This is a genomic window from Rhodopirellula sp. SH410 (assembly GCF_055811895.1).
The window spans coordinates 5,301,714-5,359,384 of record NZ_CM147949.1; the positions used below are offsets into that span (position 1 = coordinate 5,301,714).

Here is a 57,671-nt window from a genome sequence, read left to right on the forward strand (position 1 = left end):
GCCGCTCCATCGCGAGACTTCGTCCAATGCTGCCCGGTATCGAAATGATAATGATCCGCGTGTTGGTCGATTGTCGCAAATACGTTGGGGTTGGGATCGAGCGTGAAGGGACGATTGAAATGAGCCCCATGAATCCCGTGCCACAGGTGTCCATTGACCGTATTGATGAAGAACAGATCGCCGTACTCGTTGAAATCATGGCCCCAGGGGTTTGTTGTGCCATGGCACAGGACTTCGAACCGATTGTCGGTAACGTCAAATCGCCAAATGCCACCCTCCAGCGAGATCCGTTTTCCATCAGGTGCACCGGGGACACCGATGCGTCCGGGACACGAACCGCCACAGCGTCCGTATAGCCAGCCATCCTCACCAAATCGCAATCCGTTGGCGAAATTGTGATAGTTTTGCTGAGCGACCTCGAAGCCATCGAGGACGACTTGCGGAGCCCCATCGGGAACCATGTCGTGATCGGCGTCGGGGACAAACAGCAATTGCGGGGGACACATCAGCCACACCCCATGGACGCCCGCTGGGCCCGGCCCGACCTCGACACTCGTCAACCGCGTCAGTGTGTCCATGAACACGGTTCGCTGCTCGGGCGTGCCATCACGATCGGCATCGGCAAGCACGATGACGCGATCTCGTAGGTCATCACGAAAACGCACACCACTTTTGGCGTAGGTGTAGTTCTCAGCGATCCACATCCGCCCCTGGGAATCCCAGGCCAGGTCAATGGGATTCTGAACATCGGGCTCAGCAGCAAACACAGACGCGGAAAAACCGGGTGGCAGATCGATCGCCGCAGCACTCGCGGCGGGAGCGAGTTGCCGATGCGAGACCGCCAACGGTTCGGTGTCCTCGGGAACCGGAAAAACATCCTCGGCTGGAGGATCGATCGGTTCCACAGCGGACGCTTTGGCGGCAACACAAGCCGCCGCCCAAAAAAGCAGGCATCCGACACAAAATCCCCAGGAGAGGAGACCGATTCTTTTTCGCCCGTAGGATGGGACCATTGTCCCGCCCGCAGGCTCATATGCCCCGCCCGCAGGCTCCTTTCGGTGACCCGTCGCCAATTTGCTCGCTCGGGACAATGGTCCCAAGCTACGGGCGTTCCTAGGGGGCATGTGCTGCGGTTGCCCCGCGACTTTCGACTCTCGCGAGCACTGCACCGATCGCCCAAGGTCAAGGCGTCGTGCATTCGAGCCCAAAAGTGCGTAGAACATAGTGGAAATCAAATTCATCGGACGGTCATTCTGGAAATATTGAAGATGCGGCGAATTGGCAACCTAGCGGGCGAGAACCAGGCGAATCGCTTCTGCGATTTTTTGCAAACCCAGTCGATTGACGCGAAAGCGAGTTCGACCGACGAATCAGCAGCACCAGCTTCCACTGAACATGATATCTGGATTCGGCAAGAGCAGGACGTGCCGCGTGCCCGCGAATTATTCGCGGAGTACAAGGCCAATCCCTCTGCGAAGGAGTACGACGTCTCGGCAGAGGCGGCGCGGCAACGCAAGCAGCAGTCCCAACAGATTGCGCAGAAAATTGCCGCTCAGAAAAAAGCTCAACTGCAGATTCGCCGTAGCAACGGCGCCGGACTCGGTGGCCCCGGCCAATCGCCCGCTTCGATTCCCGTCACGATTGGATTCGTCGTGCTCGCGACCGTGATTGGCTTCATCACCAATTTCGGCCGCCCCAGTCCCAACGATGTGACAGCCAACCGCGTCTTCAATGCGCTGTCCTGTGTGGATGAGATCACCTACCAGACGACGGGTGACCTGATGGGATCGATCAAACGGGGAGAGGTGTGGCGAATTTTCACGCCCATGCTGCTGCACGGTAGCATGATGCACCTGGCCTTCAATATGCTCAACCTCGTCTTCCTCGGGGGGGTGGTCGAGCGAATCCATGGCCGTTGGTTCTTCCTCTTCCTGCTGTTGGTCTGCGGCGGCGTCGGGACGCTAACGCAGATTCTGATGCCCTATTCGTGGGGGGGAGGCCCCGTCATCGGCGCCTCCGGAGGTGTGTTGGGTATTTTTGGTTTCATCTGGATTCGTCCCAAATTCCAACCGGGTTACCCCGTCGAGATCCCGCAAATCGGCGTCATCTACATGCTGGGATTTCTGGTACTCTGCTTCACCCCCATGATGCCGAATATCGCCAATGGGGCCCACATAGGCGGTTTGCTCACCGGCATGCTCATCGCCGTGATCGCCCCGAAAACATTGTAGCTTGGGGCCATTGCCCCGAGCGAACCATGCGTCCCGAGCGAACCATGCGACGCGGGTGGGACCTTGAGTCCAGATACAGGCCCCGCCCAATCCGCTCCGAGAATATCCCAGGCACATTCGACTTCCGGATCTGTCGAGTTCTGACGCGCCATGTTATAGTCTCGCGACGTCAATGCTGCACCGATTGAGATTAATTCATTTGGCCAAGAAGAATTCCGCCGCGATGCCTGAGCCGCCCTCTGCTTCCTCCCCATTCGATAAGAACGGTGAAAAGCTGGACTTTGAGGCCACCCTCGGTGAGATCGAGGCCGTCGTGCGAAAGCTCGAAAGCGGTGAGCTCTCGCTGGATGATTCGCTCCGCCAATACGAGTCCGCTGTCGGCAAAATGCGTCGCTGCTACGAGTTGCTCGAAGTCGCCGAACGCCGTGTCAGCGTACTGGCGGGTTTTGATGCCGACGGCAATCCCGTCACACAGCCGCTCGAAGATGCCGGAGACGGCCACGGCAACGACGCAGAAACGTTGCTGGAAAAACAAAAAACGCGCAGTCGACGACGGGGCGCCGCGGGCGATGCCGCTCGCCAAGGTTCCGAATTGAGCGACGAATCATGAGCGATATCACGGAGTTGCTCCAGCCCTATCGCGACGCGATTGCCCCGGCGTTGGAAGCTGCCACTGATTTCGGTTCGGGGTGCCCGGAAAAGCTGCGGGAAGCAATTCGGTACGCGCTCCTAGCGCCCGGCAAGCGTCTGCGTCCGGCGTTGGTGATGATGTCGGCCGAGGCCTGTGGTGGATCGATCACCGACGCTCTCGCCCCTGCGGTAGCCGTCGAGATGATCCATGCGTATTCGCTGATCCATGATGATTTGCCGGCCATGGACGATGATGACCTGCGCCGCGGCCGCCCAACGACGCACATTCAGTTCGGCGAAGCGACCGCGATCCTGGCGGGGGACGCGTTACAATCTGCGGCGTTCTCACACCTCTACACGCATGCCGCCGAGCCATCCCAGGCGGCCCGTCTGATGGGCGAACTCGCCTTGGCCGCAGGCCCCACTGGTCTGGTCGGTGGCCAAGAAGACGATCTCGCGGCGGAACACATTGGAATTAGCGATTTTGCGTCGCCGCACGCGGCTCGTTTGCACCTCGAGTCGATCCACCGGAGAAAAACCGGGGATCTGTTCATCGCCTGTGCCAAATTGGGCGGCATCGCTGCCGGCGGCAGCGACGCACAGATCAACGCCCTCGCCCAATTCGCCGCCGCCTTCGGGCTGGCCTTTCAAATCACCGACGACATTCTCGATTTCACCGCCAGCGACGAACAACTCGGAAAACGTACCGGCAAAGACACGGGGCGAGGCAAGTTTACTTTTCCCGATCTGATGGCCGCTGAACAGGCGGCCCCGCCTGAACTAGAATCAAGACAGGTCGCGGGACAGAGTGGCCCCGCGGCCACGACTGAAATTCACGCTGGAATTGAGTTGGCCCGCCACCATGCGGCGGCCATGATCAAGGAGGCACACCGGTCACTCGAGTTATTTGGAGCCCGGGCAGTACGGTTAGACCAAATGGCGGACTATCTTTTGGAGCGAACCTCATGAAAACGACCGAAACTCAATCGACGACCGACGGCGGCGCCCGCCATCCGCTGCTGGCTGGACTACAGGACGCCCGCGAACTATCCGGCATGTCTTCGGACCAGCTGTCGAGCATGAGCGTGGAGATTCGCGATGTTCTGTGCAACTTGTTGGCTACCCGAACGGCACACTTTGCCTCCAATCTCGGCGTCGTCGAATTGTGTTTGGCCCTGCACGCGGAATTCAACTTTCTCAACGATCGATTGATCTGGGACACCGGTCACCAAGTCTATCCGCACAAACTGATCACCGGGCGATACGAGCAGTTCGAAACAATCCGTACCCGCGGCGGGTTGATGGGTTACCCCAATCCCGCCGAGAGCGACTACGACCTGTTCATGACCGGTCACGCCGGCAGTAGCGTCAGCACAGCGGTGGGCTTGCGCAGCGGCGATATCCTGACGGGCCATGCCGACCGCCGCACCGTTGCGGTCATTGGTGACGGCGCGTTCCCCAGCGGAATTGTCTTTGAAGCACTCAACAATGCAGGCGCTTCGCGAGAAGATCTCACGATCGTGCTCAACGACAATAAAATGTCGATCTGCCATCGGACCGGCGCCGTCGCTAGCTACCTCGATCGATTGCGAAACAATCCCTTTTACACCGGGCTGAAGCAAGAGGTCGGGCGGTTGCTCGATCATGTGCCGATGTTCGGTGACCCCGCTGAGCGGTTGTTGGCGCAGATGAAGGAAGGCGTCAAAGCCGGGTTGCTCGGCGGGATGCTGTTCGAGGAACTGAACATCCGCTACATCGGCCCCATTGATGGGCACAATATCCCGCTGCTGCGAAAATACCTGAAGCTCTGCAAGGAAACACCGGGCCCTGTCCTGTTGCACGTCGTCACCGAGAAAGGGCACGGCTACAAACCCGCTGCGGAGGACCCCGTCTTCTTCCACACGCCGCCCGCATTCGAAGACCGTGGTGGGACACCGATCACTCATGGTAGCGAAGGCCGCCCGCCCTACACCACGCACGCTCGTGATGCGATTGGCGAGGTGATGAAACGCGACGAGCGTGTCACCGTGATCACGGCGGCAATGTGCCAAGGCAATAAACTCGAACCCGTTCGCGAACATTTCCCGAATCGGTTCTTTGACGTGGGGATTTGCGAATCGCACGCGGTCGCCTTTGCCGCGGGCCAATGCAAAGCGGGGATGCGACCGATCGTCGACATCTACAGCACGTTCCTCCAACGCAGCTACGATCAGATTTTCCAAGAAGTCGTTCTGCAGGATCTGCCGGTCGTGTTCATGCTGGACCGCGCCGGTCTGACGGGGCCCGATGGACCGACGCACCACGGTGTCTACGACATCGCATACATGCGATTATTCCCCCATCTCGCCCTGATGGCTCCCGGCTACGCAGCCGAACTGCCCCTGATGCTCGATGCGGCATTGGCACACGATCATCCCTCCGGTATTCGCTATCCCAAAGCCTCAGCTCTGGAACTGAAGCATACCCCGGCACCGATTGAAATCGGCAAAGCCGAGTGGCTTCGCGAGGGCGACGACGGCACCATTGTGGCTTACGGGGCAATGCTCGAACAAGCCATCGCGGCCGCCGACGCGCTCGCAGGTGAACTCAGTGTCGGTGTGGTGAACGCGAGATTCGTCAAACCAATCGATCATGAAATGGTCGCCCGTTCGATGGCAGATGGGCGGTTCGTCGTCACGCTCGAAGAGGGCACCATCGTCGGTGGGTTCGCATCCGCGTTCCTGGAGTCGGCGGCCGATCAAGGACTCGATACCCGCAGCATCCATCGCTTGGCACTGCCCGACGCATTCGTCGAGCACGGTGACCGCAGCGACCTGTTGGCCGATTCTTTGCTATCCGCCGAGGGCATTGCCGAGACCTGCCGCTCCGCCGCCTCCGTCAGTAGTGTATAAACGTGGCATAGGCACCCAACCTGTGTGTGTGCAGAACAAGGGTTGCTGAGCTCCGATGATTACAGGATCCACCACGTGAGCAAAATCGACTGGTGCCACTGTGATCGCCCACCGCGAATCGTGGTCATCGGAACGCCTGAGCGACAACGCGTCCAAGCGGCTTGGCAACGGCTGCGCCCTGTCGTCGCGGCCAGCGCCGAAATTGTGGCGGAAGACTTTTCGTTTGCCTATGAATTCTCCGATCAGGATGACGTTGATCTGGTGATCGTGCTCGGCGGCGATGGTTCGATTCTGCAGTCCGCTCGCCAAATGGGAGCGCACCAAGTTCCCGTGCTCGGGATCAATTGTGGTCATCTCGGATTCCTGGCGGCCCTGTCCCCCGATGACTTCCTCGACGCTTGGCCACGCGTCCGTGAAGGGGACTTCCGCGTCATCGACCACTTGATGCTGCAGGTGCAAATCATTCGCGCCGACGCGGTGGTTGCCGAACAACTGGCGCTCAACGAAGCCGCCGTATTGTCGGGCCCCCCCTTCAGCATCCTCGATATTGACTACTATGCCGACGGAGAATTGGCGACCCAGTATCGGTGTGATGGCTTGATCATCGCCACGCCCGTCGGCTCGACGGCGCACAGCTTGTCTGCCGGCGGTCCGATCGTGCGGCGACAATTGCAAGCCATGATCCTGTCGCCGATCAGCCCCCACACACTCACCTACCGACCTGTCGTCGAGTCCGCCGATACGCTCATTGAGCTGGCCGTGACCAAGCCCTTGCCGACCACCTGTATCCTGGTCGACGGACGGGTGCTCGGTGCCTTGCTCTCGGGGGATCGTGTCCGCATCCAGCGATCACCGATATCGTTTCGCATGCTGCACGTACCCGGCCAAAACGACTATCGCACGCTACGAGAAAAACTGGGTTGGAGTGGTTCGTTGAACCTGCGACGTTGATTCCTATACTCTGGCAATGCAGTAGCGCCGTCGCCGTGCATAAGCCGGCCGGCTTGAGCACGACATCACCGCCGGGCACCGACAGTGTCGAGTGGCGACTGCGCGAGCAGCTCGATCGCGAGACCGGCTTTCTATCGGCTGTCCATCGCCTCGACCGCGACGTCAGCGGCGTGCTGCTGATCGCCCTGTCGAAGAAGTCGGCGAGACTCCTCTCGGAGCAATTCGCAGCCCGCCGGGTGTCGAAAACCTATCATGCCTGGGTCCAGGGACGCCTGCCCGTGGCGGCACCCGACTCGCCACCGGAACGTTGGACGGATCACCTCCGAAAGATTGTCGATGTCGCACAAGGTGAGATCTGTGATCCGGATGCCCCCGGCGCCAAACTCGCAACCACCGACGTCCGCCCCATCCGCTACGACGCAGCCCTCGACCGGACGCTCCTCGAACTCTGCCCCATCACCGGCCGCATGCACCAGCTCCGGATTCAATCCGCCGCCCGCGGCCACGCGATCGTCGGCGACCCGATCTATGGCCCGCCCCGAGAGCCGTCTGGAGCCACCGAAGCCTCCTCGCCGGACGGCAGCATATCGCTCACCGCCGTCAAAATAACCTTCCACCACCCCCGCACCGGGAAACTGACTGAGGTGGGCTTGGATTCGGTGGGCGAGTAGGATCCGGTCCACCGCGGCGACGCCAAAACGGTACCCCATCCTTGCTGAGAAGGCTTCGCCGGCGCGTTGTTCAAAAAACCGTGCCGCTCACTTCTTCTGCCACCATTGTTTCCACTCAGAGGCCATCTCGCGCACTTTCTCGGGGTTGCTCTCAGCAAGGTCATGGCACTCGGTCGGATCCTCATCGAGGTCGTATAACTCCCAATCTGATTTACCAAATTGAACGAGTTTCCACTGATGATCACGCATCGCTTTGGCGCGGTTGAACTGCCAAAACAGCGGCCAGGAGCGATCGGTTGATTCCGCCGAAAGAGCAGGTTGCAATGCGTTGCCCGGGAGATCAGCGACTGGCGGCGCGTCCGCGAACTCGAGCATCGTGGGCATGAAGTCGACCAGATGCCCGACACGATCGGTGATGGAGTTGGGCTCGGTCACGCCCGGCCAGACAGCAATCAACGGCGTTCGCGTTCCACCTTCGTAATCGGTCGTCTTGTATTTGCGGTAGGGCGTGTTGGACGCGTTCGCCCAGTTACGGCCCTGTGTTTGAAAACTGGTGACTTCCCAGGGTTCAGCCCCGGCAACGGTCGACCGATCGGCGGAATCTTCACACGCACCGTTGTCGGAAAGAAAGAAGATCGCGGTATTCTCCAGCTCCCCGTTCGCTCTCAATTTGTCGACAATTCGACCAATGTTCTGGTCCATCCGATCGATCATCGCCGCGTAGGTCGCCATCCGCAAATCCCAATCGTCCCGTTCTGATTCCGCGATATCGTCCCAGGCAGGCAGGTCGGGATCGCGCGGCGACAATTCCGCTTCCGGTGGCAGTACACCGAGTTGCTGCTGTCTCGCGAAACGCTGGCGGCGAAGTTCATCCCAGCCAATCGCACCATACTTGCCACGGTAGCGGGCGATATCCTCCTCGCTGGCGTGCATCGGATAATGCGGTGCGGTGTAAGCGACGTACAGCAAAAACGGTTGTTTCTCGTCTTGGTATTCGTCGAGGTATTTCAACGCGTAGTCGGTGAATGCATCGGTCGTGTAAAAATCATCCGTGGGTGGTTGGTAGGGTAAGAACTCTTGGTCATCGATGGCCCAGCGCCGAACCTTCTTCTTGGCTGGTTCAGCTTCTCCCTCGCGGGCATGTCCGGGGTTCCAATAATTGCAGCAACCGTCGGTCAGCCCATAGTGCCGATCAAATCCGCGCTGAAAGGGGGTCTGTCCCGCATGCCATTTCCCGACCATCAGTGTCCGGTATCCGGCATCGCGAAGCCGTTCCCCGTAGGTCGGCTCGCTGTAGTGCGCCGTCGCAGAGGCACCAACATGGTGCCACCAATGCCCGGTCAATAGGGAAGCTCGCGTCAGCTCACATTTGGCATTGTTATAAAAGTTTCGAAACCGCATCCCGCGGGCCGCCAGTGCGTCGATGTTCGGCGTGGCAATTTCACCGCCATAGCATCCGATATCGGAGAACCCCATATCGTCTGCCATGATCAAAACAATATTGGGGCGTTCAGCCGCGACGATCAAGTTGCAATGGATCAACGGCAGCGAGATCAAGCCCAGCAGAATGCGTGAGAAGCAAGTTCGAATCATAGTGGTTCCTATCGTGGGGAACGCACTATTGTAAACGAATCTTCACCGCTGCGAGGCATTCACCCCAGCCGATGGACATGGAACTCATCCGGGGCGAGCGTTTGCTTGGCGAGCTCGATCAGATGCTCGTGGTGCGTGAACAGGATGACCTGGGTTCGCTGAGACAAGTCCGAAAACGCTCGCATCGCCGCCGCAGCGCGTTGGTCGTCGAGCTGAACCAAACAATCGTCGACGACGAGCGGCAGCGGTGTGCTACGGGAGAGTTGATGATCGATCGAGGCGAGCCGCAGCGATAGGTACAGAGCGTCGGCAGTTCCTGTGCTCATCGCGTTGGCAGGAACATCCGCGTCGTCGACGGCCGATCGCACACCGAACAAGGTCGCTTTCCCTTTGCTGTCGAAGTCCACTTTCAAGGCGGCATACTCGCCGCGAGTGAGTTGTTCGAAAGTCGTCGAGGCGAGCTGCAGAACCGGCCCCTGGTTTTCCTGCCGGTAGTCTTCGATCGCCTGCCGCAGGATCATCGAAGCAATCTTTACCCGCGAGTATTCCTCGAGTTCATTTTCCAGTTTCCCTGTCAAAAACTGGAGTTCTTGAGAGAGCTCGGCGGCTTGCCCGCGTCCGTCGACCTGGGCCACTCGATCTCGCAAAACGCCAAGCGTCTGTTGAGCCTGAGATAGCTGCCCCTGGGCTTCGGTGAGCGCTGCGTCGAGTTGCTCAATCTCAATATTGAGCAGTTCGGCCTGCTGCTGCGAAACCTCTTCAACGAAATCCTCGAGCGAGGTGGTGCCAGCGAGCATCCGGAGCTGTTGCTCGACGCTCTGTCTTAAATGCTCGAGTTGTTGCCGTTCCTTCGATCTCCGTTCGACTTCGATCAGTTCGCTGGGTGCTTCACACTTCGCTTCATCGCACAGTCGCTCCAGTGCCACGTCGGCCTCGGCAACCTGTTGTTGCGCCGTTGCGAGTTGTTTCTGCGCGGCCTCGAGCTGTTGTGTGTGGGCGACCCGCTGTTGCGATGCCGTTCGTTCATTCTGCAAGCGTTCGAAGAAGCTCTTGACGAGGACAAACGCATCACTGATCTCGCCATCATCCTCGTTGAAGTCGTTCCCCAGGGTGGATGCCAAGCGAGCGACGTCACTACGATATGACTTGTCATCGGCAAACATCGCGTTGATGCGATGCAGCACGATGTCCCGCTCGCGTTTCTGGGCATTCAAATCATCGATCTGCTTGATCTTCTCCAAGATCACTGCGGGAGTGCGGTCCACACTCGCAGCGAGAGCGGAGGTCGCCGCAGCCCAATCCTTGTCCCAACGATCCAGCTGTTGCTGACGTGACTCCAAGCGGGCATCGACTTTAGGCAGCTCGTCTCGCAAGCCGTCGTGCTGCTTGAGCTGCTCTTCGTATCGTTTGCGTGAGTGCTGCAAGGTTGATCGCAGGCTGATCGCTTCGTCGTAAAGCGTGGAGAATTCGTCCATCGGACTGATCGCATCGGCCCCATCCAACACTGCTCGCGAGTCGCTGCCAACGTCCTCCGCAGGTGCGTCCACGGTCCTGTCGACCCCGGTCGATGCAATGGCATGGCGTAGTCGTTTGCACGACGCGGCGATGCGAGATTCGAGCTGTTGAACGCGTCCCTCTTCCTCTTCATCGTTGGCCACCGATTCGGTCAACTGCGCATGCGTGGCGACCCAGCGTTCCATCGCTGGTGGATCCGCGGCAATCATGTCGAGCGGTTGCCACAACGCCTGCCAAACGGATTGCGCCTCACCCAACTCAGCTTTGGCAGATTCTCCGCTCTCCCGGCAGGTCGCTTTCTGCTTCGCGATCTCGTCGAGATCCGCTTGGAGCGTCGCCTGCAAGTGAATCTGCTCGTGATGCTGGCGCATCCGGTCGACCGTTTCGTCGGCCTTGCGAATGAGGGACTGCAGCCTCGTGAAATCCGCCGTTGATAGGGCGGCATTCGCGTGGCCAGCGATTATCGCACCCAACGCATCATCGCGACAATCTCGCGCCGCAGCGAGTTGTTCGATGTTCGGCAATTCCGTGAGCGAACTCGCAGCATCGAGCTTTTGCTGCTGGGTGCGTTCACGCACATCGAGTTGCTTCCACTGCTCGGTGGCGGCTGCCAGGGCTTGCTCTTTCTGCTCCAAGGTACGCGCGGCCGCGGCAATTGCCGATTCGGTCGGCAAACGCAACTTTACAAGTTCAAAAAGCGAGTCCGCAAACGATCCAACCGTTTTGGGGCAAATCGCATCGAGCTTGCGTGCCAGTTGCTCGCAGCGAAGTCGTGACTGTTTGGCGTCAGATTTCTGCTGGGCAAGGTTCGCCAGAACGCTATCGGGTGATCCGACCGATTCGATGACTTGGTTGATTGCAAAAGGGTCATCAGGAACAACCTCATCGCCGCCTCGCCGGTCCCATTCCGCCAACTTCCGCTGCAGCGATCTCAGCTCTTCGTCGGCGTCGTCACGTTGCCGCACGAGCATCGCATACTGCTGGGCGAGTTCATTGACGTGCGTTCGGACGGAATCCACCACTCGCAACCGTTTCAGTGAGGCGTCGATTTCCTCGGTCACCGCCTCGCCACTTTTCGCTTCGATTTCGATCGACAACTCGCTGAGCGTTTCGATCATCCGCCGATCAAGATTCTTCTTTGTCCGTTGCAGTCCCGCACGCTGCGTTCGCGCCTCTTCGCGAGCACCCAGGCGTTGAAACAGCGACGAGATCTCCGCTTCGTGGACCATGATCCCGGAGTCATCGCCGAGGCGATCAAGCTCTTGCTCTAATTCAGCGATCCGTTGTCGGTGCGAAATCGTCTGACGAATCGAGATTTCACGATTCGTATCGAGCGTCCGACGCCGTTCACTGAACGCGTCGTCCAGGAGTGGTGTGCCAGCGAGTTCAGCGAGCGATTCGCAACACGATCTCCACTGCGGCACGAGTGGCAAGGCGTTCTGAAACGCGCGGCGTTGAGATAACCCTGTCGCGGCATCTCGCTGGGACGCTTCCCACTGCTTGACTCGATCTCGCTGCTCCGCCAATTCTCTCTGCAGACTCTCCCATTCACGGGGCAGAATCTTGGCATCTTCGAGCTGGCGTTTCTTTTCGGCGATCTCTCGAGAAAGAATATTGATCGCGCCTTTACTGCCACCGGCAACAAATAGTTGCGATACATTTTCATCGAGTTTGGACTGGACTGCTTTGAGTTGGCTGACGCCTGCACCGGCGGCAAACAGAATTTCGCCGAGATCCCCCTCACCCTCTAAGATCGCCTTGCCGCCTTGGACGAGTTCTTCGTGAGAGAGTCCGAATCGATGTTCGAATGCCTCGCGGTCAACGCCGCCGAGCATCGCGTCGAGTTCAGCGTCGGGGATGACCGTGCTGTCATCGGCTTGACGCAGCGTCCCCTTCTTGCCGCGGCGGCGGATACATATCAAGGAGTTTTCGTCCGAACCGACGAGCACACCACCCACGCGAATCTTCGCGTTGGCATGCACGTAATTGTCTTCCGCACGAGTGGTCATCCCATAGAGCAATGACGTGATCGCACGCAGGCTGGTCGATTTCCCGGACTCATTGGGCCCATAGATAAGATGGAAACGCCGTGGTCCCGCCGACAAATCAATCGGCGTGTCCGTAAAGCGTCCGTACGCGATCAGATCGAGTCGTTGGATAATCATCCGTCAAAGCGTCCCAGCAAATCGGCAGCGGCGGACTCGATCAAGTCGTCGACCCACTGCAAATCGGTGGCGTCGAATGTCTCGTGCTGATCCGGTAGTTTTTTCACCAGCTGTGCGAACTCACTCGCAATCAGTTCACCACGCTCCGCCGAGGTGCGCAGTTTCTCAACGATCTTAGACACACTCGCCAACGGTCCGTCCAGATCACCGACATCGAGTTTCATGGTCGGCGTGGTCGTGCGCAGCCGAAACTTTTCCATCCATGCTTGCCCGCCACCATGGGTGACAGCGATGGCGCGGAGCGATGATTCCAATCGATGGCGTTGCTGGTGCAGCTGATTGTGAATTTCGCTGGCGCCGACAATCGACACGCGCGAGACCAACAAACGATTGTCGATCTCAACGATCGTTTTCGTCAGCCACGATTCATAGGCATCGAGAATCTCGTCAATCGACTGCATCTCACCCGCATCGAGCTCAAACGATTCCCATCGCACGACATCGAGCGGATGGAAATTGAGATCAATTTTGCCACGCTCATCGACATCCAATATATAACAGCCCTTCGCGCCTGATTCGCGAATGTGACGCCCTTGAATGTTGCCGCTGAAAACGATCGGCGCGGCGTCGGGCAGCCCATGTTCGCGACGGGTATGGACGTGTCCGAGTGCCCAGTAATCATACTCTTTGGCCGACAACTCATTCGGCTTGCATGGCGAATAGGTATCGTGCCCCTCCGCACCGGTAAGACTCGTGTGCAGCAGGCCCAAATTAAACATGCCGCTGAGAGGAGGCGGATAGGACTGCGACAGGTCCTCGAGCTCGGCTTTGGCTCGAAACGAGCGCCCATGAACCGCCACACCCATCGATTCAAAGATGCGGCAATCGACTTTTTTGGAAGCCATCATGATCTCGCTGCCATCAGGATTCTTGGGCAGCGGCAGCGAAGACGTCATGATGTTTTCGGCGTCGTGATTCCCACGGATCACAACCAGCGGAATCCCCGCCTGGGTGAGCTTGGCAGCCTGTCCGACAAAGAACAGCCCCGTGTTTTGATCCTTCCAATCACCATCGTAGAGATCGCCAGCGATGACAACCAAATCAACTTTCTCGTCGATCGCCAACCGGACGAGGTTCTCCAGCGCACGCCGAGATGCACCGCGAATTTGTTCCAACGGTGCCTGGTCATACGACTCCAGGTTACGCAGCGGGCTATCCAGGTGAATATCGGCCGCGTGCAGGATCCGTCGCATACTCACTATGCGAGCTTGGCACCCGAGATCAGTTTCAAGAAACCCTCGTTGTCATCGAATCGACCGAGCTGTTTCGTCAACTGTTCCATCGCATCGACAGGGTGCATTTCACTGAGCGTCCGTCGCAACATCGAAACCGTTTCATAGGTTTCCTCGTCGAGCAATAATTCTTCGCGTCGAGTCCCCGATTGAGAGATGTCGATGGCCGGGTAAACGCGTCGATCGGCAAGTCGGCGATCCAAGACGACTTCCATGTTCCCGGTTCCTTTGAACTCTTGGAAAATGGCTTCGTCCATGCGGCTGTTCGTATCGACCAGGCAGGTACCGACGATCGTGAGTGAACCACCTTCTTGGAAAGCTCGAGCGGTCGCGAACAGTTTCTTCGGGATGTCCATCGCACGGATGTCCAATCCACCCGTCCCCGTGGCACCGCCGCGGCCCGATTTGCCGACCCATTTATTAAAGGCACGAGCCAACCGGGTGATCGAATCAAGCATCAAGAACACATCTTGCCCCGACTCGGCGAGGCGTTTGGCACGGTCAATCGCCAACTGGCTCAAACGAACGTGACTCTCCACGTCCATATCCAGACTACTGGCAATGACCTCGCCATTCTTAATGCTCCGCCGCATATCAGTGACCTCTTCGGGGCGCTCGTCAATCAACAGCACCATCAACTTCAGGTCCGGATGGTTCTCCGAAATACCTTCAGCGATGTGCTGGAGCATGATCGTTTTACCGCTCCGCGGCGGTGCGACAATCAGAGCGCGCTGACCGCGACCGAGAGGCGTGAGCAAATCGATGACGCGATTGGTCAACGGCATCTTTCCGTTTTCGAGCTTCAGAAACTCTTCCGGGTTGATCGCCGTCAGGTCATCAAAGAGTGGCATCTCCGGATACTTTTCCGGTGGCTGACCTTCGACGTCGAGTATCTCCCGAACACGTGGCCCCTGCTGCCGCTTGGCTTGCTGGACCATTGTGTGCAGCATCACGCCTTGGCGAAGCCCGAACTTTTCGACCATCGTGCCGGGCACGAATGGATCCGTGCGTTCGCGGGTGTAGTTGGCCGCTGGGTTGCGGAGGAAACCATAGCCATTGGGATGCATTTCAAGTATGCCGGACCACTCTTCGAGCGGGGCATCGCTGACGAAATCTTCCGGTTCGCCATTCGAGCTTCCGCCGCCCGCATTGCCGCCCCCGCCGCCGCCACCGCCACGGCGTCGCCGCCGCGTACGCGGTTTGCTATTGCCTCCACTGGTGCTTCCGCTACTCGGGGAGCCATTTTGTGAACCACTTTGTGAGCCGAAACCACCTCGGCCGCGTGGTGAACGCTTCTTTTTTGCCATCTTTTAATCCGGGAAAACCTTCATCGATGTCTCCAGGCAAGGAAACAGTTTGCCGTGCGCCCCGACCTACCTACTCGAAAGAGAACCCATCTTCATCCGAAAACAGATCCTGCATTCGCAGGCTTGTCAAAACCACAGAGCCGATCAAGGCAACCAACAAGAGGAACCGCGTTTTTAAAAACGAAAGTAAAGGTCGCATGCACCAAAGGTGGCGGTAACACCATCGGCGCGACCAAGGTGCTCGTCTGATTAGAATACTCAAACGAGCGGCAAATCCATGCCTCAAAAGATTCCCATCGAACGAGTCAGGTCTAGTACGATTGATTCGTAACTTACGCGAGTATGCCGCATCCAAGCACTCGGCACGATCATGTCAAAATGGACATGCCATGCACGAGGTTGTTGGGCAAGGCCTCACGCTGAAAACATCTGTCTCAATGTCTTCGGGGGCCGTCGAAAGATTGGCTTGGAGGCGATCTATGAGAGATCGAAACACCAAACCAATGCCAGTTAATGCCAAATATAGGCTTTATCTCGCCGCTGTCAAGCCGTTTTCACTCCGGTTTCCGCCGCGGGATCCATTTCCGGTCGTGAATTCTCCGTCATCAATGACACAATCACCAAGGTCAACAGCGCCAAAGGAATGGTAACGATCCCAGGCTGGCTGAATGGAATCGGACTGCTGGCCGGGTCAATCTTATACACTTTGCTGAATGTGTCGGCCGAAAGTAGAATCCAGCCGAGCGAGCTGAACATCCCCACCACGACGCTGGCGATGATCCCTGCAGCAGTCGTCCGCCGCCAAAACAACAGCATCACCAAGGCGGGCAAATTGGCGCTTGCGGCAATACTGAACGCCCAGCCCACCAGATAACTGACGTTCATGTTTTGAAATAGAATCCCCAGCACGATGGCAATGGCACCGACGACAACGGCAGCGATCTTCGCCACCCGGACTTGGCTGCTCTCGGAAAACTGAATCCCCATCACGCCACCGAGCAAATCATGCGCTACGGCGCCACTGCTCGCTAAGATCAATCCGCTCACGGTTCCCAACACAGTTGTGAAGGCAATCGCGGAGATGATGGCGAACAGCAGATCGCTCATGCCACGTGCCAACAGCGGAGCGGCCATGTTGCTATTGGTCACATCGAGCGTCCCGCTGACCATGGCCCCCAATCCCAAATACAGGGTCAATACGTAGAAAAATCCGATGCTGGCGATGCCCACGATCGTGCTCTTCCTAGCCGCTGCGGCATCCTTGACGGTGTAGTACCGAATCAAAATATGAGGCAGGGACGCGGTCCCGCAAAACAAAGCGAGCATCAACGAGAGAAAGTTAATCCGATCGGTCCACCGACCACTGCGAATGCCCGCAAATGTGGGATGCTCGCCGGGCCGCAATACCTGAGAACCAGGTGTCGGCTTCTGGTAGTACACCTTGGTCACGGCGTCGTCTTCGTGGGTGATCACTTGGCTGCCCCACAGCGTCACCTCACTGCGACGCAGCACGTCGAAGAACTGAACCGGGCCGAGTGGGCCGGTGTGTTGCCCGTCGCTCGAGTCTTTGCCGGACGCCTCTTCATCGCCAAATTCGGCTGGCAAGCGTGTCAACTGGCCGACAGGGCGGAGCGTTCGTTCGCCCGCACCCGCTCCAAACGGAAGCCCACCTACGAATTTGCTCCCGTCCGCCGTGACGGTCTCTGCCTGCGCCTCACGCAAAATCACTCCGTCAGCACCGTGCTCTATCCGAAAAACGTCATAGCCTTCGTCGTCTTGCGATGTAAAACGAATCAAATCGCTCGCGGTGTCCCAGGCCGCGGCATTACCGGTGCCACGGTCCGCCGTATACAGTCGCCGCCCAGATGCCTCGGCGAGCTGCTGCGGGTTGGTCGTCGCGTTGTCGCCCTCAGCATCGACGAGCTTGAGCGGTCCGATCGTCGCAAACGCGTCGCGGTCCGTGTGAAAACCTTTCTGCAATACCATCACGACGAGCACGGTGCTGAACAGCACCAGCAGCGACCCCTTGAGGAACTGCACCCAGGTCGTCGATACCATGCCGGCGGTGACCACGATCGTGATCACCACGCAGCCCACGAGCACGACGCCGACCCAGTGCGGAAAACCCAATAGCGGCTGGATCAAAACCCCCGCCCCTACCATCTGCGGAATCAGATAGAACAAACTCACGACGAGGGTGCTGATCCCCGCAGCAGCCTTGATGCCCGGTGAGTTGAACTTCGCATCGAGAGCGTCAGCAAACGTGAACTTACCGAGCCGCTTCATCGGCTCGGCAATGACAAACAACGCAACAATCCAACCTGCCAAATAGCCGATCGAATAGAGGAAACCGTCGTACCCGTAGGCCGCGATCATCCCACAGATGCCGAGGAAGGAAGCGGCTGACAAATAATCCCCCGCAAACGCCACCCCATTGATAAACCAAGGGATTTGCCCGTGGGCAGCAAAATAACCCGCAGACGACGTGGCCTTGCGGCCAAGATAAAAACTCAATCCGACGGTGAAACCGACGAACAAAAAGAATACGACCACAGCCGTCATTGATGGTGTGTAAATCATACCGCGTCTCCGTCATGAGCGTCCACTGCGTTGCCGCTACCGCGGAGCGCGACCCCGTAAATAAAGGCCATCGCGATCGCCGCGAGAATCAACCCAAAGCCATACACAATCGCAAGATTCAATCCAGCCACCACGATGACTTCCATCGTGTCAGTGGCAAACGCATTGAGCAGCACAAACCCTAGATACAACAGCGTGTAGATGACAAAGAGCGAGAGTCCTAACCGCGAAGCGGAAGAGGGCGTCGTGGGCGCGTTGGCGGGATCGGTCACGATTCAAGAAGTCCAAGTTAAACAGGCGGGGCACGGAAAAGTATTTCAATCCGCCGCAGCATAACCCATCGCAGGAACGGCGTGTTTAACCAGAGGATGGTCCCTCCACACGATTCTGAAACTCGCGGTAATCGTCGAGCGTATCGATCCCGCGAGGAGAGGGACCGACCGGGGCGACCACGATCGTCTTGCCAGCTTCCACCGCCCGGAGCTGCTCGAGTTTCTCGATCGTCTCGAGTCGACCGGGAGGCTGGGTGGCAAACCACAACAAGAACTCACGGCGGTACGCATACAGCCCGATGTGCTGCCAATAGATCGGTGGTTGTGCACTCAACAGCGCTTCGCTGACACCATCGCGGGAGTACGGCACCGCTGCGCGACTGAAATAGATCGCCCGATTCTCGCTTCCCATCACGACCTTCACGCACGCTGGATCGCTCAATTTCTTGTGCGTATCGATCCGACAGGCCGCGGTAGCGATGTCCGCATCAGGTCGCGTGGCGAGCAGCGATGCGACCGCATCGATCACGCGAGGATCCATTTCCGGTTCATCGCCTTGCACATTGACGAAAATCTCAACGTCGTCATGCAGCAGAGCGATTTCTGCGATGCGGTCCGTTCCACTTTGACACTCCACGCTCGTCAATCGCGCCTCACCACCGAACGAACTCACCTCGGCGACGATCCGCGGGTCGTCAGCGGCAACGATGACCTGATCGGCAATCGCTGCCCGCTTCGCGGCCTCATAGGTATGCTGCAATACCGATTTACCGCCCGCTCGCAGCATTAACTTTTCGCTCAGTCGGCTCGACGCCAACCGCGCCGGGATCACGATCATCGTTTTCATGGTGAGACTGCCTGTGGGTGTCGAATGTTTTGAATTTGCCCGTTTCTGACATCAGCGCACTGACGGCCGGATCGGTACTGCGAACGAGCATATTTTCTACCGAAGCAGGCCAGCGAATCCCAGCCGACTAGTTGCCGCGGCACGAACCGGCGGCGTCGCAACTCACCCGATGCGCCCGCGAGCGGGCCGTCTCGCGGGCGTTTTCCCAAGGACACATCCTGGCTGACGCGGGTCTCGAAAGTTGCGAAACGACGACGGTATCGAGCCCGCGCCGTCACTCCCCAAGAAAGAGTCGAGCCTCGATCGAACGGCCCCCGGAAGGCTGACAACATCTCCGCTTGCGGAAGCCAAACCGGCGAGACACCCAACCATCCGGGGGGCGGTACAGCGTAGAAGTCGCCGGCGATTAGACGCTGCACACAAATGCCTTTTAATTTAGCAACAAATGCCTTCAACACAGGCACAAAAAAAGGCCCTGGCTTGCAACGACATCCACCTTCTTTTTTCTCAAATCCGCAAGTCACTTAACTGCAATGACTTACGAACCCAAATTACGGACAACCCGGAAACTTGGCCCAGCCTGTGCTTAACTGGTCCGGCGAAAGCAGCTTGCTTACGCATTGATCAACCCGATACTCACGAGCATTTTTTGATAAGGCCCGGGCAGGAGTTAGACGGTCGACTCATCCGCGTGGTGAACCAGTTGCCTCAGTAGGCGGAGGGTGTTTTCGAGGTGCTTGCGCCAAATGCAGTGCCGCACTATCCCCCTAAATAATAAGACTGTCCCTGAGAAGGAAAGACTCCATGCTACGAAGTTTAAAAAGCCCAATTGGGCACACGCCAGGATTCCGATGGACGCATTTCCGCTCCTCCTGGCTAATGATGATCCTGCTGGTGGGGATCATGGGAATCGGCACATCGCTTGCGTCGGTGGTTTCCGCCCAAGACGAAGTCACGGTCGTCGCGGAAGTCGCAGAAGCCTCCGACGCGGGCGGGGCCGAGGACCTCGGGGTGGGCTACGCCCTGGACAACGCGGTACTCTTCCTATGTGCCGTGCTGGTGCTGTTCATGCAGGCTGGCTTCGCCATGGTGGAAGTCGGGATGAACTCGGCGAAAAACACCGTCAATATTCTCGCCAAGAACGTGATGGACCTGTCCGTCGGAACGCTGCTGTTTTTTGCGATCGGTTTTGGCTTGATGTATCCCACCCTCTACATGGGCGAAGCGGAAGCCGAGGGCGTGAGTAAAATCTTTGCCTTTGGTGGCACGGGCATCTATACCACGGACGATCCAGGCCGGACGTTCTCACCCCAAGTGGACTGGTTCTTCCAGGCCGTTTTCGCTGCGACCGCCGCGACAATTGTCTCCGGAGCAGTCGCCGGACGCATGAAGTTCACTGCTTATCTCGCCTACAGTGCGATCCTGACGGGCTTGATCTATCCGATTAGCGGCTATTGGAAATGGGGCGGTGGCTGGATCGACGCCATGGGCTTCCAAGATTTTGCTGGATCCGCAGTCGTCCATGCCGTTGGCGGATTTGCTGGACTCGCCGGTGCTCTATTCCTCGGCCCCCGGCTGGGACGCTACACACCGGACGGCCGGTCGGTGCCATTGCCTGGTCACAACGTCGCCTTCTCCGCTCTCGGTGTGTTCATCCTGTGGGTGGGGTGGTACGGATTCAACCCCGGCAGCCAACTCGCTTTCCAAGGCACCGGAGACATCGACGCGGTCACATTGATCGCCGTCAACACAACACTGGCCGCTTCGGCGGGTGCATTCATCGCAACGTTTGTTGGCTGGGGCCTGTTCGGCAAGCCTGACCTGACCATGAGCCTGAACGGTGCACTGGGTGGTTTGGTCGGCATCACGGCATGCTGTGATGCATTCAGCAACTCGATGTCCATCGTAGTCGGCGGCATCGCCGGAGTGCTCGTCGTGCTCGCCATCGTCGCACTGGACAGACTCAAAATTGATGATCCCGTCGGTGCCTTTCCCGTGCACGGAGTATGCGGCGTTTGGGGCTGCATGGCGATGGGAATCTTCCCGAACACACACTTCGAAGGCATGTTCGAAGGATTCGCGACACAATCCATCGGCACGCTTGCTATCTGTGGCTGGTCGTTTGTCACCATGTCCATTGTCTTCGGCACGCTCAAGGCAATTGGAATGCTGCGTGTCACGCCTGCCGAAGAGCACGCTGGCCTGGACATCAGCGAGCACGGAATGCACGCCTATCCTTCGGATGCAATTCACAGCGGCTCGGTCGCTTGATCTACCCACCGCGGCTTCGTCGCTGGATAGCCTCGGCTATCCAGCGGCGTAGCAGCCCGCGGTTGGAATAACAGTGTCTCCCCGAGACGCTGAAAGAGACCCTAGAAAAGATTTGTGCCCGCGTCTCAACGAGACCCGGGCACTCCCATAAAGAAGTTCTTCTCGGCTCTTGCCTGGGCCGGAAGAAAGCCCCCAATGACCCGTGGTGAGTGTCCGCCTCACTCGCTGCGGGTCGGGGGTTTTTTCATGCGCTCGCCAAGACTACGACAGGCTATAGGCGGCCTTGGTACCGCGTCTTGCGACCCCAGTGGCGATCGCTGCAGCAGAGACGGCGGAGGCAACCACCTTCGCCACGCGGCGGTCGAACACACTTGGAATGATATAGTCGTCGAGCAAGTCCGATGGCGGGATCACCGCGGCGATCGCTTCGGCGGCGGCGATCTTCATCTCCGTATTGATCGTCGACGCTCGCACGTCCAAGACGCCGCGGAACAACCCTGGAAAACACAGCACGTTGTTGATCTGGTTGGGGAAGTCACTGCGTCCGGTCGCGATAATTCTCGCATAGGGCTCGGCCAGGTTCGGATCAATCTCTGGGTCCGGGTTGGCTAACGCAAAGACGATCGGGTCGGTGCTCATGCTCTGGATATCTTCAACGGTGAGCGTGTTGGCTCCCGACACACCAATGAAGACATCAGCACCCTGGATCGCTTTGCTGAGCGGCCCGGAAACACCTTCCGGGTTCGTGTTGTCAGCAAGCCATTGTTTTGATCGATCGGGCTCTCGCTCGCCCCGGTGCAACGCACCGTTGCGATCACATGTAATGATGTTTTGCACGCCTGCGGTCATCAGCAGTTTGCAGATCGCCGTGCCGGCCGCTCCCGCGCCATTGATCACGACCCGGATGTCGGACATCTTTTTCTCAACACGCCGCAGCGCGTTGGTCAGCCCGGCAAGCACAACAATGGCGGTGCCGTGCTGATCGTCATGGAAAACAGGGATTTCAAGCTCTGCGTCGAGCCGCTCTTCGATTTCGATGCAACGTGGCGCTGAGATGTCTTCGAGATTAATGCCGCCGAACGTGGGCGCGAGACAGCGAACGATCTCGATGATTTTCTCGGTGTCCTGTGTATCCAAGCAAATGGGAAAGGCGTCGACGCCCGCAAACTCTTTAAACAGCATGGCTTTGCCCTCCATGACCGGCATCGCGGCACGGGGACCAATATTGCCGAGCCCTAAAACGGCTGAACCATCGCTCACCACCGCGACGGTATTCTGGCGAATCGTCAATGCGAACGACGCTTCGGGATCCGCTTCGATTGATTTACATACCCGCGCGACGCCAGGCGTGTAGGCCATCGACAAGTCATCGCGAGTCTTGATTGGCGTTTTCGAGATGACCTCGATCTTGCCACCCAAGTGCATCAGAAAGACACGGTCGGAAATGTTCACGACCTCGACACCCTCGAGCAGCCGAAGCCGCTCTACGATCTGCTTTCCATGCTCAACGCCCTTGGCGTTGATCGTGAAGTCACGCGATATCCTGTGGCCGGCGATATTGACGATGTCGACCGCCCCAATCGCTCCATCGGCCTCCCCGATCGCCGTCGTGATTCGTCCCATCGCGCCCGGCGAGTCGGCATAGCGTAAACGAATTGTGACGGCGTAAGTGGGGCTGTGCTGGACCATGATCGTTGCCAATGGAGCGGAAATTCGAAAGAGGCCCGTCTTTTACCATGAATAGAAGCATGGTTACATCGGGCGTCGACACCACCGGCCGTGACGAGCAAACTTTCACGCCGGCTCGCTACGGTCTCGCTCGCAATCGACACCCACGTCCCCGATGAGCGTTTGAATTTGTTCAAACAATCGATCAAAATCGATCGGCTTGGCATGAAATGCGTCGCACCCCGCAGCATCTGCGCGGGCCTGATCATCAGCCAAAGCGTACGCCGTTAACGCGATCACAGGCGTATGCTTGTTCGCGTCCGCGGCGCGAATTTGCATGGTGGCCTCCAGACCATCAAGCTCCGGTAGATTGATATCCATCAGAATGAGCGCTAGATCGGTTCGCGCAGCCAATTCCACCGCCTCCACCCCATTGCAGGCGGTAGCGACCGTGTACCCATGCGTCTTCATCTTGCGGGTCAATAAGTCCCGGATATCGTCGTTGTCGTCGACAACAAGAATAGTTGGCATACTCACCTCCCGAGCCGAGCCCTCAAGTAAGATTGCGACCGGTCAGCAGGCGATACACCAACAGGACGACGGCAACAATCAACAATAGGTGGATCAAGCCCCCGATAGTCGCCTTGGCAAGGAACGCGATCATCCAAATTACGACCAATATTCCGATCAAGCTCCACAACATACTCTACCTTCCTTTGAGAATGACTTATCTGAGAGAGCACTCGGGCATGAACCCCACGCTCATGGCAGTGCGACTGCCAACCAAGAGCCCCCGAACCACCCCATAGCCGAGCAGGTTTCATGCCAACACTTCAGCTCGACAGCAATTCAGGAAAAGCCGGAACCATCCCACCGCCCGCTTCCTGCCAGAGCGAACCACCCGCGGCGATTCGCGTTTGCCTGGCGAGAACAGAGAGTAGCTGGCAGAATCGTGGTCGAACACTCCGCTACCTTGCCGATTCCTTTACCAATCCTTGCTGAGGACCACGATGCGATATCCCCTGCCCGCACTCCTGCTGCTGTGCTTCGCCACATGCGCCTCTGCTGAGGCGCCCACCAATTCAATGACCGCGGAGGTCGAGCGGATGATCTTCGAGAAGACGAACCAGTTTCGGGGCGACCATCACCTGCCTGCCCTGAGCAAGAACGCCGAGCTAACCCAAGCAGCGTCGAAGTTCGCCAAGTTCATGGCGGACAGCGGGAAGTATGGTCACCATGCCGACGGCAAGACACCTGCGAAGCGAGCCCAGGCTGCTGGCTATAAATACTGTGTCGTCCGAGAGAACATCGCGTACCGAACGAACACGGGTGACGTGACGGCAGACACTCTAACCCAAGTTTTTGTGCCTGGCTGGATCGACTCGCCGCCGCACCGGGAGAACATGCGGGCAGAGCACATCACCGAGACGGGCATCGCGGTCGCGACGACCGACAAAGCAACCTATTACGCGGTGGTGCTGTTCGGCCGCCCTGAGTCCGCGTCGATCAAGCTCACGATCACGAACGAATCGAAGCAGACTCAAACGCTCGGTATCGCCGCCAATGGCCGCTCGCAAGAAATCGAGATGCCGCCCCGGGGTGTCGCCACCGTGACCCAGTGCTTTCCGACGACCCTGACACTGAAGGGCAAGGATGCCAAAATCACGCTGCATGAATCCACCACTTTGGTGGTCACTGACGAGGCGATCAAGACACCGAAGAAATAGGCCGCAGGCCTGTCACCGTCGCATCCGCCTATGTCTTGCGGCCGCGAGACTTTGCCCTGGATTTAACCTTCACCTTCGTCAGCGTCAGCTGCGGCCCCGCTCGACGGCCGCGACGCTTGCCCAACTCCAAGGGAGTGAAGCGTGGGTTCGCGGGCTGGAGCAGCTTCGTCACGCAGTAGGCATTGATGCTCAACTCAAGCTCCTCCGATTCGCGGATCGTGGCCGCATGCAGGCTGCGGGGCACGCGAACGGTGAGCATGCGGGTGGGCTCGTGCGTTCCCGAACTGGAATCATCTTGGCTGCGAATCGCGGTGACCATCTCGAGCAGTTCAGCAAACTCGCGAGTGGTTTCGAAGTAGCGTCGCGCCTCCGAGCTTTCATAGAGTTTGTCGACGACGCCACCGGGGGCGAGCATCGTGCGGTAGAAAACGACCCAGCTGCCGGTCTTCGCAAAGGCTTCTTCGGCCAGTCGCAGCACCTGCGCCGGCCGGTGCTCCATCGGTAGATCCGACTCGATTGGCGAGAGCTCGATCGCCTCCGGAGCGGTGGTGTTCGCGGAGTCGGGCAGCGTCAATGCGCCGCTCTTACCGCCGGTCGCTTTGGCGGCACCCCCCACCACATCGCTGGCGTAGACCGCCGGCCCCACAGGCTTCGCGGCGGCCTTCTTTCGCTTGCCGCCCGAACTCTTCGCTGACGACGCACCCGCCGTCGCCGCGCTCCGCTTGTTAATGGCAGCGCGCTTAGGCGCGTTCGCTTTCTTGCGACGCGACCCTGCCGCAGGTGCGGCAGATCGTGTCGATGATTTGCTGGTGGGCTTGCCCGTGTCGGCTTCGGACGTCATGTCGTTTCCAGGGATGCAGGATTAAAAACACGCCGCTGGTTCGGGCCGCAGCCGTTCGCGTGTATTGATTGCATCTTCAAATGCCGGTCAAACGCGATGACGTAACCGTTTGCTAGCAAAAGAACTTACGCACCTGCCTCGGGGCTGCTCGTTTTTTACGCACACCCCCAATTCGCCGGACCTCCGAGGCCTGCTCGTTTTTTACGCACCTCCAGACTGACCGTTCACCAGGTGTCCAGTTCGCGGGTACAGTCCAGAATCCCAAGCTTTCTCACTCTGCGACTGCGTGACTCTGCAGACCCTCCCACTCTCCCACTCTCCCACTCTCGTCTATGCTAGCCCTCACCTAATGAGAATCTTTCAGTTCGGTTTCGCGAGTGAGTTGATGCGTTTTGAGAATGTGGTTTTGGCGGGGATCGGGGTGACGATTCCAACGGAGGTCTGGTCAAGCGACGAGATCGAGCGACGGCTATCGCCGCTGTACTCGCGACTGCGATTACCCGAGGGGCGACTGGCATTGATGAGCGGTATTGAGCAGCGGCGGGTGTGGCCGGTCGGCGAGATGCCCAGCGGCCCGAGCGTTCGCAGCGGGCGAGCCGCGATCGAAGCTGCCGATATCGATCGCGGCCGGATCGGGGCACTGATCCACGCGAGCGTCTGCCGTGACTTTCTCGAGCCAGCCACCGCTTCGCGAGTCCACCATGAAATGGGCCTGGGGCGCGACTGCTGGGTCTACGATGTCTCCAATGCCTGCCTCGGTGTTTTGAACGGGGCCGTTCAGATTGCCGGGATGATTGCCGCTGGCATGATCGAGGCCGGCGTCGTCGTGGGCACGGAAAACAGCCGCCCTCTGCTCGAGGCAACCGTCGACTCACTCAACACTGACGAGTCACTGACGCGGAAAAGCGTGAAGCCTGCGTTCGCTTCACTCACAATCGGATCGGGAAGCTGCGCGTGGCTGGTCTGCCGCCGCGACTTGCGACCGGACGCGACCCCGATTCAGTTCGCCATCGCCGAAGCCAACACAGCATTCAACGATCTGTGCCGCAGCAACCAAGACACCGCGGGCGCGGACATGCGCCCGCTGATGGACACGGACTCCGAAGCCCTGATGGCCGAAGGGATCGCGACGGGCGTCGCGGCACTCGATCGCCTGGCTGCCGAATCAGGCTGGGCCCGCGAAAGTTTCAACCGGACGGTCTGCCATCAAGTCGGCACCCGGCATCGGGCGGCGATGCTGGCCGCGATGGGACTCGACCCCGCTCACGATTCCGTTACCTATCCCGTACTCGGAAACACCGGATCGGTGGCACTGCCGCTGAGCGTTGCCGCCGCAATCCAACGCGGCGAACTGACGGCGGGCGATCGCACGGCGCTACTGGGCATTGGCTCGGGGATCAATAGCGTGATGATCGCATCCCAGTGGGGGCACACGCCGGTATGCGGCGACTGGGCCGGACTACTGCAATCCGATGAGTGAGAAACTGCCGCAGCCGATTTGAAACCAGGGAACACATTTTCGTTCGCGACGCTGGTGCCAGAGGATGTGTCCGTTTTGAAGTTGCCTATTGGCTGTGCGAATCCTGCTTGACTCAGCGATCCAGCGAGTGCAGAACGTCCGACACACTTCATCTCCCATCAGGGCAGCGTCGTGTCCTCAGACGCGTAAGAGCGAGATCCTCGGTCGCGTCGTCGACGCTGCGGTGCGGACGCTCTGTTATATGAGCACAATTGGCAACAAAAACCAGAGCACCCCTGAAGAGATCCCGGTCAGCCGATCCCCCCCTGCGCCTCATCGGGATGCGGTCAATCGGGAAGAGAATAATGTTCACCGTGCATGTACAATGGTGACATGAAAACCACAATATTCAAACCATCGCTGTGTTGTGCCCTGGCGCTGGTGATGTGCTCAGCTATCCGTGCGGCAGAGCCACCGGAACCATCGCAACCACTTTCTCGGATCGTGTTCGGGTCATGCATCAAACAGGACCAACCCACTCCGATTTTCAAAGCCATGGCGGCATGCAAGCCACAGTTGCTGCTGTTCACAGGAGACAACATCTACGGCGACACCGATGACATGCCGACGCTGCGGGCCAAGTACGACAAACTCGCTGGTAATCCATCCTTCGCATCGCTGCGGAACTCCTGCCCGGTTCTGGCGACATGGGACGACCATGACTACGGCGTCAATGATGGTGGGGCAGAGTACGTTCAACGGGACGAGTCACAGAAAGAGTTCTTGGACTTTTGGCAGATTCCTCAGCAATCACCGCTCCGTCAACGCGGCGGTGTATACGACGCCAAAATATTCGGCCCGGTTGGTCAACGGACGCAAGTTATTTCGCTGGACACACGCTATTTCCGCTCGGCCCTAAAGAAGGGCGACCAACGTGTCGGTGGCCCCTATGTCCCAGATGACACGCCGACCAAAACCATGCTCGGCGACCAGCAGTGGCAGTGGCTGAAAGAACAATTGCAGCAGCCGGCCGAACTAAGATTGATCGTCTCCAGTATCCAATTCGTCGCGTCGTCGGCAGGTCAAGAATGCTGGGCAAACCTTCCGCAACAGCGGCAACAAATGCTGGACCTGATTCAGTCCACAGGCGCCAGCGGTGTTCTATTCATCAGCGGCGATCGACATTGGTCCGAAATCTCCGAAGTGACCCCCGAAGACGGCTACGCGATGGTCGACGTCACCTGCAGCAGCTTGAATCAACTGCACGCTCGCGGTACTCCCACAGAGAACGACTTTCGCATCAGCGAGACGTATCACCGTGAGAATTTCGGAGTCCTATCTGTCAACTGGCAAGCCTCGGATCCGCCGATCCACATCAGCGTTCGAGACATCGAGGGCACGCCGCGCATCGAGCGAACAATCCGGCTCAGCGAACTCGCTGTCAAATAACTCGTCATCCGAAGCGGCGAAGCAACAGAACAGACCAGAGACCAGAGGGACATCAGCGACCAGAGGGACGACCAGAGGGACACAGCACCTTATCAAGGGAATTGCCGCCAGCGTCAAAATCAGCCCATTCAGAGCCCATTCGCTACACCGGGGAAACCAGATCCCTCCAAGGATTGCTGTGCCCCTCAGTAGGAAGACTCAATCGCGGTCGCCACTTTGGCGACGATACTTGGACTGACGAGATCGAAGAACGACAAGGATGGTGGTACACGATGCGATCGATCGGACGCCCAGAAAGAAGCCGCCGCAACAGCAAGGGACCAGAGATCAAATCGATTTCCCTCGTCAACCTTCCCTCGCGTCACCTCTTCTTCGCCGTCAATTCACTCTTCCCTTGCGACCTCATTGCGCACATGCGGTCGGGTGGATTTTTCGATTCGAAATGCGGGCCGCCCCTGAAACCGCTCGAACTGCGCGGCGGCTTTTTCTGCGTCGTAGCTGCCGGCGTGGGTGAACAACAGATAACGCAACCGCAGCGGTTGCTCGGCTGCGAAAGAAAAGAAACGAAAAGAAAGAAAAGAAAGAAAAGAGGAAAAGAGCGAAAAGAGGGCCACCCACTTTTTAGCCAGAGCTACGGCTTTGGTTTTGGCCGATTTGGCTCCCATCCACTCTCCGCAGAATGCGGCCACCGGTCATTTTGCGGATTTTTATCCGATTCACCGATATCAGCGCAGCAGCGAACCCGGATGGAATCAAAAACAAGGTTTTTGCGAAGACCGTCAGGCCGAAGATATGCCGAGTGGGTTGCCCCGGGCGCAAAGCCAACCTTGACCGCGACGGCTGGCTTCCTCGGCGAGGTGTTCTGGGCTACCCGCTGCTCGCTTGAACACCCGCCCAAATCGGCTCACGACGTCGCACCAGGCATGGGTATCCAAGCCGATGCGTGTGAGGATCGGTTGCAAGTGCGCGGGGATCGCACCGACCTTGTCACTGCGGAGTTGACGTCCTGTCCAGTCGAGCAATTCTAGATAGCTGGCCAACGAGACACTTAGGAAACCCTTCAGGCTGCCTCGTCTGCCCGAATGGTCCAGGTGCGGCCCGACGGGATCGTGCTGCTCGTCAATTTCCATCGGACTCATCCAGCCACTGTGCTGGCGACGGCGGCTTCGCTCCCAGTCATGGGTGCTTTGGCGGGTCCGATCGGAGCTATGAGTCAAGTCGTCAATCCGATCCTTGGCTCCGGTGTACTTACTCGATTCAGGCGTTTCCGCCATGGCGGCACGAATCGGGTTGAGATCAACGTAGGCTGCACACGCCAATAAACTCGCTTCATCGAGGAGTACCTGTGCCCGAAAACGACCTTCCCAAAAGTGGCCGCGAGCTTTGTCCTCGGCGTTGCTGCGGCGAGCAATATGCTCGGCGAGACAGCGCATATACCAACTCACGTCCGACAGTCGCTGACGCCGTGAGGCTAGGATCTCCGGCTGATTCAGGACCGTATTCAGTTCCGCCGTCGTCGGCACGGCGGGACTGCCGTCGGGGTTGCGACGTGCGGGGAACAGTCGCAGCCAACGTTGGGCGACCTCCTCGTCCGACCACGCCGCGACGACGTCCGGGCGACTTCTTAGAACCAGGTGCAGGTGATTGCTCATGATCGAAAAGGTCAGGCAATCGATACCGAACGCCGATGCAAGGAACTCCATTCGGTCGCGGATCCAGCCCCTGCGGTGTTCAAAACACTCTCCCGTAGCGGGATCGGTCCCACAGAGCCACGCCTTGCGGACGCACCTCTCGATACAGTGGAGGATCTGAACCTCATTCGGATCGATCACTTCCCCACGAGCTTGCCTGGGCATCTTCATCACCTCCATCTGCGTCACGGTTTTGAGCAGTGAACCCATCGGCAATGGTATACAAGCCACGCTCGAAGGCAACTATTCATTGCCTGTCCCTTACCTTCGTCCCTTACCTTCGTCCCTAACCTTCTCGTTGCCTGTCCCTAACCTTTTGTTGCCTGTCCCTAACCTTCTAACCTTCTCGGCGCAGACCAGAACCGGCCTCCGCCTTCGCGCTGGACGAGCCCATACCTTCGACTACTGCGCAGACTTCGAATCCGCGTCTGCCGAAGATGCGCCGACAACGGGCTGGATCCAAGCCTGCTGCTTCTGGCCCTTAAACGATGGATCATGATGATCCTCCGACGAAGTGATGACACAGCGGACGTACAACTCAGAACCGTCGAGTGTGTAGGTCGCCTCGGTTCCCTCACTGGATTGGAGTGTCTCACCGATGGTCGAAGAGTACTTTCGGGTTACCCGCTCGGGATCCTCGACCTCGCGAGGTTCTGATGCAGAGTCATAGTCCCGACGTGTGCCAATGAACTCGAACGTGTAGGTCACGTCCTTGCCGGCAGATGGATCCGGTTCGACAGCAACGTGATACTGGCCATCCTCATGACGAATCTCAGCAACACGAACGCCACTGGAGGCATAGAAATCACCAGCATTGATCGCCGCGATCAGATGCTCAGGGGTCAAGTACTTCGACCGCACCATGATCCAACCGCGCCCGGGGCGAACACTGCCCTTGCCGTGGTAGTGATGGCTGTCGTCGGTCGCGACACCGAAGATCGGCGGAGCGTTCAGTTGGTCAGTGCGGATGGTATTGACGATATCCCACATCCGCTCCACGCCGGGATGGTCGGCATCGCCTTGATGCCCGACGCCTGGATGAGCGTTGTAGCACTCAAAAAATCGCTCCTGAAGGACCGCGGCAATGTCTTCAGCGGTAACGCCCCACAGAAAGTTGGGATGATTCACGTGCACCAGGATGTCTTGGCCGGCCTCTTTCGCCTGCTCCTGGGCGGCGCGGAGATTGTTTTGAATCGCCTCACGGACTGTCTGCCCGCTCTGAGGCTCGATCTTCTCGACCACGTTCGTAGCGTTCATATGCAGCGTCGCGCCATCGACACGATCACTAATCTCTTGCGCCTGAATCAGAATGAAACGACCGCGATCTTCGACCAGCGCACGAAACTCATTGAGCGGTTTTAGCCGAACGGCGAAATCCTTATCACCGGGCTGGCCTTGCGTTTCGACCCAGTCCGTGCCGAACCGATTGCGATACTTTTCCAATGCCTCCTCGCCCACACGCCCTCGAATCTTGGCAACCGGGATGTAACGGCGCCCCTGACTGATGACGTTGTGATCCGACAGCGCCAAGAAGTTGTAGTCGTGTGTGCGATACCACTCGGCGATCATCTCGGGGAAATCATTGCCATCACTCCACAACGAATGCGTGTGGATGTTGCCCCTCCACCAACGCGGTTGCGGGTCCGCGGGAATGACCTCGTCACCATGGGCCGGGAAGTTCAAAAACAGCATCGAAACGAAGACAAACAGACATTTTTTCACGATCATGGCGTAGGCATATTCAACGGTGCGTGGAAACAAAAAAAAGTCGAGAAAGACGCCGCTTCGATTGCAAATGGAAACGGAGGTTGCCGTGGGGTTAAGGAACGAGCGAAAAACAAGCGGCCGAACGCTCCGCGATCGGAATGGTCGACCGCGGAGCGTTCGGCCACATAATCAGACAGTCATTTTCCGCTCGTTCCTAAGCGAATCCTGGGAAGGCTTCTGGATAGCGTTTGCAAACAGCCAAATCTTCAGGGTAATCGACATCCGAAAGCGGGCGCAGGCAATGGACCCGTAATTGAGATTGCTCCGCTTTGTCGAGCGTTTGTTGTAGCACGCGGCCGCTCCCCCAGTCGATGTCGCGGAAGAGTTGTGGTTGGTTTTCACGCAAACCGATCAAGTAGTATCCGCCATCGATTGCCGGCCCGAGCACAACATCACAGTCCGACATCGCCTGCATGGCTTCACCGAGAAGGGCTGCATCGATTTCGGGACAATCCGACCCGATCACCACAACACGGCGCGACTGCTCGGCAAGGGCGATCGAGATCGCGTTGATCATCCGCTCGCCAAGACCATCGCCGGTCTGGGGGGAGTACTTTTTATCGGGGCCGAAGAAATCACGCATTTTGGCGGCATCACCGCCGGCGAACTGCACATCCAATTCACACCGAATTTGACTGCAATACATCCCTGCAATATTCAGCGTATGCCGAGTGAGCGCAGCTTGCAGATCAGCAGCGCCCTGCGGCCCCAGCGACGGGATCATCCGTGTCTTCGTTTTCCCAGGCTCGGGACATCGCGTGAACACGATCAATCGCTGCATGCTTTCCACCGCATTCTTGCTGTTGGACGAACTCATCACTTCACCGATGCCCCTTAACATCTCGCCCCACCCCCTGTTCCACCACCCCCCGGCGGAAGCTGGAATCCATCTCCGGTGTACCGTTCGCGTTATCCCGAGCAGCACCAACAATCCCTGCCAGCACACCGACGCTCGACTCTGCGACCGGACCAGCGTGCTCTGTCGGTGAAATCATGTGCTGGGTACTCAGCGGAGGGAGGGGCATGCGAGGAATGAGTGCTGGGCATTGTAAGCGAAATCGGCCGTAGCATGAGGCCTCAAGCTCAGATAATGAATCGATCACCATTGGGTGCATGACCGGGTTTGCAGCTTGGATTGGGGTCGGCTTGAAACCTTGGATGATTTACACTTTGAGCATGCAACCGGGAGGTCTGGGAGCTTTGGGTGACACATTAAAGGGAAATTGCCATGGAATCGGCACCGAATCGACCGACCGCTGAAGAAATCGCCGACATGGTCGTACAGCGTCTTGTTGAGGGTGGCGGGATCCCCGATCTCGCCAATGCCAACATGATGACGATCGAAGAGCAGACGATCAAGGAAGTTGACCGGGTCACTCAAATCGTCATGAGCGAACTGCTGGCCCAGCAATCTCAAGAGGCTGAGCCGGTGACCGCCTGCCCCAAATGCGGCAAGGCAATGACGCCCAAAAAGGCCCAGCATCGCTCGCTGCAAAGCAGACGAGGCCAAGTGAAATTCAAAACCGATGTATCTCACTGCGAGGCTTGCCGCCTCGATTTTTTTCCCTCAGATGAAAACGTTGCAGTGTGACATCGACATCGAGCAAACGCCTGCGGTTCTGCAAAAGGTCACCATCGCCGCAGCGAGAGACCGATCCTATGCCGTGGCCAGTCGCAACCTACAGGACCTCGCCGCACTGACGATCTCTGCCAAGCAATGTCAGCGGATCGCCATTCGCATCGGCAACGAACGACTCGACGAACAACAACAAGCCATCGACCGCTACACCGCCGCGAGCATCCCCGAGCAACAACACGGCCAAAGCGACGATGCACCGGCGAACGGTTGGAGCGGACGTGCCGCGGTGATTCAGGGCGACGGCGGTCGCGCTCAGATTCGCGATTCGTTTTGGGGAGAGGAAAAGCCGAGTGACAAAAAGCACCGTTGGTGGCGAGAGACTCAGGCCGGTGTGTTGCAAACCTATCAGTCCAAACCATCAGAAGTTGATCCTCACCCCGAAGTGCCCGAGTGTTTGAAAGACCCGCTGTGGATCATCCCAAAAGTCAATGAAATCCACCGAAGTAGCGGTTCATCGAGTGACACCGATCGTGAAGCGTCACCGAGCAACCAGACATCGCAGAGGCAATCAACTTCGACAGATTCACACCTCCCCAACAGCAAGTCGTCCCGCAAAGATCACCGGCGTTGGAGCGGCGGTGATCCGCTGGTGCAAACGATCGTTGCGACCCGGCAGGGCTACGACCGTCTTGGCTTGGCGCTTGCCGCCGAAGCCCATCGGCGTGGCTTCAACAAAGCGAAAGTCAAAGCGTTCATGGGCGACGGTTTGAAAGTGAACTGGTCGTTGTGGGCGACTCACTTCTCGCACTACACGCCGATCGTCGACATCATGCACGCGTTGGCTTACGTCTACGGCGGGGCGATTGCATCGTGCGGCCGGATCGAAGACGGCTGGCAGTTGTATGTCCAGTGGCTGCAGTGGACATGGAGCGGTGACGTCGCTCGGGTGATCACCGCGATGAAGGAGCATGCAGCGGATCACGAAGAGGTTCCCGAAGACTTGCGTCGGGCGATCACGTACCTGAGCAACAATGCCTCGCGGATGAAGTATGCGGAGTATCGGCGTGCCGGACTTCCAGTAACCACGTCGCCGGTGGAATCGGCTCAGAAACAAATCAACGAGCGGATCAAGGGCACCGAAAAGTTCTGGCGAGATGAGTCACTCGAGCCGCTGCTGCAGCTCAAGGCGGATGACCTGAGCGAAACGCACGACCGAGACGCCTTCTGGCATCGTCGAGGCCAGCGAAACGATGGCTTCCGCCATCGCCGCAGCAAGACCAAAACCAAACTTACCTAACAAACCCTGTCATGCACCCTCACCATTTCCAGCCCCTGCATCGCGTCGAGGCCCCCATCATCAGCTTGCCAGCGGAGCACCTCTGACTCGATTCACGCTCCGTAGGTGGCCGCGAATGAATCGACCGAGCAGCTACGCTCGCCTGAACGTGGAATTCACGTTCCGAGCAGCTACGCTCGCCTGAATTCGACGCGTTCGACTGCCTCGCTGTCGCCAGGCGGTCGGTGGCGCGATCAGCGGCAGCCAAACCGGCGCGTGAATGGAACACGATTTGCGGCCGCACTCCCTTGCGAACTTCTATCGCCATCACTTCCTTCTGAGGAGATTTCCCATGAGACGCATTCGAACAGACTGCCGCTACGTTGCGGCGGCGATCGTCATAGCGACAGCTCTTCCAACTGCGAACTACGTCCAGGCACAGGACGGGGCGGCATCGGAAAACGGAGCAAATCCGACTGCTCAATCTGAAGACGCGATGCATGTCGACCACCACTCACCTCAACTCGGAGTGCTCGTCGGTTCATGCCCCGGCGAAGGAGTCTGCGTGATCGACACGCTGCGGGGAGGGCCCGCTGATCGCGTGGGAGTCGAACCGGGTGACTATATTTTGGCCATCAATGACCAAACCGTGAGTAATCCCCAGGAGCTGAAGAAAAAAATAGAGAGCCTCGATAGCGACGATACCATCGACCTGAGCCTGTGGCGGCGAGGCAAATATGTCAATAAAGAAGTTCCCTTGGCGAGGGAGTCAGCGGAACTTCCCGAAAGCCAACGCGGCTGGCTTGGCATCGCCTTAGCACCCGCTGCGGAGGGCGAAACCGGGGCGACGATCCGAGAGGTTGCCACCGATAGCCCCGCCGAAAAAGCTGGCCTCCACCGTGGCGACAAAATCGTCAAATTAAATGGCGAGGAGGTTCAGTCCCTGGAACAATTCGTTAACCAGGTTGGTGACTTCGAGCCCGGTCGTGAAATCAAGGTGACCGTCCTTCGCGACGGGAACCAGCAGGAGATCACCGCCGAACTCGGGCAAGTCGTCGAAGCACCCGTGCAATGGTTTCGCCAGCAAATGTCGCTGCCGGCAAGCTTCCCAAACGCCCCAATGCTGGGCCTGCGACCACAATCCGGGCTGCCGGTAATGGACGAAATGATCGATGACATGCGCCGGCAGATCCGAACCCTCCGCAAGGAAGTTGATCAGCTAAAGAAAAACTCGCCGCGGCCAGAGCAGACGGAGAAGGCCACGCCGCAAGATGACGACGTTTCACTGACTCCCACCACGCGAGACACCTTGTCGCATTCTGCGACCGTGCCCCATATCCCCAGCCTCGCGAGCCTGGGAGACCGACTCATTCTGGCTCAAATCAACGGAAACTTCCCGCCGAACATCAGCAACGACTGGAGCGGCGCTCGCTACACCAGTCCGAACTATGCCGGATGGAGAAATAGCCAACAGCGGTCCGTCAACCGAAATAACGCTGGAAATTACATCCCCTATTACAACTACGGGAATGGCAACTACGGCTACGGCGGGTACAACAACTATCGCTACTACCAATACCGCGGACGACCTTATTACTACGGCGGCGGATACCCGTACGGCTATCGGGGTGGGGTCCGATACGGAACTGGCCTGGGCGTTTACTGGTAGCCGACATCGGCAACCGGGCAATCACCAACGAACAGCACTGCGTTCATCGCTGGGGACCATGTTCCCAAGCGATGCCATGGTGCAGCGATCCTATGGTGCCAGGCAGGCAGTCCGGAGCTACCCTGCGAATCGACAGAGAAACGGGCGTTTCGTTAAAAGCCAGTGAAGAACGGCGAACGCTAGCGGGCGTTGGGCTATGATGTTGGACCATTGATTCCCACCAACACCCCTCGCCCCCGAAGAGGCCCGCCCATGACGGCAGCCAGCCTGAAACTGATTCAACGATCCACCGCGATTGCACTCGGTGCGATCGTGAGTTTGAGTATCCCCTCGATGTCGATCGCACATGAGGGTCACGAGCACGGTGATCACGTGCACGATGACGCCCACCCCGAGCATCACCCCGCCACTTCGGTGATGACGACTCGCCAGGACGCCCTTGTCCTGCCGCCAATGTCCGCCGACGACGATGACGTTTTTCACTTTGTCATCTACGGCGATCGTACCGGTGGCGTTCCGGAGGGGTTGCGGGTTCTCGAGCAAGCCGTCGTCGATACAAACCTTCTCGATCCCGACCTTGTGATGACCGTTGGCGACCTCGTTCAAGGGTACAACACTGCCGAAGAGTGGATGCCCCAAATGAAAGAGTTCAAGGGCATCATGAACCACCTGAATTCAAAATGGTTTCCCGTTGCGGGCAACCACGACGTGTACTGGCGCGGCCAGGGCCCCGCACCCCAGGGCCAGAACGAATCGCTGTTTGAGAAAAACTTTGGACCACTGTGGTATAGCTTTCGTCACAAAAACGCGGGATTCGTCGCACTGTACTCCGACGAAGGGAACGCCGAAACGAATGAAAAAGCATTCAATTCCGCAGCTTTACAAAACATGAGCGACGAACAGCTCGCGTTCTTGGACAAGGCCTTGGAAGAACTTAAGGACGCCGAGCATGTGTTTGTGTTCCTGCACCACCCACGCTGGATTGGCGGCGGGTACAAGGGCAGTAACTGGCCGACGGTCCACAAAAAACTCGCCGCAGCAGGCAACGTGTCGGCTGTTTTTGCCGGGCACATTCACCATATGCGGTATGACGGCAATCAAGACGGCATCGAGTACTTCGCTTTGGCGACGACCGGCGGCCACCTATCCGCCGACATCCCCGACGCCGGCTACTTGCACCACCTCAACATGGTCACCGTTCGAAACGATCGCATCACGGTCGCTGCGATTCCCGTCGGAGCCGTCTTCGATCCGAAGAAGTTCACCCCCGAATTCTTGGCTGAGGTCAGCGAAGCTCGAAAGATTCGGCCACAGCAAACCTCACCGGAACTGATCGTCAACGCCGACGGCACCTGTGCCGGTGAAGTCGTGATGAAGATCAAGAACCCTGGACAGCATGATGTGGACATCACCCTAGTGGAGGACTCCGCGTCGTCGCGACAGGGATGGCAGTCAACGCTCGATCACCAGCACTTCCAGATCGCCAAGGGCGAGGAAAAGGAAATCACGTTCACCGTTCACCGGGCTCCTGGCTCCGTGGATGCCGTGACCATTCCTGCGATAAAAATGGAGATCGACCTGTTGTCATCCAACGCTCGCGTGCGACTGCCCGACGTATCCGCACCCCTGCAGATCACGCCTGGCCAGGTTCCCGCAGACTACTTCTCAGGCGCCGCTGACCGCTGCCTGCTGGTTGCCGGTGAGAGCTCAGCGATTCGCGTCAATTCGGATGACCTGCATCTACCCAATGGCCCGATGACCCTCGAGGCGTGGGTCCGACCAACCGATGTGGCGGGCTATAGCGGTGTCCTCGCAAAGACCCAGGGTTCCGAATTTGCAATCTTCAGCGATGAAGGTGTGCCGCAGTTCACGATCCACCTCAATGGCAAATACGTGTCCGCGAAAGCAACACACCCTATGGTGGTTGATCAATGGACGCACATTGCAGGCAGCTTCGATGGCGAGTCCGTGAAAATCTTTGTGAATGGCAAGCTTGTCGATACAGTGGCTGCTGGCAAGAAGAATGGCCAAGCATCCGCCAAGAAGCAAAAACGAACCCGCAACGAACTGCCCCTTTATATCGGTGCTGACACCGATGCAAGCGGACGGCCGACGCGCGCGGTTCACGCCATGATCGACGAAGTGCGGCTATCAAAAGCTGCGGTCTACGCAGAGGACTTCACGCCCAGCACACGGCATACGCCTGAGCCAGAAACGGTATTGCTGATGCACCTCGATCGCGCGACCGGACCGTTCGTGCTCGACCATAGCAATTCAGCGTCTTACGGATTGATGGGCAGCGCCAGCAAGCTGGTGGAAAGCCCAGCCAAACCGTAAGACTTGGATAAATGGCGGGCGAACGCTCTGCGGTCGCCCCCGCCAGCACCAAGCGACGCCAGGTTTAGCCGTGGGTATCAGCCCACGGCTCGGGCGAGCCGAACGATGCCGAAGCCACAAACCGGCGTTGCAAACGCCTACCGCAAAATCACTCGGCCCAGTAGTCCACGACGACTACTTTCTCTAGATGCGGCCTGAGGACCTTCCCGAACGCTTTGTGCGCGGGATGGGGCAGGTATTCGGCACGGCCCGCTTCGTCGGCGAACGTGACCAGGAAACAGTGCGTCAATCCTTCATTGAGGCCCTCGGGACTGTTATTCAGCCCATGTTCAAAGGCCACGATCGACGGGATTTCGCTCGGTAGCTTGGCGAATGCATCGACAACGCCCTGGATGTCGGCCTCGCTACTGGATTCCTTAAAGCTGAACATCACCATGTGACGCAGCTGCTTGGTCGAGGGCTTGGCTTCTGAACCCGTAGCGGTGATTTGCATGGCGGCGACGGCGAGTAGTCCGAGGGCGAGCAGGGTAAAGACGGTTGACTTCATGGCCACTTGGTTTCGTTGGAGTGAATGGAAGCGTGGGTGGAAACGGACTACATCATAGCCAACGCGCCGTCGTCGATCTCCCCGGGGTCCCGCCGCTTTCTCATCCCGCCCCCAGAGAAGGTCCTCGCCCTTCACCTCAAAGAGGGCGGGCGCTGCGGTCCGGCCCGACTCCCTCGCAATCGCCGGGGAAAATCAAAAATCGGTGACCCGCCTTTTTTCGCTTGACACACGCCTTCGCCAGCCGTACTATCACATCAGTACACCAGAACGCTAGAAAGGTGACGGTAAAAAATGTTTTTCACGGTCGAGCCCTCCAACGGTGTGGCGATTTATTCGCAGATCGTTCGTCAGATTAAATTTGCGATTGCTGAGCAGACGCTGCGTCCGGGCCAGCTCCTACCCAGCGTGCGGCAGTTGGCGACGCAGCTCGCGGTCAATCCAAACACAGTCGCCCGCGCTTATCAGGAGTTGCAATCCGATGGGACAACGGAAACGCTCCGGGGTCGCGGCGTGGTGGTCTGCAAGGGTGCGCTGGACCGCTGCCGGAAACAGCGCAAGACCATCATCGCCGCTCGTATCGAGAGTGCCTTGACCGAGGCGTTACACGGTGGTCTGACGGCGGATGAGATTCGCAGCATTGTCGAACAGCAGCTCGGATCGCTCGAGAGCAGCGTGGCAACGATATCGTCACCGCCTGATTAACCGGTGGCACGGCTCCGAATCCTTCACTCCTCTTCTTTGCTCATCACCGCCCCGAGGCCCCAGCCATGACATCAGTGATCACCGCCCAACAGTTGACCATGCGTTTTCGCGGATGCGATGCGCTTCGCGGAGTCGACTTTGCGATCGAACCCGGGAGTGTCTTCGCTTTACTCGGTGAAAATGGGGCTGGCAAAACCACCATGATTCGCATCATGACGGGGTTTCAGAAACCGACCTCGGGCGAGTGCACGGTGTGTGGCATGGATCCGACCCGTCATCCCCTCGAAGTTCGCCGCCGCGTCGGGTACGTCTCCGATGCCCCTGCCCTTTACGACTGGATGAGTGTGGGAGAGATCGGTTGGTTCACCGCTTCGTTCTTTCCCGACGGGTTCTTACCATCCTATCGCGACTCGATTCGTCGCTATCAGATCCCCGAGGACCGCAAGATCCGTCATCTGAGTAAAGGCCAGCGTGCGAAGGTCGCCTTATCACTCGCCCTCGCCCATGATCCGGAGCTGCTGATCCTCGACGAACCCACCTCGGGTCTTGATCCGATGGTCCGTCGTGATTTTCTCGAGAGCATGATCGATCGCGCGGCATCAGGACGCACCGTGTTTTTGTCGAGTCATCAGATCAGCGAAGTCGAGCGGGTCGCCGACACGATCGCGATTTTGCATGACGGCAAACTCCGCATCGTCGCGCCGCTGAATGAACTGAAGGAGTCCATGACGGAATTGACGGTCAGCCTCGACGATCCGCTCGTGGCGGTACCGTCGATCGACGAGCCAGCCGAGGTGATGTGCGATGAGTTGCTCGGACGCCAACGCCGAATGGTGGTACGAAATTTCACACCCGAGATGCATGCGGTGCTCGCGTCGGCGACCGGTGTGGCCAGTGTTAAAGAGCGGCCGTTATCGCTCGAAGAGATTTTTATCGCGTGCACCAAGGGCTCACTTTCACGTCCGCCTCTTGAATCGCAACCTGCTGATGAGTTGGCTCGAGAAACCGCTATGGAGGCTACGATATGATTGCGATCTCTTCCCCTCTACGTGGCTTGGCCTGGAAAGAAACTCGCCAGATCGTTCCGCTCGTGCTGATGTTACTGGCCGTCGCGTTGCTGTTGGCGGTGCTCTGGTCGACGATGACCTCCGTAAAAAACATTGCGCAGTTTGGGCACTACATCCCACTGTTGCTGCCGGCACTCTTTGCCGCCGGCGCGGGTGCCATTCTCGTCGGTCAAGAGAAAGAGACGCGCACGCTGCTCTGGTGCTCATCGCTACCGATCTCCCCCGCATTGATGGTTGGTGTGAAGTTTGTCGTCGGGTTGGTGGGTCTCCTCGTGATGTGGGTGGGCTGCCTGATCATCGGCTGGCTGAGTGGCGGCAATCGACTGCCCGGCAGCGGAACAGCGAATACGGCGTACTGGTTCACCCATAGTCTTTTCATCCTGTGTTGTGGTTTCTACACGGCCTGGCGAATGAAGAATACTTTCCCCAGTTTGATTGCTTTGATTCCATTGGCGGCGCTGCCGTACTTGGCGACATCGATTTACGCCAGCCTGTTTGTGACCGGGCGTGCCGTTTCACAGCAAGACTCAGCCTGGGCATTGACAGCAATATCGACCGTTGGGTTACTGGCGATGGGATGGCTGGGCTACCGGGCGGGAATCAACGCACTTTCCCCAGCAGCTCCCGAACTCGAAGCAAGTGGACCAGGCCACTGGTTGGCGGCTTGGCGTCCTACGAATTCCTTGCCCGTTCCTGAAACTCCATTTCGCTATCCACTCAGCTCGCTGGTCTGGCAGTCGGTTCACCACAACCGCCTGACGTTGTCATTGCTCACCTTTGCGATCTTGTTGGGTGGTATTGCGTTCGGGTGTTTTTCGGGCGGACACCACAGCCGTGGTGCCAACAATCTATTCATCATCGCGACAGTGGCGGGAGCCGTCGCGACCTCATGGCTGGGTGTGTTTGTGTTCCACGGTGACGGCAGTGCGCGCCGGTTGCGGTTTCTCGCCGACCGGGGAGTGTCGCCCACGCGAGTCTGGATCGGCCGCCATTTGATCGGGCTGAGTGTGATTGCAATCGCGATGATTGCGTTTCTGCTGTCATCCTCTCTTTCACTACGAGGCGAGTACGAACATCCCGTCAACTCCGTACCATCCATGGCGTTCGTCGGTTGCGTTCTGTGGATCATCTATGGCGTGTCCCAAGCGACGAGTCAGTGGATTCGAATCTTAGCAGCGTCCGCGTTCGTCGCACCGGTCGTGTCGGGCGTTGCGGTGACCTGGTTGCTCGGATCCGCGATGATGTATCAAGCTCCCTTTGGATTGCTGGTGATATGCAGCGTGCTGCCGATGATAGCGACCTGGTTGATGATGCGTCGTTTCATGGACGATACGGCAACGTGGCCGATCTGGCTGAGCGGCGTCGTGACCACGGCATTGTACTCTGCCATTCCGATCCTGCCGTTCACGATCGGAGTGGCTACGTTCCCTGGCATTTCTTCTGCTGCTCGGACGGCACTCATTGCCGAGGCCCGTCAATTCCCCAACGCGGGGAACTTGTCGCAAATGATGAGCATCAGTTCGCCGCTGCAAAACTTGCGGGCGGAGCGATTTCATAACGACATTACGGAAATCGTGGAATCTCAAAGATTCCTTCCCCAAGACTATCTCTCGATCGGTGACTTGGATGCTGACGTCAACGTGCCACTGCGTGCCGATCTTGGCATCTTGTCACAGTCAATCGAGTTTGCTGAGTATTTCAGATACTCTGTCATGCAAAATCCTGATGACGCCGAGGCAGTCGATGCCTTGGGGAAATGGATTGATGCGATGACGGTGATCGCGTTGCGACTGCGAATGAGTGATCGCTGGGTGGATCAAGAAGTGGCTGATCAGGTTGAGATTTGGTTAACCCAAACCCTGTCGCGGGAAAAGCTCAAGCCACTTCGATCACGCGAGTTCGCGCAGCGCGCGATCGCGGTGATTTCGGATCAAAAATCTCGCAACGCGGCCCGCCGCCGCGCGGTTTTACTGAGTTGGCGAAACGAGTTTGATACAGATCTCACGGACGATACTCGTTTTGATTCGCTCGGAGGGTTCCGGGGCGACCAATGGTTCGAGTGGTATCCACCACAAAAGCGGTACTGGGTCTACGATCGCTTGGTCGATCGATTGACCGTCGACGCGATTGAACTACTCAACGCAATGGAAGGTGGGCAAGACACACTTGCGATCCGTCGCAAACTGCACCACTTGATGGTTGATCCTTCCACTCCCTTTGACGAGGGGCCCTACGATGTCCAACCGGATCGGGTCCGAGCGTACTTTGGTTATGGAGCAACACGCTATCCTGCATCAAGCTGGTACGGGGCGTGGGAAGAACAAGCCAAGCAGTTGGCAAACGAGGAAGATACCCAGGCGGCTCGCCAAGCCGAGCGACACACTTTCACCTCCACGAGAAATCGAAATGGCTGATCCACACATCTCGCCGAGTCGACGTAGCGAAACGAGCTACCTGGCGATGGCGGTCCTCCCACTGGTCGTCATCACTGGGCTGCTGATCTTTGGACTCATCCAAGAATGGTCCGCCCGCCGTTATGTCAAGGCTGAACTGGCGACGCTGCGAGCCAATGGAGTGCCCCTGAACGTTGAGGCACTCGTTGCCCAACGCAAGCAGAACGCAGCACGTGGTGATGCTACGAACTGGGAGGACTTAGACGAAGCGATCGCATTCTTACGCTACAAATATGGAGAGGCATTTCGACTCCTGAATCCGTCGGGCCACCTGGTGCCCGCAGCGCAGGCCTGGCCTGCGGAGAAACTCGCTGAGAACTATCATCGCGAAGCCGAACCGTTGATCGAGCGGATGCGGGAGTTACTCTCAAGTCCAGAGTCTCAACGAATTCCAACCGATGTGAATCGGAATACGGTTCTGTATGGACTTCCTACTTGGAGTGGCGACAATTTGCTGCTTCGCGAATTCGCATACGCCTACCATCGTGACGACAGTGCATTCGCCGCGGATTTACTCGAACTGTATGTCAACGTGTATCGGCGGGTCATGGGCGTCGAGAAGATGGGCCCGCCTGCGGATCTGATCCATCGCTCGCTCGAGAATAATTTCTGGCAGGCAGAAGACCTTCGTCGTGTCAGAAAATTGTTGAGTTTTCACATTGATAGTGAGAAATCATGGCGCCACGCTATTGACCTCGACCTTATTCTTTATTTGGATAACGTACAAAACGTCAATCACGGTCGTGACTCCGTGCAGGGGTCGGACGCACTACCCTTTGGTGTCGCGTCCACTTTCGTCGCAACAAACCTGCGGTCGTATTTAGAGCTCGAGAAACGACGGCACGCGGGAACTCGTCAACACGTGCGTGCTGTCCGAACACTTGAACGTCGAGCAGAACGTGAACGAGGAGCGGAAGCGGTTGCGAGTGTTAACGCCATTCCGTGGGCCTCGATTGACCTCCACGGCCGTTACCGGGATCCGGACTATTATGCAGTCCTTATTGCGGAACAACAAATGAACCACCGGCGGGTGCTGACGGCGGTGGCGATCAAACAATTCCAATTGCAAGAAGGACGCTGGCCTACCTCGCTCTCCGAATTAACGAAAGTCGGCCTGGCGCCCAGCGATTGGAAGATGGTGGACGGCATCGACTTTGGCTACCGTGTCGACGCCGACGGCAAGACGGCTCGGTTGTGGCGTTTTACGCAGCGATATGACGGCAACGCCCCGAGCATGTTCGACAAAGGCTTTCAGTTTCCGCCCACTCCGCCCAGCGAATTGTTGCTAAACGATTCGGCAATCCAGGGAGCGGAAACGGCGATTCGCTGAGCGGTTGGGTGCGTGGGGCTGGCAGGGGACCGAGTCGCCGAGAGACTCGGCGACTCAGCAGCAAACCGGAAGCCGTTGGCGTATACTGAGTCTCCCTCCCTCTCTGCCCCTCTGCCTCTCTCTGTTCCCTCGCCATGGTCACACCGCCCCCGCGTGAAAACGCTCAAACCCAACTGCCCCACAGTGATCTGGAATCCGCCGAGGCGTTGATTGCGAGTGTCAATGAAGTCAAAGATCAGGTCAGCCGGATCGTGGTCGGGCAGAGCGAAGTCGTCGAGCAACTATTGATTGCCATTCTAGCTCGCGGGCATTGCCTGCTCGAAGGCGTCCCCGGACTCGCGAAGACGTTGATGGTACGAACGCTGGCCTCGTCGATGAGTCTGGACTTTCGCCGCATTCAATTCACGCCCGATTTGATGCCGGGCGATATCACGGGCACCGATATTATCCAGGAAGATCATGAGACGGGCCGGCGTGAGATGGTATTTCGCAAAGGCCCGATCTTCACGCAGATGCTGCTCGCCGACGAAATCAACCGCACACCACCCAAGACACAAGCGGCATTGCTCGAAGCGATGCAGGAACACGAAGTGACCGCCGGCGGCCACACCTACCGCTTGGCTGAGCCATTCTTTGTCCTGGCGACCCAGAATCCGATCGAGCAAGAAGGCACCTACCCATTGCCGGAAGCCCAACGCGACCGTTTTTTGTTTCATGTTGTTGTCGCCTATCCGAGCCGTGACGAAGAAGCCGAGATCGTCGATCGCACGACGTCGGGCGAGCTTCCCGAAGTCAAACACGTCATCAGCGGCGAAGACATCGTCCGGTTTCAAGCGTTGGTTCGTCGCGTTCCGTTGCCCGACCATGTCAAGAATTGGGTCATCGACTTGGTCCGCGACGCACGTCCAGGCGAAGCCAATGCCAAGCCTTGGGTGCAGGAATGGATTCAGTGGGGACCGGGACCGCGGGCGAGCCAACAATTGGTGCTCGCGTCCAAGGCTCGAGCACTCCTGCATGGTCGTACCCACGTGTCGCTGGACGATGTCCAGTCACTCGCTCTGCCGGTGCTGCGGCACCGGATCGTGCCGACCTTTGCCGCTGAAGCGGACGGAATCTCCGTCGCGGATTTGGTCGCCCGCCTGGTCAAAGAACATCGGGTGGCCGAGGCGAGCTTGTTGTAGGCCAACGGCTGACAACGAGTTGCCCGCTGTGCGTCACCAAGCCTCTCGGGACGTCGATTTTGTGACTGCGGTAGTGGATCTTGTTAAAGATCCTCCTCACGCACAGGATCTTTAACAGCGTGTCGATTCAGTCGATTTTGCTGTCGCCACTTGAGCCTATCTCGCTAGACTGCTGGTCACAACGATGGAAACCTGCATTCGCTGAGAATCATATGACGCGGGCCAAGCCCAAAGAGAGTCGCGTCTGCTGTGCATCGCACACAATCTTCGCCGTCTGTTTAGCTTGATTGACCAGCAGCGTGCTCGCGAGAGCATTCCGTAGCAAAACATTCTGGCATCGTGCCAGCGTTTCTCTGTCCGCATTTCCCCCAACCGCCTACGATGATTTTGCAGCTACCGCTGCGCAATCATCGTAGGCGGGGGAAAGGGAGAACGGGGGAACCCAGTCAGAATTGGCATTTTTAACAATAAATCGACTCGCCGTTCAAGATGCGTCGCGTGACGCATGAGCAGGATCTTTGACAAGATCCACGACCTCATCGCCATCGAAATCGATCTCACTTCCGCGGCATCACGCGGTGGAAGTGCAGATAGACCTCTCGGTCGACGACCCGGCGCACACCTTCGACCAAGCACTTCGGTTCGTTGTCTCGCTCCCCCTCGGCAATGATCTTTTCAATCGGCGTCCCCGGCGCGACCGAAAAGGTGCGTTGGTTAATCGTTTGATTGCCGGCATCGAGCTCGGGGATGATGAAATGGCATGTCGCCCCGAACGTCAGCATGCGGGCATTATTGGCGTCATGGTACGGGCGAAATCCCGGGAAACCTGGCAACAGACCATGGTGTAGATTGATGATCCGGCCGCCTGCGAATTGCCAGCACACCTCGGCTGGGAGGACTCGCATGTAGCGGGCCAGGATTAAATAGTCGATCTCGAATTCGTCGAGCGCTCGTATCAGCGCATCGTTGTCCGCTCCGCCCTGGCCATCACCGATCATGCGGAATTCTGAATCAAATTCTTCCGCTAGCGACGCGAGTTTTTTTCGATTGGAGATCACCACGGGTACATCCGCTGCGATCGTTCCGTCGGCAACAGCCTGCAAAATGGCGCGAGGCGTGTCCTCCACGTACGTCCCGGCGACAGCGAGTCGAGGGCGTGCTGATGGGCGGACGTCAGGACTCCACACCCGGATCGAAAGGCCTGTGTGTTCGCCGATTTGACGCATTTCTGTTTGGATCTGCGAAACCGAGATTTGCCCTTCGCTCATGGGCATCTGGTCAAACTGGATCCGGCAAAACATCGCGAATAGCGATTGCTCGTCGTGATCGTACATTTGAATCTCAGCGATCCGCGCCCCTCGGCCGGTGAGGTGGTGAATGATCGGGTCGGCTAAACCGGTGTGATCGGGGCCGAGAGCGGTAATGACGACTTCCATGGGCGAGGGAGTTGGGGAGATTGGGGTATGCGGAGAGTGGGAGAGCGTTGGGCGGCGCGGTGTTTTTGTATTTTAGCTCAAATCAGGCCGCTCATCGGGCTGCGGTCTCGTATTGGCCGGCGATTGCGCTATCATGATAGGAGTCGATTCGACGTTTCTTGTCCACACTCTTCCCCGGCATTATTCGGTGCTGACCCACATGCCAAAACCAATCGCCCCCAAAGACGCCACGCCCGGGGCAACGCAGCAGCGGATTCGCCGTCGCTCGGACCTGCCCAAGGGTGAAAATCTCTGCGATCATTGCACGGCCAAATGCTGCCATTACTTTGCTCTGCCGGTCGATGAACCAGTCTCGCGAAAAGATTTTGATTTCATTCGCTGGTACTTGCTCCATGACCGAGCCAGCATGTTTGTCGATGACGAGACTTGGTATTTACTGGTCCACACGACATGCAAGCATCTGCAGGACGACAATCGCTGCGGGATCTACGAAACACGTCCCCAAATATGCCGTGAATACACGACGGATGATTGTGAATTCGACGATGACTGGTGTTACGAACGCTACTTTGAGACCCCTGAACAGATCGACGAGTACGCCGATGCCCTGTTCGGCCCCCAGTTCGAGCAGGTAGGCCGCCGCAAACAGGATGCGATCCGCAGCCGCCGCCCCACCGGCTTGCCCGTCGTGTGAGTGCTCATTGTCGCCAGACGGCTCCGCCCGCCTGAGCTGACTCCCCACCCTTTCCCGCTCCGCGGAACGACCAGACGACCAAGAAAGTAAAATGCCTCACTCAGCTCGCTCAGGATCGCAAGCCGCTCGCGAAATACTGGCTCAGGTGTGGGGATTTGACGACTTCCGCCCCTTGCAGGAGGAGGCCGTTAGCGACGTGATTGCCGGCCGCGATAGCGTGGTCGTCTTACCGACCGGCGGTGGGAAATCGCTGTGTTACCAAGTCCCCGCGATCGTGCGCGACGGCATGGCCGTCGTCGTCTCGCCACTGATCTCGCTGATGAAGGATCAAGTCGACGCCCTGCAGAGCAACGGCGTCGCCGCGGCACTGGTCAACAGCACGCAGAGCGACGATCAAAAGCGCGAAACCGCCGCACGGATCCGAAGCGGTGAAATTCGCTTGCTCTATCTCGCCCCCGAACGATTGCTCTCCAGCCGCACGCTCGATTTTCTCACGAAGATCCCAATTTCATTTTTTGCCATTGATGAAGCCCACTGCGTCAGTAATTGGGGCCATGATTTTCGTCCCGAGTATCGCGGCCTACGAATTTTGAAACAACGGTTCCCGCATGCCTCGGTGCACGCCTTCACCGCAACCGCTTCGGAGCGCGTGCGTGAGGATATCGCCGAGCAACTGGAACTTCGCGACCCGCATATTTTGGTCGGCAGTTTCGATCGTCCGAATTTGACGTACCGGATGCTCCGCCGCGATAACGCACTGCGGCAAATCATGGGCGTCATCGACCAGCATCCCGGCGAGTCCGGAATCGTATACTGCATCACGCGAAAAGAGGTCGAGCAGACCGCGGCAGCACTCGCCGCCGAGGGCATCTCGGTTCGCCCGTATCACGCTAGGCTCGATGACGTCACGCGACATGCAAACCAAGAGGCATTCATCCGCGAAAAAGTGAACGTGATTGTCGCCACGGTGGCGTTCGGGATGGGGATCGACAAATCAAACGTGCGGTTCGTCGTTCATGCAGGGATGCCCAAATCGATCGAGCACTATCAGCAAGAGAGTGGTCGGGCGGGACGGGACGGTTTGCCGTCCCAGTGCATCCTCCTCTACAACGGGGGCGACCTCATGACATGGAAACGTATTCTCGAAATGGGCGATCGCACTCACTTCGATGAGGCCATGGCGAACGTCAATTCGATGGCCTCACTATGCTCGGGGGTGCAGTGCCGGCATGCCGCGATCGTCAACTATTTCGGGCAAGAATTTGATGTCGACAACTGCAACGCCTGCGACGTCTGCCTGGGTGAACTCGACACCGTGGAAGACCCGATCACGCTCGCTCAAAAAATCCTCTCTAATGTGATCCGACTGCAGGAGCGATTTGGCGTTGCCTACAACGTCAAAGTTCTGACGGGATCTCGGGATCAGAAGATCACCAACGCGGGACATGATCAACTCAGCACCCATAACCTGCTCGGCAACGAATCGATGGTCAACGTGAGGACGTGGATCGAGCAACTGATCTCCCAGGGGTTTCTCGAGCGAACGGGCGAATACAACGTATTGCGATTGACACCATCCGGTCGCAATTTGCTCAAACGCGAAGGCACGGTGACATTGACCCGCGCGGCCCCTTCGTCGACAGGCCGAGCGTCGGCACCTTCGGCTGCGGACTCATGGGAAGGTGTCGATCGTGGGCTGTTTGATTTGCTCCGTGCCAAACGAAGCGAACTGGCGACCGAGCGAAGTGTGCCCGCGTACATTGTCTTCGGCGACGCCGTGCTCCGCGACCTCGCCCGCATGCGTCCCTCAACTCTCGCTGGGCTCGCGAACATTCGCGGTATCGGCGAACGCAAACTGGAGGAGTATGGCGAGATGTTCCTCGACCAGATCAACGCATATTGCCAACAGCACGACGTGGCACAAGATGTTGTCGTGACGAAGGACTACTCGATCCCGGTTGCCGCGACGACCAAACCGAAGAGCACAAAGGGTGCCGTTGCGCAGCGAGAGGCCGATGCGTTATTCGCACAAGGCGAATCGATCGAAACGGTAGCCGAGAAAATGGGCCGGGCACTGTCGACCGTGCGGGGATATTTGAGCAACTACATCGGCGACGCGAATATCGCCGACGCAACACCATGGGTAGCACCCGAAAAGATCTCCGCGATCGAAACCGCCATCCCCGCGAGTGATGATGGCCGGCTCAAGCCCATATTCGAAGCCGTCGAAGCCGACGAGTCGATCAGCGAGCGAGTCGGTTACGACGAAATCCGCATCGTCGTGAGTTGTTGGCAAAACCGCACGGGTCACTGAAATCAACCACCAGGCGATGTCTGGGGCGATCCCAGAGCTTGCCCCATTGGAGCAACGTTGGTCCTCAGCCCCGAAGGGGTGCCCCTATGCCCGCCCAGGACGACGCCCTGGGTCACCGATGGCAATTGCACACGCAAGCAGACCGATGTCGACGGTTCGTTGCATTCAGTGTACGTTTTCAGCCTGTTGATTGTCGCTCTCCTCGGAGCGGCAAGCAACCTTTTTGTGACCGGTTTCCAGTTCGTTGTCTCGTATTCATTCTATCGCACCACTCATGTTCGCACTCTGTAACGAAACCTTCCGTGATACTCCACTCTCCGACGCAGTCCGCCTGACGGCCGAACTGGGCTACACCGGCTGGGAGGTCGCCCCGTTCATGCTGGCCGATCACGTCGATGCGATTAGTGCGAAACAGCGGGCAGAGTATCGGCGCACCGTCGAAGACGCGGGGCTGAAAATCATTGGATTGCACTGGTTGCTTGCCGGCACTGAGGGCTTGCATTTGACAACACAGGATGCGTCGATGCGGCAAAACACGGCGGACTATCTGAAACGCCTGACGCAGTTGTGCAGCGATCTGGGCGGCAATTTGATGGTGCTCGGTTCGCCGCAGCAGCGGAACCGCACCGAAGGCCAATCACGTGATCAAGCGGCCGAAAATGCTGCCGAGGTTCTGCGTCAGGTCGTCCCGACGCTGCAGCAGCACAACGTCCGTATCGCTGTTGAGCCGCTTGGCCCCGGTGAAGGCGATTTCCTGAATACTGCCGACGAGGCTTGCCAGCTGATCGATGCGGTCGGTGACCCCAGCGTCGCTCTGCATCTCGATGTCAAAGCGATGAGCACCGAGGCCGAACCGATCGATCAGGTCATCCGCAAACATGCCGCACGCATGATCCACTTTCACGCCAACGACCCCAATCTGCTGGGCCCCGGCATGGGAGAGGTGGACTTCGAACCGATCATGCGAGCGCTGCGAGACGTCAAGTACGACGGTTGGATCAGCGTCGAAGTGTTTGACTATTCTCCTGGTGCCGAAACGATTGCGAAAGAGAGCATCCGCAATCTGCGGGCGGCGAGCTGACGCCTCGATGTGTTATTGAGGAACACGACCGATCGCGCCGCGGTCGGGACCAATCGAAGCGACCGCAGAGCGTTCGCCCACATCGACCAAGCGTTGCCCTCGGGGCATTGAGGCGACACATGCCCGGCTAGTTCGTGGTCAAATCCCAGGCATCCAACCAACTCGTTTGCGTAGGCTGCATGTCGAACTTGTTCTCGAGTCGCTCGGCCATGTCGGAGAGATGACCCGCGCCGTAGAAGACGGCAACCGAATTAGCGCCCGCGTCGAGTTCCTCTTTCAGAATCTGAAATGCTTTCCGATTGCGACCCTTGATCAGAGTGTTCTCGCCATTGGCATCGTTGACACCGGCCGTCACCAGCTCGATATCAATGAGTTGGGAAGCCATGGCTCGTTTCATCATCTTCGCGCGGTCCTTGCTAAAAAAGGCCATGATCAGGCCGACGTCGCCGCCTTTGGCCTGCGTTGCCATACCGGCGCCCATCATCCGAGCGACCATTTTCCATACGCTATCACCGCGTCGCTCAAGGTCCTCAGCGAACTCATCAGGACTCATGTCCGCATGGCGAAAATTCTCAGCCATGTAGTCGATCTTTTCGAGTTGGTATTCGAGGTGGAGCATGTCCTTCATACCGGTTTGCATGGACGAGAGCAGTGACCGTCGCTGCTGGAGGTCCTCGGGACGGATACGCGTCCCGTCGGGGGCCACCAACTCATAGAGAACTTTGTCGTAGCCGCTCAGCTGTGTCTTGATCGTTTTGTAGTACTCAGCTTGGCCGACGTGGACGACCCCGACGAGCTCGACGCTCTGGCCTTCATACTGCGTATCGGGCTTCCCGTCGAAACGAACGATAGCGGTTTGCAGAGCGATCGGATCCCCATCTCCGTCCCGCTTGATCCGTACGTACTTGCTGGCCTCCCCTTCGTCGTCGTCCGCCTTTTCTGCATCGCCGTCCGCTACGGATTGCTTGTCGGAATCCTCGGCCGTGGACAACGAGGGCGCTGGGGTTGCTTGCTCTCGGGGAATCGGTGGGGCAACGCTGTCCTGCGCCGTCGCGATCGGAGCGGTAGCAAGTTGCCAGGCGATCAGCAGGATCGTTCCTACTGACCAAACAATTATTTTTAGGGAACTCGGCACGCAGACACTCCTATAGCGGGATTTCGTGATAAACTCGAATAGATACCATCCTAGCACACACCAATCTTATTACGGATAGCTGTGGGCGGGTTATCGCCACTGTTTTTGTTGAGGCACCGACCGACTGCTGCGGACGCCCAGAGCCGCAGGAGGACGACTCAGTGCTGCGGAACTCGTACGATGAGCGCCGGACAGCGGATCGAATCCCGGCCAGGGCACGAATGGCGCGCCGATTGCTAGCGATGGTCTTCGCAACGTGATTCCCAGGCCCTTGCGACGAAAGTACACCCATGTCCACCGCCCCCCTCCATCGCCCTTTGACCGATTCATTCCCACGCCGCGAACGCTCTCAAAACACCGCTTGGTCGGTGGGCGTTGACGGCGTCGGCCAGATTTCCAGGGGGATGTGGTGGTGCATGTTTTGCGCCAGCTCGACGGCCTTGCTCAGTAGTGCCTACTTGGCGTGGTCGGCGTTGACCTCGTCGCCGGTTGCTGGCTGTAGCGGCGAAAGTGTGTTTGATTGCAGTCACGTGCTGCACAGTCGTTGGTCGTCTGTGTTGTCAGTGCCAGTAAGTCTGCCGGCGATGGCAACCCATGGACTGATTTTAGGGATGCTGTGCTGGCGTGCGACGACGGCGCGAATGTCACAGATCCGTTGGCGACTGGTTGGTTTCGCAGCACTTCTGGCGGGCGGCGCAGCGGTTTGGTTCACGGGACTCCAGGTCTTCGCTCTGGGGCACCTCTGCCAATACTGCTTGATCGCTCACGCCGGCGGGATCGCGGTTGCCGCGGCATTTCTTTACACCCGACCGGTTTCCGCTCACGCTCTGAGATGGATCACCTTAGCAGCAACAGGTTCGTTGGCAGGGTTGATCGGACTCCAGTTTGCCTCCGAGCCGCCGCAAACGTTCGAAGTCATCGAGTATTCGGCTCCTCAGCCGGCCATCATCGATCCGGCCGCTCCAGTAGAAGATGACGAGTTTGGCGACGATGACCTGTTTGCCCCGCCGGCATCGGCAGACCTGCAATCATCATTCGAACTTCGTCTGGAACGCTGGCAGTCCGAGTCGCTGCCACGCCTGCTCAACGCGATTGCGAATCCTGCGACGCTTTTAATGGCCCAGGTCGAGGCGGCCCCCGATAAACCCAAAGCGACCGCAACGATTCTCAATGGCGTGAAACTTCATACCGATGCGTGGCCACTGGTGGGCCGCCCGGACGCCAAGCTGGTGTTCGTGGAAATGTTTGATTACACGTGCCCCCACTGCCGGGAAACTCATAAATCTCTCGACGCCGCCTGCAAACACTTCGGCGACGACTTGGCGATTATCACCCTGCCAGTCCCCATGGACCAACGCTGCAATTCAACCGTGCACTCGACCGCCGCCGAACATCGAGATGCCTGCAATATTGCCAAACTCGCCATCGCGGTATGGCTGGTCGATCACGCGAAATTCGCTGAGTTCCACAATTACTTGTTCGATTCCAAACCGAGCTACGCAGACGCCATGAGGCATGCATCAACGGTTGTCGATAAAGACGAACTCTATGGGGTGTTACAGGGTTCGGTACCGGGCGATTACATCAGCAAACACGTTTCACTCTATAAACGAGCCGGGGCAGGTACGATCCCCAAACTGCTGTTCCCGAGGACGACCACTGTCGGCGCAGTGACATCGCCCCAAACGATGATTGACATGATCAACAAGTACTTGTGATCAGTCGATGTACCGCCGGGTTAAGTCGCCGTAGGCGTCGACTCGGCGATCTCGCAAGAATGGCCAATGAGTGCGGACGACGTCCATCTCCACGAGTGAACAGTCCGCGGTGATGACTTGATCACTGTGGTCGTCACCGCGAGATAGGATTTCGCCACGCGGCGACACGATGAATGAGTTACCCCAAAATTCGACTTGGCCTTCGATCCCAACCCGATTCGGCGCCCCCAGGAAAATCCCGTTTGCAATCGCGTGGGCACGCATGCTGGTCATCCACGCATCGAGCTGCCCGGCGCCGTATTCATCTTTCTCTTCATCAATCCATCCGATCGCGGTGGGATAGAGAAGGATGTCCGCACCGGCCAGTGCGAACAAACGAGCGGCTTCGGGATACCACTGGTCCCAACAAATCCCCACACCGAGTTTGGCGAATCGGGTGGTGATGACATTGAAACCGTTGGAGCGTTCTTGCGAGACCTCGCCATCGCGACGGGCCGCATCGCCGGGGGTGAAATAGAATTTCTCGTAGTACAACGGATCATCGGGAATGTGCATCTTCCGATACATGCCCGCGATCGAGCCATCGGCGTCGAGCACGACCACGCTATTGTGATAGACTCCAGCGGCGCGTTTTTCGAACAACGGGCAGACGATGACGACCTCCAGTCGGCGGGCCAGTTCCGCCAGTGCATCGGTCGTCTTACCGGGTATCGATTCCGCGAGATCAAACATCCGGTGATCTTCAGCCTGACAGGGGTAACACGTTGCAAACAGCTCCTGTAGACAGATCACATGCCCGCCCTCGCGTGCAGACCGTTCCACGGACGCGGCCGCCTGTTCGATCAATTCGGTGGCAGCAGCCATGGTGGCAGAATAGTTTCCTCGCCAGCGCATTTGCACCAGCGACAATTTCACAGCGGACGAATTCATAGCGATGGAAGTTTATTTTGTAACGGGAACCGGTACCGACGTCGGTAAAACATACTGCGCGTCGCGCTTTGTTGAAACGTCCCGCGACGCTGGCAAGCGAGTCGGTGTTTACAAGCCCGTCGCCAGCGGATGTGAACACCGCAGTGACGGGCCATCGATCGCCGATGACGCTGTCGCATTGTGGCATGCCGCCGGGTGCCCCCTGACATTGGAGGCGGTTTGTCCCCAGCGTTTTGCCGCGCCACTGGCACCACCCCAAGCCGCATCCGCCGAGGGCGTCGAGGTCAGTGAGACGCTGCTGATTACCGGCGTCGAGGTCTGGACAGAGACTGCCGAGAATTCCTCACCACACGGCACCCCTGCATTCGATGTGCTCGTCATTGAAGGGGCCGGGGGCCTATTCAGCCCGCTCTCTGCGTCGCTGTTGAACGCGGACTACGCATTGCGTTTGAAAGAACGGTTCCCGCAGTTAAGCGTGGTGCTGATCGCAAGAAACCGGTTGGGCGTGATCCATGAATGCATCGCCACCGTTCGCGCCGCGAATGCAGCGGGGCTAAATATCGACCAAATCGTGTTGAACGAATTTGCAAACGACGCCATCAAAGGCGATGAATCGATCGATACAAATGGTCCATCGATTGAACATTGGACGGGATGCCGGGTCGTGGCGAAGTGGTAGATGCCGCTGGCACCGCCGTGCACAGGACGGCGTTGGGTCCATTCGATGTCGCCGAACCACGCCATCATCAACACCGTGATCGATGACCGTAATCGATCACCCATACATCACATCGGATGGTTCCGCTTGCGTTTCCTGCGCGCGGTGAAACTGGTGGCGATCGAGTTGTTCCCATGCCGCATCGCGTCCACAATCGATGAGCCGTTCGGGATTGCGAAAATCGAACCAAGCGACTTCAGCGAGGTCGGGGCGGATATGAATGCTGGCCCACTGTGATTTCTCGCGGCGGAGAATTTGTTCGCCGATGTCTTGCATCCGCATCATCACCTCGAGCGCCGATTCAAAATCTTCGATTCGCGCGTTGTGTTGGCCAATATCAATCGCAATCGTCATATCGGTTGCGTAGGCGCTCGCCACGGTGCTGGGTATCGAATCGACAACACCAATGTCACACAACAGCATCCCATTGTGCTCAACGGGCGGAAAAATCCCAGGCAATGACATCGAAGCACGGATCGCTGTCCGCAGTGACCCCGACTCCAGCACGACGCAGTGGCCGCTGCGCAGATCCGCAGCGACGATACTCAGTGGCACCGCTAGGTCGGAAAACTGGATATCGGGAACGAGCTCGGCGATCGATGTGCGCAAGATCACGCCCGGCATGAGCGACTGCTGCGTGACCGCTCGGGCCAACCGGCGGTGCGCGGAATAGAGATACTTTGCACGTTCATACCACGCCACAATCCCGGTTGCCGGAGTCTCACCGGAAACACCCGTCGATCCAAACAACTGTTCTTGATGACGGCGAAATTCTGCTGAGGTGAGGAACCCCATCACGCGTGATTGAACTCGGCGAACGTTCGTATCCAATGCACACATCGCACCGATCAGTGCTCCGATGCTAACACCGACGAACCGCTCCGGGTGAATCTCCGTCTGCGTGATCGCCTCCAGCGCACCGAGGTGTGCCAGTCCCCTCGCACCACCGCCGCCCAATGCGATTACCGCACTTCGTTGGCGTGGTGGGCCTGGCTTTGAAAGGGGCAAAAACGGTAGTAGATCACGAAAGTTCATGAGGTTGCCTCTTCCTGATACGGCATCAAAATGTTTCCCGATTGCACGCCATCAAGAGCGGACCATCCCTGTTCACTGATCGTCGCCCCGAGTTGAGTGGTCCGGCGGAAATCGTCGTCACTTTCTTTGCCGCCGACCATCTTGCGGCGCAGTTCACAACAAATCGCATCACCAGCAGCACGTGTGACGGCATCGCCACTGCGGCTGGCATACAAACTCGTGACCAAGACCACCACAGCGGACTGGATGTCGAGGGACAAGGCAGACATCCGACATTGCCGGTCCGCCAATTTCAATTGATATTTGCGCATTGCCGCACTGACGGTCATACCGCTCGCGGACAGATAGCGTTCTGCAAAACGCACGTGATCCTGCAAATCGGCATCCGCAACCCGCCCGCCCGTCCAATGGGCGGACTTCAGTGATTGCCCCGCGAACCAACCCGCATACTTCATCATGGGCTTCCGTAAGGCCCAGGCGTGGGCGGGGTTGAATGGATTGGGTGCCTTCACCCCCAGTTCATTCAGTGCATGACCGATCGGCTCAAAGAACTCCTTGCCGTGTTGTTTCACCATCGATTTGAAGAATGCCATGCCGAGCATCTCGCCTTCTCCTTCGTAGATGCATGGCGCTAGAAAATCGTGCACGTTG

46 protein-coding genes (2 of these 46 cut by a window edge) are annotated in these 57,671 nt (G+C 58.1%); 24 read left to right on the forward strand and 22 right to left on the reverse strand.

Going from position 1 to position 57,671, the window contains the following annotated elements; genetic code table 11:
- A protein-coding gene (locus SH410x_RS19310) for a PVC-type heme-binding CxxCH protein (RefSeq protein ID WP_473670008.1) crosses the window boundary here: on the reverse strand, nucleotides 1-905 show its start. Its footprint begins 2,185 nt before the window's first position; the window shows 905 of its 3,090 coding nt (coding positions 1-905); the start codon lies at nucleotides 903-905; its stop codon lies off the left edge, out of view.
- Between the two features lie 363 nt (nucleotides 906-1,268).
- Here SH410x_RS19310 and SH410x_RS19315 point away from each other — a divergent pair, with 363 nt between their 5' ends.
- The 6 genes from SH410x_RS19315 to SH410x_RS19340 all read left to right on the forward strand — a co-directional run bounded on the left by SH410x_RS19315 (nucleotide 1,269) and on the right by SH410x_RS19340 (nucleotide 7,374).
- Nucleotides 1,269-2,231, forward strand: a complete 963-nt coding sequence (locus tag SH410x_RS19315) for a rhomboid family intramembrane serine protease (protein ID WP_473670010.1) — start codon at nucleotides 1,269-1,271, stop codon at nucleotides 2,229-2,231.
- A 223-nt stretch (nucleotides 2,232-2,454) separates the two neighbouring features.
- On the forward strand, nucleotides 2,455-2,841 hold the full coding sequence (xseB, locus tag SH410x_RS19320) for an exodeoxyribonuclease VII small subunit (protein ID WP_473677351.1): 387 nt from the start codon (nucleotides 2,455-2,457) through the stop codon (nucleotides 2,839-2,841).
- Nucleotides 2,838-3,830 (forward strand): polyprenyl synthetase family protein, encoded by a 993-nt coding sequence (locus SH410x_RS19325; protein WP_473670012.1) that lies wholly within the window; start codon nucleotides 2,838-2,840, stop codon nucleotides 3,828-3,830. Before xseB ends, SH410x_RS19325 begins: the two co-directional genes overlap by 4 nt.
- Complete coding sequence (dxs, locus tag SH410x_RS19330; protein WP_473670014.1) at nucleotides 3,827-5,752, forward strand: 1-deoxy-D-xylulose-5-phosphate synthase; 1,926 nt, start codon at nucleotides 3,827-3,829, stop codon at nucleotides 5,750-5,752. The genes SH410x_RS19325 and dxs overlap by 4 nt, the downstream gene beginning before the upstream one ends.
- 75 nt (nucleotides 5,753-5,827) lie before the next feature.
- A complete protein-coding gene (locus SH410x_RS19335) occupies nucleotides 5,828-6,703 on the forward strand; it encodes an NAD(+)/NADH kinase (RefSeq protein ID WP_473670016.1) in 876 nt (291 codons plus the stop codon).
- Between the two features lie 35 nt (nucleotides 6,704-6,738).
- On the forward strand, nucleotides 6,739-7,374 hold the full coding sequence (locus SH410x_RS19340; RefSeq protein WP_473677352.1) for an RluA family pseudouridine synthase: 636 nt from the start codon (nucleotides 6,739-6,741) through the stop codon (nucleotides 7,372-7,374).
- An 87-nt stretch (nucleotides 7,375-7,461) separates the two neighbouring features.
- On the opposite strand, the gene SH410x_RS19345 is transcribed toward SH410x_RS19340, so the two are convergent.
- The 7 genes from SH410x_RS19345 to kdsB all read right to left on the reverse strand — a co-directional run bounded on the left by SH410x_RS19345 (nucleotide 7,462) and on the right by kdsB (nucleotide 18,945).
- Nucleotides 7,462-8,967: an arylsulfatase gene (locus SH410x_RS19345; RefSeq protein WP_473670018.1), complete on the reverse strand. Its 1,506-nt coding sequence runs from the start codon at nucleotides 8,965-8,967 to the stop codon at nucleotides 7,462-7,464.
- 59 nt (nucleotides 8,968-9,026) lie between these two features.
- Entirely contained in the window at nucleotides 9,027-12,647 is a 3,621-nt protein-coding gene (locus tag SH410x_RS19350) for an AAA family ATPase (protein WP_473670020.1), read from the reverse strand.
- Complete coding sequence (locus SH410x_RS19355) at nucleotides 12,644-13,900, reverse strand: metallophosphoesterase family protein (protein ID WP_473670022.1); 1,257 nt, start codon at nucleotides 13,898-13,900, stop codon at nucleotides 12,644-12,646. Before SH410x_RS19355 ends, SH410x_RS19350 begins: the two co-directional genes overlap by 4 nt.
- Nucleotides 13,901-13,905: 5 nt before the next feature.
- Nucleotides 13,906-15,246 carry a transcription termination factor Rho gene (gene rho, locus SH410x_RS19360; RefSeq protein ID WP_473670024.1) on the reverse strand — a complete coding sequence of 447 codons (1,341 nt, stop codon included), beginning with the start codon at nucleotides 15,244-15,246 and terminating at the stop codon, nucleotides 13,906-13,908.
- 543 nt (nucleotides 15,247-15,789) lie between these two features.
- Nucleotides 15,790-17,826 (reverse strand): sodium/solute symporter, encoded by a 2,037-nt coding sequence (locus SH410x_RS19365; protein WP_473670026.1) that lies wholly within the window; start codon nucleotides 17,824-17,826, stop codon nucleotides 15,790-15,792.
- Nucleotides 17,823-18,098 (reverse strand): DUF485 domain-containing protein, encoded by a 276-nt coding sequence (locus SH410x_RS19370; RefSeq protein ID WP_473670028.1) that lies wholly within the window; start codon nucleotides 18,096-18,098, stop codon nucleotides 17,823-17,825. The genes SH410x_RS19365 and SH410x_RS19370 overlap by 4 nt, the downstream gene beginning before the upstream one ends.
- 85 nt (nucleotides 18,099-18,183) lie before the next feature.
- Nucleotides 18,184-18,945 (reverse strand): 3-deoxy-manno-octulosonate cytidylyltransferase, encoded by a 762-nt coding sequence (gene kdsB / locus SH410x_RS19375; RefSeq protein ID WP_473670030.1) that lies wholly within the window; start codon nucleotides 18,943-18,945, stop codon nucleotides 18,184-18,186.
- Between the two features lie 900 nt (nucleotides 18,946-19,845).
- On the opposite strand from kdsB, the gene SH410x_RS19380 reads away from it, so the two are divergent.
- Nucleotides 19,846-21,216 carry an ammonium transporter gene (locus SH410x_RS19380; RefSeq protein ID WP_473677353.1) on the forward strand — a complete coding sequence of 457 codons (1,371 nt, stop codon included), beginning with the start codon at nucleotides 19,846-19,848 and terminating at the stop codon, nucleotides 21,214-21,216.
- A 261-nt stretch (nucleotides 21,217-21,477) separates the two neighbouring features.
- On the opposite strand, the gene SH410x_RS19385 is transcribed toward SH410x_RS19380, so the two are convergent.
- From SH410x_RS19385 to SH410x_RS19395, 3 genes are all read right to left on the reverse strand, one after another.
- Complete coding sequence (locus SH410x_RS19385; RefSeq protein WP_473677354.1) at nucleotides 21,478-22,905, reverse strand: NAD-dependent malic enzyme; 1,428 nt, start codon at nucleotides 22,903-22,905, stop codon at nucleotides 21,478-21,480.
- 105 nt (nucleotides 22,906-23,010) lie between these two features.
- Entirely contained in the window at nucleotides 23,011-23,415 is a 405-nt protein-coding gene (locus SH410x_RS19390; protein ID WP_473670032.1) for a response regulator, read from the reverse strand.
- A gap of 22 nt (nucleotides 23,416-23,437) precedes the next feature.
- A complete protein-coding gene (locus SH410x_RS19395; RefSeq protein WP_473670034.1) occupies nucleotides 23,438-23,587 on the reverse strand; it encodes a lmo0937 family membrane protein in 150 nt (49 codons plus the stop codon).
- 307 nt (nucleotides 23,588-23,894) lie between these two features.
- Between SH410x_RS19395 and SH410x_RS19400 the strand changes: the two genes are divergently transcribed.
- Nucleotides 23,895-24,611: a CAP domain-containing protein gene (locus SH410x_RS19400; protein WP_473670036.1), complete on the forward strand. Its 717-nt coding sequence runs from the start codon at nucleotides 23,895-23,897 to the stop codon at nucleotides 24,609-24,611.
- A 28-nt stretch (nucleotides 24,612-24,639) separates the two neighbouring features.
- Here SH410x_RS19400 and SH410x_RS19405 read toward each other — a convergent pair whose 3' ends face one another.
- Nucleotides 24,640-25,452 (reverse strand): hypothetical protein, encoded by an 813-nt coding sequence (locus SH410x_RS19405; protein ID WP_473670038.1) that lies wholly within the window; start codon nucleotides 25,450-25,452, stop codon nucleotides 24,640-24,642.
- 385 nt (nucleotides 25,453-25,837) lie between these two features.
- On the opposite strand from SH410x_RS19405, the gene SH410x_RS19410 reads away from it, so the two are divergent.
- Nucleotides 25,838-26,932, forward strand: coding sequence for a 3-oxoacyl-ACP synthase III (locus SH410x_RS19410; RefSeq protein ID WP_473677355.1), 1,095 nt, complete (start codon nucleotides 25,838-25,840; stop codon nucleotides 26,930-26,932).
- Nucleotides 26,933-27,304: 372 nt separating this feature from the next.
- Complete coding sequence (locus SH410x_RS19415; RefSeq protein ID WP_473670040.1) at nucleotides 27,305-28,360, forward strand: alkaline phosphatase D family protein; 1,056 nt, start codon at nucleotides 27,305-27,307, stop codon at nucleotides 28,358-28,360.
- 383 nt (nucleotides 28,361-28,743) lie between these two features.
- Here SH410x_RS19415 and SH410x_RS19420 read toward each other — a convergent pair whose 3' ends face one another.
- From SH410x_RS19420 to SH410x_RS19435, 4 genes are all read right to left on the reverse strand, one after another.
- Nucleotides 28,744-29,049, reverse strand: coding sequence for a hypothetical protein (locus SH410x_RS19420; RefSeq protein ID WP_473670042.1), 306 nt, complete (start codon nucleotides 29,047-29,049; stop codon nucleotides 28,744-28,746).
- A 90-nt stretch (nucleotides 29,050-29,139) separates the two neighbouring features.
- Complete coding sequence (locus SH410x_RS19425; protein WP_473670044.1) at nucleotides 29,140-30,261, reverse strand: transposase; 1,122 nt, start codon at nucleotides 30,259-30,261, stop codon at nucleotides 29,140-29,142.
- Between the two features lie 192 nt (nucleotides 30,262-30,453).
- Nucleotides 30,454-31,773 carry a CehA/McbA family metallohydrolase domain-containing protein gene (locus SH410x_RS19430; protein WP_473670046.1) on the reverse strand — a complete coding sequence of 440 codons (1,320 nt, stop codon included), beginning with the start codon at nucleotides 31,771-31,773 and terminating at the stop codon, nucleotides 30,454-30,456.
- A gap of 199 nt (nucleotides 31,774-31,972) precedes the next feature.
- The gene (locus SH410x_RS19435; RefSeq protein ID WP_473670048.1) at nucleotides 31,973-32,635 is read right to left on the reverse strand and encodes a TIGR04282 family arsenosugar biosynthesis glycosyltransferase; all 663 of its coding nucleotides are present in this window, start codon (nucleotides 32,633-32,635) and stop codon (nucleotides 31,973-31,975) included.
- A gap of 411 nt (nucleotides 32,636-33,046) precedes the next feature.
- Here SH410x_RS19435 and SH410x_RS19440 point away from each other — a divergent pair, with 411 nt between their 5' ends.
- The 4 genes from SH410x_RS19440 to SH410x_RS19455 all read left to right on the forward strand — a co-directional run bounded on the left by SH410x_RS19440 (nucleotide 33,047) and on the right by SH410x_RS19455 (nucleotide 38,679).
- Nucleotides 33,047-33,409, forward strand: coding sequence for a hypothetical protein (locus tag SH410x_RS19440; RefSeq protein WP_473670050.1), 363 nt, complete (start codon nucleotides 33,047-33,049; stop codon nucleotides 33,407-33,409).
- Nucleotides 33,390-34,694, forward strand: coding sequence for a hypothetical protein (locus SH410x_RS19445; protein WP_473670052.1), 1,305 nt, complete (start codon nucleotides 33,390-33,392; stop codon nucleotides 34,692-34,694). Before SH410x_RS19440 ends, SH410x_RS19445 begins: the two co-directional genes overlap by 20 nt.
- Nucleotides 34,695-35,025: 331 nt before the next feature.
- Nucleotides 35,026-36,342, forward strand: coding sequence for a PDZ domain-containing protein (locus SH410x_RS19450; RefSeq protein WP_473670054.1), 1,317 nt, complete (start codon nucleotides 35,026-35,028; stop codon nucleotides 36,340-36,342).
- Nucleotides 36,343-36,594: 252 nt separating this feature from the next.
- A complete protein-coding gene (locus tag SH410x_RS19455; protein ID WP_473670056.1) occupies nucleotides 36,595-38,679 on the forward strand; it encodes a LamG-like jellyroll fold domain-containing protein in 2,085 nt (694 codons plus the stop codon).
- 148 nt (nucleotides 38,680-38,827) lie between these two features.
- Here SH410x_RS19455 and SH410x_RS19460 read toward each other — a convergent pair whose 3' ends face one another.
- On the reverse strand, nucleotides 38,828-39,226 hold the full coding sequence (locus tag SH410x_RS19460) for a Dabb family protein (RefSeq protein WP_473670058.1): 399 nt from the start codon (nucleotides 39,224-39,226) through the stop codon (nucleotides 38,828-38,830).
- 291 nt (nucleotides 39,227-39,517) lie between these two features.
- On the opposite strand from SH410x_RS19460, the gene SH410x_RS19465 reads away from it, so the two are divergent.
- From SH410x_RS19465 to SH410x_RS19485, 5 genes are all read left to right on the forward strand, one after another.
- On the forward strand, nucleotides 39,518-39,928 hold the full coding sequence (locus SH410x_RS19465; RefSeq protein ID WP_473670060.1) for a GntR family transcriptional regulator: 411 nt from the start codon (nucleotides 39,518-39,520) through the stop codon (nucleotides 39,926-39,928).
- 65 nt (nucleotides 39,929-39,993) lie between these two features.
- Nucleotides 39,994-40,956, forward strand: a complete 963-nt coding sequence (locus SH410x_RS19470) for an ABC transporter ATP-binding protein (protein ID WP_473670062.1) — start codon at nucleotides 39,994-39,996, stop codon at nucleotides 40,954-40,956.
- A complete protein-coding gene (locus SH410x_RS19475; protein WP_473670064.1) occupies nucleotides 40,953-43,409 on the forward strand; it encodes a hypothetical protein in 2,457 nt (818 codons plus the stop codon). Before SH410x_RS19470 ends, SH410x_RS19475 begins: the two co-directional genes overlap by 4 nt.
- A complete protein-coding gene (locus SH410x_RS19480; RefSeq protein ID WP_473670066.1) occupies nucleotides 43,402-44,778 on the forward strand; it encodes a hypothetical protein in 1,377 nt (458 codons plus the stop codon). The genes SH410x_RS19475 and SH410x_RS19480 overlap by 8 nt, the downstream gene beginning before the upstream one ends.
- A 134-nt stretch (nucleotides 44,779-44,912) precedes the next feature.
- A complete protein-coding gene (locus SH410x_RS19485) occupies nucleotides 44,913-45,959 on the forward strand; it encodes an AAA family ATPase (protein ID WP_473670068.1) in 1,047 nt (348 codons plus the stop codon).
- A gap of 557 nt (nucleotides 45,960-46,516) precedes the next feature.
- On the opposite strand, the gene SH410x_RS19490 is transcribed toward SH410x_RS19485, so the two are convergent.
- Nucleotides 46,517-47,395, reverse strand: coding sequence for a formyltransferase family protein (locus SH410x_RS19490; RefSeq protein WP_473670070.1), 879 nt, complete (start codon nucleotides 47,393-47,395; stop codon nucleotides 46,517-46,519).
- A 199-nt stretch (nucleotides 47,396-47,594) separates the two neighbouring features.
- On the opposite strand from SH410x_RS19490, the gene SH410x_RS19495 reads away from it, so the two are divergent.
- From SH410x_RS19495 to SH410x_RS19505, 3 genes are all read left to right on the forward strand, one after another.
- Nucleotides 47,595-48,089: a YkgJ family cysteine cluster protein gene (locus SH410x_RS19495; RefSeq protein ID WP_473670072.1), complete on the forward strand. Its 495-nt coding sequence runs from the start codon at nucleotides 47,595-47,597 to the stop codon at nucleotides 48,087-48,089.
- 91 nt (nucleotides 48,090-48,180) lie between these two features.
- On the forward strand, nucleotides 48,181-50,403 hold the full coding sequence (gene recQ / locus SH410x_RS19500; protein ID WP_473670074.1) for a DNA helicase RecQ: 2,223 nt from the start codon (nucleotides 48,181-48,183) through the stop codon (nucleotides 50,401-50,403).
- A 274-nt stretch (nucleotides 50,404-50,677) separates the two neighbouring features.
- Entirely contained in the window at nucleotides 50,678-51,484 is an 807-nt protein-coding gene (locus SH410x_RS19505; protein WP_473670076.1) for a sugar phosphate isomerase/epimerase family protein, read from the forward strand.
- A 127-nt stretch (nucleotides 51,485-51,611) separates the two neighbouring features.
- On the opposite strand, the gene SH410x_RS19510 is transcribed toward SH410x_RS19505, so the two are convergent.
- Nucleotides 51,612-52,619 (reverse strand): TraB/GumN family protein, encoded by a 1,008-nt coding sequence (locus SH410x_RS19510; protein ID WP_473670078.1) that lies wholly within the window; start codon nucleotides 52,617-52,619, stop codon nucleotides 51,612-51,614.
- 290 nt (nucleotides 52,620-52,909) lie between these two features.
- On the opposite strand from SH410x_RS19510, the gene SH410x_RS19515 reads away from it, so the two are divergent.
- Nucleotides 52,910-54,337: a vitamin K epoxide reductase family protein gene (locus SH410x_RS19515; protein WP_473670080.1), complete on the forward strand. Its 1,428-nt coding sequence runs from the start codon at nucleotides 52,910-52,912 to the stop codon at nucleotides 54,335-54,337.
- Here SH410x_RS19515 and SH410x_RS19520 read toward each other — a convergent pair whose 3' ends face one another.
- Nucleotides 54,338-55,267 carry a carbon-nitrogen hydrolase gene (locus tag SH410x_RS19520; RefSeq protein WP_473670082.1) on the reverse strand — a complete coding sequence of 310 codons (930 nt, stop codon included), beginning with the start codon at nucleotides 55,265-55,267 and terminating at the stop codon, nucleotides 54,338-54,340. It abuts the gene before it with no gap.
- 4 nt (nucleotides 55,268-55,271) lie between these two features.
- Here SH410x_RS19520 and bioD point away from each other — a divergent pair, with 4 nt between their 5' ends.
- Nucleotides 55,272-55,946 (forward strand): dethiobiotin synthase, encoded by a 675-nt coding sequence (gene bioD, locus SH410x_RS19525; protein WP_473670084.1) that lies wholly within the window; start codon nucleotides 55,272-55,274, stop codon nucleotides 55,944-55,946.
- 96 nt (nucleotides 55,947-56,042) lie between these two features.
- Here bioD and SH410x_RS19530 read toward each other — a convergent pair whose 3' ends face one another.
- Nucleotides 56,043-57,020: a patatin-like phospholipase family protein gene (locus SH410x_RS19530; protein WP_473670086.1), complete on the reverse strand. Its 978-nt coding sequence runs from the start codon at nucleotides 57,018-57,020 to the stop codon at nucleotides 56,043-56,045.
- Nucleotides 57,017-57,671, reverse strand: the 3' portion of a protein-coding gene (locus SH410x_RS19535) for an acyl-CoA dehydrogenase family protein (RefSeq protein WP_473670088.1). 1,352 nt of this gene lie beyond the right edge of the window; only the last 655 of its 2,007 coding nucleotides appear in the window; the start codon falls outside the window, past its right edge; its stop codon occupies nucleotides 57,017-57,019. Before SH410x_RS19535 ends, SH410x_RS19530 begins: the two co-directional genes overlap by 4 nt.

Excerpts from the sequence above, each read along its gene's own strand:
- SH410x_RS19315 (WP_473670010.1), top strand. The coding sequence starts at position 1,269 with ATGCGGCGAATTGGCAACCTAGCGGGCGAGAACCAGGCGAATCGCTTC.
- xseB (WP_473677351.1), top strand. The coding sequence starts at position 2,455 with ATGCCTGAGCCGCCCTCTGCTTCCTCCCCATTCGATAAGAACGGTGAA.
- SH410x_RS19325 (WP_473670012.1), top strand. The coding sequence starts at position 2,838 with ATGAGCGATATCACGGAGTTGCTCCAGCCCTATCGCGACGCGATTGCC.
- dxs (WP_473670014.1), top strand. The coding sequence starts at position 3,827 with ATGAAAACGACCGAAACTCAATCGACGACCGACGGCGGCGCCCGCCAT.
- SH410x_RS19345 (WP_473670018.1), bottom strand. The coding sequence starts at position 8,967 with ATGATTCGAACTTGCTTCTCACGCATTCTGCTGGGCTTGATCTCGCTG.
- SH410x_RS19350 (WP_473670020.1), bottom strand. The coding sequence starts at position 12,647 with ATGATTATCCAACGACTCGATCTGATCGCGTACGGACGCTTTACGGAC.
- SH410x_RS19355 (WP_473670022.1), bottom strand. The coding sequence starts at position 13,900 with ATGCGACGGATCCTGCACGCGGCCGATATTCACCTGGATAGCCCGCTG.
- rho (WP_473670024.1), bottom strand. The coding sequence starts at position 15,246 with ATGGCAAAAAAGAAGCGTTCACCACGCGGCCGAGGTGGTTTCGGCTCA.
- SH410x_RS19365 (WP_473670026.1), bottom strand. The coding sequence starts at position 17,826 with ATGATTTACACACCATCAATGACGGCTGTGGTCGTATTCTTTTTGTTC.
- kdsB (WP_473670030.1), bottom strand. The coding sequence starts at position 18,945 with ATGAAAACGATGATCGTGATCCCGGCGCGGTTGGCGTCGAGCCGACTG.
- SH410x_RS19385 (WP_473677354.1), bottom strand. The coding sequence starts at position 22,905 with ATGGTCCAGCACAGCCCCACTTACGCCGTCACAATTCGTTTACGCTAT.
- SH410x_RS19390 (WP_473670032.1), bottom strand. The coding sequence starts at position 23,415 with ATGCCAACTATTCTTGTTGTCGACGACAACGACGATATCCGGGACTTA.
- SH410x_RS19395 (WP_473670034.1), bottom strand. The coding sequence starts at position 23,587 with ATGTTGTGGAGCTTGATCGGAATATTGGTCGTAATTTGGATGATCGCG.
- SH410x_RS19400 (WP_473670036.1), top strand. The coding sequence starts at position 23,895 with ATGCGATATCCCCTGCCCGCACTCCTGCTGCTGTGCTTCGCCACATGC.
- SH410x_RS19405 (WP_473670038.1), bottom strand. The coding sequence starts at position 25,452 with ATGACGTCCGAAGCCGACACGGGCAAGCCCACCAGCAAATCATCGACA.
- SH410x_RS19410 (WP_473677355.1), top strand. The coding sequence starts at position 25,838 with ATGCGTTTTGAGAATGTGGTTTTGGCGGGGATCGGGGTGACGATTCCA.
- SH410x_RS19415 (WP_473670040.1), top strand. The coding sequence starts at position 27,305 with ATGAAAACCACAATATTCAAACCATCGCTGTGTTGTGCCCTGGCGCTG.
- SH410x_RS19425 (WP_473670044.1), bottom strand. The coding sequence starts at position 30,261 with ATGGGTTCACTGCTCAAAACCGTGACGCAGATGGAGGTGATGAAGATG.
- SH410x_RS19435 (WP_473670048.1), bottom strand. The coding sequence starts at position 32,635 with ATGAGTTCGTCCAACAGCAAGAATGCGGTGGAAAGCATGCAGCGATTG.
- SH410x_RS19440 (WP_473670050.1), top strand. The coding sequence starts at position 33,047 with ATGGAATCGGCACCGAATCGACCGACCGCTGAAGAAATCGCCGACATG.
- SH410x_RS19445 (WP_473670052.1), top strand. The coding sequence starts at position 33,390 with ATGAAAACGTTGCAGTGTGACATCGACATCGAGCAAACGCCTGCGGTT.
- SH410x_RS19450 (WP_473670054.1), top strand. The coding sequence starts at position 35,026 with ATGAGACGCATTCGAACAGACTGCCGCTACGTTGCGGCGGCGATCGTC.
- SH410x_RS19455 (WP_473670056.1), top strand. The coding sequence starts at position 36,595 with ATGACGGCAGCCAGCCTGAAACTGATTCAACGATCCACCGCGATTGCA.
- SH410x_RS19460 (WP_473670058.1), bottom strand. The coding sequence starts at position 39,226 with ATGAAGTCAACCGTCTTTACCCTGCTCGCCCTCGGACTACTCGCCGTC.
- SH410x_RS19465 (WP_473670060.1), top strand. The coding sequence starts at position 39,518 with ATGTTTTTCACGGTCGAGCCCTCCAACGGTGTGGCGATTTATTCGCAG.
- SH410x_RS19470 (WP_473670062.1), top strand. The coding sequence starts at position 39,994 with ATGACATCAGTGATCACCGCCCAACAGTTGACCATGCGTTTTCGCGGA.
- SH410x_RS19475 (WP_473670064.1), top strand. The coding sequence starts at position 40,953 with ATGATTGCGATCTCTTCCCCTCTACGTGGCTTGGCCTGGAAAGAAACT.
- SH410x_RS19480 (WP_473670066.1), top strand. The coding sequence starts at position 43,402 with ATGGCTGATCCACACATCTCGCCGAGTCGACGTAGCGAAACGAGCTAC.
- SH410x_RS19485 (WP_473670068.1), top strand. The coding sequence starts at position 44,913 with ATGGTCACACCGCCCCCGCGTGAAAACGCTCAAACCCAACTGCCCCAC.
- SH410x_RS19490 (WP_473670070.1), bottom strand. The coding sequence starts at position 47,395 with ATGGAAGTCGTCATTACCGCTCTCGGCCCCGATCACACCGGTTTAGCC.
- SH410x_RS19495 (WP_473670072.1), top strand. The coding sequence starts at position 47,595 with ATGCCAAAACCAATCGCCCCCAAAGACGCCACGCCCGGGGCAACGCAG.
- recQ (WP_473670074.1), top strand. The coding sequence starts at position 48,181 with ATGCCTCACTCAGCTCGCTCAGGATCGCAAGCCGCTCGCGAAATACTG.
- SH410x_RS19505 (WP_473670076.1), top strand. The coding sequence starts at position 50,678 with ATGTTCGCACTCTGTAACGAAACCTTCCGTGATACTCCACTCTCCGAC.
- SH410x_RS19515 (WP_473670080.1), top strand. The coding sequence starts at position 52,910 with ATGTCCACCGCCCCCCTCCATCGCCCTTTGACCGATTCATTCCCACGC.
- SH410x_RS19520 (WP_473670082.1), bottom strand. The coding sequence starts at position 55,267 with ATGAATTCGTCCGCTGTGAAATTGTCGCTGGTGCAAATGCGCTGGCGA.
- bioD (WP_473670084.1), top strand. The coding sequence starts at position 55,272 with ATGGAAGTTTATTTTGTAACGGGAACCGGTACCGACGTCGGTAAAACA.
- SH410x_RS19530 (WP_473670086.1), bottom strand. The coding sequence starts at position 57,020 with ATGAACTTTCGTGATCTACTACCGTTTTTGCCCCTTTCAAAGCCAGGC.